Below are 57,671 nucleotides of genomic sequence, written 5' to 3'. Positions count from 1 at the left end.
TAAGTGGTTTTACTGATAAACAAGACGTGCTGTTAGCTCAAGCGCTTGAAAATCTAACGTTAGATGTGTCTGAAGAAGGATTTGCCCAAGCAATCGATCGTTTTAAGCGTGATTTACTCAATCAACAAAAGCAGTTCCCGTTCTACCAAGCATTCGGTGAATACTCAAAACTGACTCGTAGTGGTAAATTTGATACCGAAAGCTTAATTGCTGCGGCAGATGCGCTAACTCTTGCTGATTTTGCAGATATTAAGCAATCAACTCTTGCTGCCAATGATCTACGCGTATTCACGTTTGGTAACTATAACCAAAATGATGTTGACTCTATTGCGAGTAAACTAACCGCTATTTTACCTAAAGGCCATAAAACGACTGAGTTTGCTAGAAGCAAAGCATGGTTACCTCAACCAGGTGAACGCATCGTATTACAAAAAGATATTGATGTAGCAGATGTAGCAATCATTGATATGGTTGTACACCCAACACCTGGCTATAAGCAAAAAGCACAGGCGCAAATCTTACAAAGTCACTTTAGAACCGTAGCGTTTGATAAGTTACGTACTGAAGAGCAGCTGGCTTATGCGGTTGGTGCGTTAGCGCGTCCTATCGAAGACTACTCTGCATTGGGTCTATATATTCAAACACCGGTTAAAGGCCCTAAAGAGATGCAAGCGCGTTTTGATGAGTTCAAAAAGCAATACGCTGTTGAGCTTGATAACATGACAGAAGAAACATTTGCACAACTTAAAAATGCAACGCTTGTGTCTTTAAAAGAGCAGCCTAAAAACTTAAGTGATGAAATGTCACCACTTATCACAGATTGGTATCGTGAGAACTTTAAGTTTGATTCTAAGGAAAAACTTATCGCAGAAGTTGAAAAAGTAACCTTGGCTGATCTTAAAGATTATTACAAGAAAACCATGCTTAACAGTGAGGCTCCACGATTAAATATTCAAATGCGTGGTAGTAAGTTTGCGGATAAGCCATTTGCAGATCTTAAAAACCAAACAAAAGTTGAAAACTTAGAGAGTTTTTACAAAGGCATTAAATTCCAAAACTAATTTAATAGCGGATAAACAAAAGCCCAAGCAATTGCTTGGGCTTTTTTATTTATGCGATAAGCAAAAATCCTATAAATGCAGCGCTTGCTGCAAGTAAGGTATAAGGCAGTTGCGTGATAGCATGGCTGACTAAATCACACCCTGAGCCTTGCGCGGCAAGTACCGTGGAATCAGAATAGAAGCACGCCTGACTACCAAATGACGACGCCGACAGCAAAGCGCCAATCACTAAAGGAATATTGGCATCAATTGCGTAAGCCAGAGGCATTACAATAGGAATCGTTACTGCGAAAATCCCCCAGCTTGAACCTGTTGCAAAAGCAAGTACTGCCATTGCTAAAAACACCACGGCAGGTAGGTACTGGGCCGTCATATAAGGGCTTAATGTATTAATAACATATTGCGGAAGCATTAATTGGTCACACACATCTTTAAATATAAATGCTGCAACCACAGTCCCAATAGCGGGGATCATACTTTTAAAACCATCAAGCATACGCTCAACGAGTTCTGACAATGTCATCAACTTTTGTAACATATAAAAAGGTAAAACAACGGCAAAGGTTGCAAGCAATCCTTTGTATACGTCAATGTCAAAGTAAACAGTAAATGCAACAAGTAAAACTATCGGCACTAAAAAGTTATAGAGTTTGCCGTTTGAAGCGGCTGTTTCAAAGTTTTCTTCCGCTGCTTTTACTGCGTATTCATCCGCTGTTTGAACATCTGTGTATTGGCTATTTGAGATCTCGATTTGATTATTCATGGCACGTAGTTGTGCTTTTTTCATCGGACCAAAAGCAGGGATGACATTTAAGCTAACCAGTAATACAACAATGACTGCAAACCAAGCATATAACATGTAAGGTATTGCTTGAATGTAGACGGCAATACCTTGACCTTCTGGTGCAACATTATTATCAACTAACAAGCCACCAAAAAATACGGCCCATGTAGAGAGTGGTACCAGCACACAGATAGGCGCGGCTGTTGAGTCAACAACATAAGCGAGCATTTCACGGCTAATTTTAAACTTATCGGTGATACGTTTCATGGTTTCACCGACGGTTAATGCATTTAAGTAATCATCAATAAAAATAATCACACCTAGCACAAATGTCATCACCAACGATGAGCGCTGGCCTTTGGCAAACTTTAACGCTAATTCGGCGAAGGCACTTGCACCCCCGGTTCTCACTAATAAAGCGATTAATGCACCAAATCCACCACAGACTAAAATTAGCCAGGCAATGGTTTCGTCTTGCATTACTTTTAATGAAATATCAGCAAAATTGGCTAACACAGCGGTTGGTCCTAGCATGGCTAAACCAAACAAAGCACCAATTAGTAAAGATAAAATAGGGCGGCGTAAAAATACGGCCAAAACCACCACCAATACTGGCGGCAGTAAACTTAACGCAGAAGGTTCTTGCATTATATTTTTCACACAGTTAAGCAATGCGAGATTGCTTACAGAAATCAGAAGTCTATAGACTCAAGTAACTGCTTTACGCGAACACACTTTTATGGACCATTAGGGAAAGTGCCTGCGTTGGCTGGCGCCAGACAGTATAGAGGGTATACTGCTTTTGTTTTGCCCAAAACATCGCAAGAAAAATAATCCTGAATATTAATTTAGTCAATAAGAATTTTTATTGCGATGATAATTATTTTACACTCTTCAACTGTATTACTTTTTTAACTTTATTAAGCTAAGGTTTATGGCATTTTCAGATACATACAGACTCAGTAGTCACGCGGTTATCACTAACAACCAAGGGCAAGTGTTATTACTAAAAGCTAATTATGGTCAAAAAAGTTGGGGGTTACCTGGCGGGGCTTTAGATAAAGGAGAAACCATTCATCAAGCGTTGCTACGTGAATGCCAAGAAGAGCTTAATTGTGACGTAGATATCGCTTATTTAAGTGGTGTTTATTATCACACAGCGTTTAACTCTCATGCGTTTATTTTCCGTGCTCGTATGGCAGAAAATGCTGAAATAATGTTGAGCGATGAGCACACAGAGTATGGCTATTTCGATATTGATGAGTTATCTAAAGTACAAAAAGAGCGTGTTCTCGACTGTCTCAATTTTGCCAATGATGTCGTTAGTAAGGTGTTTTAACCTATGTTAGATATATATTTGCGTGCCGGGCAGCCAAATGATGCAACCTTTATTGTTGATCTTTTAAATCAAGCAACATTCTTAGAGCATATCGGTAATAAAAACATTAATACGCCTGCACAAGCTGAGCATTATATACAACAAACGTTTATAAATAGCCACCAGCAATTGGGCTTTGGCAGTTATATTGTTTGTTTAGCTGATGATACACCGGTTGGAATGGTAGGGCTCTTTCAGCGCGATGCGTTAGCTATCCCCGATTTAGGATTTGCCTTGTTAGCTAAATATGAAGGCAAGGGTATTATTACAGCTGCTGCTCGGTTATTGATGGCAAAAAAACACGTATTAGAGCTTGGTGTGCTTGCTGCAATAACCTCGCAAACAAATATTGGCTCACAGAAGGTGTTACAGAAACTTGGTTTTGAGTTTATAGGCGATGTCATCATTAACGATGACAATCAGCCTCTAAAACTCTTATTAAAGAGCAAGCTTTGATACTTCGTTTGCAACCTGTTTGTTTACCTTTAGCCACGTTGACTCAAGTGTTGCGACAAGCCCTTCGTAATCACTGTCTTGAAGTGGTGTAAGCTCATTAAAATAATTGACCGCCTTTAACTTTCGGCCAGATTCAGGGTTTGTATAGTACAAACGCCAAAGCCCTGCAATGTTGGCATTGCCTTGCTCATCACCGTTGAAGTGATGTAGCTCATATTCTAATTCATAGAAACTTTGCTGATCTAAATCGGTTATCACCGGTAAACCTTTTATTACCATCCAATTATCAAGTTCAGTATAAAGCTGTTGATGGGCACTGGCGGTTAACATTAAATCAGGTGATTCGCTCCATAAATGGTAGTTAGCAGCATTGACTCTGTTGTTTTCGAGAACCATCGCAATGCCACGATTATTAAGCGCACCACGTAACTGTACGGTGTTAATTCTGAGCTGAGCTTGCGTATTCTCAGCTAAGCGCTGCATTGCAACAATTGGCTGCGAAAATTGATAATACTCAATGGTTGAGAATGACGTTTGACTGCAGGCCGAAAGTAACAGCACTGATGCCACTGAAGCACAGAGTTTATAGTTCATTATTGTTTCCTCGGCGTTGGGTCTGCTGGTAGCTCTTTATCAAAGATCAACATATTAGGTTGCTGGTTTAAACCTCGAGTGAATGGCTGTAGCTCTTCACTTAAACGTTTAAATTCAGATAAAGTCGTTTGCAACTGTTGGTGGAATGTTGAACCTTGCTCGTAACTTGCCATGGTTTTTTCAAATTGCTTCATAGTTTTATCGAACTGTTGCATGCTCTTTGTCATTTCTGCAAAGTTGCGATTTATATCACCCGGTAAGTCTTGCGTATCTTGTTTATTTAGTAGCTCTCTCATGTCATGAGCAAGCGCTTGGTACTCGGCAAAGGTGGTCTGCATTTGCGCTAAGCTATCTTCAATTTTAAGGTTATTCACTTTATTTAATACATCAGAGACTTGGTCTGCTATGACCGTAATTCCGCTTGATACACTGGGGAATACAGTGTAATCGGCAATTGTTTTTAATTCAGCAGGTTCGGCATTATCGTAAATATCTAAGTCAACGTACACGGCACCCGTGAGTAAATTGCCTGGCTTTAAAGACGCTCGCAGGCCATTTTTGATCCATCCATCTAAACTTGAATGCCAAAACTCGCGTGCTGCTGTACTGTCATGATACAGGCGCCCATATTCAATTTTTATCAGGGCTGGTACTGCGGTGTTATCGGTTCTAAAATGTGCAGGTTTGCCATCTATAATGACACTTGCAGGTGCTTCAACCACACTACCGATACGCATACCTCGGTATTCGACAGGTGCGCCAGTGCGTAAGCCGCGAATTGATTGCTCAAAGTCGATTAAGTAGTAGTCAAAATCATAAAAGCGTTCTTCTAAAGCGGCTTTGTAGCTGTTACTTAAAGAAAAACTATGGCCGTTACTGGCCACTTCACCGGGCGTTTGTTGTTCTGGAATGCCGACTGAAATACCACCTTTAAGCAATTTACTTAATGAGCCTGTGTTAACATTAATACCATCTGCAGAGAGGTCAATTTCGATCCCTGAATTAACCCAGAAAATAGAGTTTAAGGTGATCAAGTTTTGATAAGGTTCATTTATAAAAATGCCATATTTCATCGCTTGATTCTTCCAATCAAACGTGGCGGTTTCTATTTGGCCTATTTTGTAATCTTTAAAGTAAATACCGGTACTTACATCAAGTACTTCTGCGTTATAGCTTAATAGGGTGAAGCGGCCACCTTTTACATCTTTACCAATTAAAGCCGGTTCATCTTGTAGCTCAAATTTTTCGGCTAGCTTTTTACTTTCACCCGGTGCAAATTCTAAATACACACCAGAGAGTAGGGTACTCATGCCGCTAATTCCGGTGTCATCAATCCGTGGTTTTACAACCCAAATTTTCGCATCATCAGTGAGTAAGTCATCATAATGTTTATCGATTTGCGCCCGTGCGATGACACTATTTTGTTTGTCTGATAAACGAACATGGTCGATTTGGCCAATCTTTACACTACGTACCTTTATTTCTGTTTTACCAGCCACAATACCTTCTGCATGAGGCATTTTGATAAAGATGGTAGTGCCTTTATTTGCTTGATACTGGTACAACATCCATGCGCCAATTAATAAGGCAATAACGGGTATGATCCAGATTGCCGATATATTTGGCGCTGTTTTTATTTTAGCGGTTTCGCTCATGCCAAGGTCTCTTGTTTCGCAGTACTTAAGTTATCTGGGTTATCCCACAATAAACGGGGATCAAACGCATGGGCTGCCAACATTTGGCATATAACCATGGTCGTAAAAAATATTGTGCCAATGCCAGGTGTCACTGACATTAGGTTTCCTAGTTGTACTAAGGCTACTAGAATCGCCACAACAAATACATCGATCATTGACCATTTGCCAATAAATTCAGTCAATTGGTAGATGCGTGTATAGCTTTTAGTTTGTCTGTTTGCTGGTCGCATCACCATAAAGCATAAAAAACTTAATATGAGTGCTTTGGCGAGGGGAACAACCACACTCGCTAAAAAGATGATCATTGCGATAGGGTACGAACCACTATTCCATAAAATCATCACGCCACCAATAATCGTCGATGGCGTTTCATCGCCAAGGCTCGTGGTATACATAATAGGATAGACATTGGCAGGGATATAACAGGCCACTGAGGTTAATAACCATGCTGCGGCTTTTTGCACACTAAAAGGGTTACGACTGTAAGTTTTAGAGTCACATCGTGAACAGGTTTCGGTTGCACACAGTTGTCCACAAACATGACATGCTCGTAAACCTTGGTCAATGGCCCGTGTGTTAGGCTTTGTTTGCTCAATATATTCTGGTTCTTTTAATTGTTGCCATAAGGTGTGCTTATTTAATTTTGCTGTGGCTGCTACATAACAGATAACAAAAGCGCTATAGGCCCAAAAGCTTACACCAAACTCGATATCTGCCATCGACATGATTTTGACCATACTGACCATCACGCCAATTAAAAAAATCTCTGACATGATCCAAGGTTCTAATGCAAAGGTGGTTTTTAACAGTCTTTTTCCCCATTGATACGGCAGCGCTTTTAGTAAGCCTAAATGCAAAGGAATTATGAGTATTAATAAAAGTAGGGGCAGACCAATAATACTGGTGTCAATGAACAAACCTAAAAAGTCGTTGTCGTAATTAAAGAGAATTCGTGCGGCATCGGGTAAGGTGATTGTTTGAGTAATGCCACTACTGGTAAAAGATAGGAATGGATAAAACATACTACTGAGTAGCATAACAATAGCACTTAAACTCAGTGCTACGACCATACTATCTTGGTTAGCTTGCGATGCCGAAAGCTTTGTATTGCAATGTGGGCATATTGCCACTTGTTTTGCACTTAGATGTGGGATCTCAATCACAAGATCGCAGCTAGGACAGGCTGTTTGCAAACTTAGGGTCTCTTAAACAAGAACTTAGTTAAGTTTGCATCAAATAGTGTGTAAATACAAATGCACCTTTGTTTAATATAAGCTAATATTTGTACAAAGCGATTACGCTTTTTAATACATTTAATTCTTTAAGGTGAGCAGTGAAGCAATTATTTATCCTTTTAATGTTGTTTGTTAGTGTTAAAGGTGAGTGTTTATCTGAGCCAAATACGCAAAAGCCCATTGTTGTTGCTGCAAGCTCGTCTTTACCTCCTTATGTTATAGAAGACACTAACAGTGGTATTCAACTTGAAATATTGAAAGCTGCTTTTAAATCGCAAGGCATTTCTAATATCGATATCCATTACATGTCTAATAAGCGCGCCGAACAGCAGCTTATGCAGGGCAAGGTAGATATTGCATTAAATTTTCCACCTGTACTCACGCCGCATGTTTATAAAAGTGACGAATTACTGCGCTATCAAAATGTGGCGGTTAGCCTTGCCAATAAAGAGCTGAAAATTAATAGTATTTATGATTTAGCTGGTAAAAGCGTGCTTGCCTTTCAAAATGCCACTAATTTCATCGAGGCACCTTTTAAATCGGTTACCAATATTTTGCGTTCTTACGAAGAAGTGGTAAATCAAGAAGCGCAAGTTGATCACCTTATGAAGGGCTGGGTCGATGTCATCATTTTAGAGCGTCGAGTGTTTTTATATTATTTAGAAAAATATAAACAAAGCGCTGAGGTAAAGCCTTTTATTGTGCATGCAATTTTTAAAGAAGCACCAAGACCTGCGTTTTTTTACAGTAAAACGTTAAAAAACACCTTTAATTTGGGTCTTGGTGAGATTATTGAATCAGGCGAGTACCAAGCAATTATTCGCCTTGATGGTACTGAGTACGCACAGCTTTCAAAGCCTGAGTTACGCGAATAACGCAACAGTTTGGCGGCTAAGCGCAATTAGCTTACCGTCTTCACTCCAAATGCAGCCATCTTCTAGCCCATAGCCATCCTTACTATGATGTGTTACTGCTTCGTAGCCAATCCAAGCATCATGGTTGATCGCAGGCTGTTCTACAAATTCTATGTACCATGACATACTACTTGCTGGTGCAGGTTGCTTATACATTTGCAATAAGGTTGGTGGCCATGCGTCTGTTAGGGCAATGATTTGGGCTTCACTCATTTGCTCTGGTGCATGTTTGAATTTCATCCAACCACCTAAATGTGATGTGCCAGCGCCAGAGAATGGCATATTGCCGTCTTGTAAGCATAACGCCACATGTTGAAAAAATGCCGGCATCACACCTTCTTTATAAGGTAGGATGAAACGCTCATCAACCGGTTTTAGCTGCATGGTTTTAGTGACATCTACACGTACACTTGATTGGCGCTCAGCCCCAAAGCACGCTTGGGTGATAACACAGACATCGCCATTTTGAATTACTTTAGCGAGTACCTGTGCACTGTTTTTTCCCTCACGTAAGACTTCAACGTCGATTGTAAAATCACAGTCAGCGATTAATGGCCCAACAAAGTTAGTGCTTAAAGATAATAAACGACGAGAGTTATCGATATGCTGACGAATAGCTTGATACAGTAAAGCTGCTGATAAACCACCAAAGGCAGTGCGACCCTGACACCAGTTTTCTGGAAACTGCATTACTTTAGTTTTATCTTTGCCAAGTTCAGCTGCCATGGCGAGTAATTGATCAAAATGCATAATTTTCCTTAACATTTATAATTATGTTATTTGTTATAGCATAGCCAAAGTCATCAGACCAGTTTGTTTATTCTGCAAGCAGGCTGAGAAAACAGCCGTTATTGAAGAAAAAATGCCCATTTGGAAAATATTTCAAAAAAAGTAAATTTTTTTCATTTTTACAGTTGAATTCAGTTTCCTGCACCCCTATCTACTAGTCATCGAACGTTTTAACGAATTCTGAAGTTGGAGAAGATTCATGGGTAAAATTATTGGAATCGATTTAGGTACTACTAACTCGTGTGTAGCAGTACTAGACGGTGATAAAGCACGCGTTATCGAGAACGCGGAAGGCGATCGCACAACACCATCGATCATTGCATATACGCAAGACGGTGAAACACTAGTTGGTCAACCAGCAAAACGCCAAGCGGTAACTAACCCAACTAATACATTATTTGCAATCAAGCGTCTAATTGGTCGTCGTTTTGAAGACGAAGAAGTACAACGTGATATCGGTATCATGCCTTTCAAAATTGTAAAAGCTGATAACGGTGATGCATGGGTTGAAGCACGTGGCGAAAAACGTGCGGCACCTCAAATTTCAGCAGAAGTGCTGAAAAAAATGAAGAAAACAGCAGAAGACTTCCTAGGTGAGCCTGTAACAGAAGCAGTAATCACAGTACCTGCATACTTCAATGACTCACAACGTCAAGCAACGAAAGATGCTGGCCGTATCGCTGGTCTTGAAGTTAAACGTATCATCAATGAGCCAACAGCCGCTGCACTTGCATACGGCATGGACAAAAATAAAGGTGAAAACGTTGTTGCAGTATACGACTTAGGTGGTGGTACTTTCGATATCTCTATCATCGAAATTGACGAAGTAGAAGGCGAGCACACGTTTGAAGTTCTTGCTACTAACGGTGACACTCACCTAGGTGGTGAAGATTTTGATAACCGCGTTATCAACTACTTAGTAGAAGAGTTCAAGAAAGACCAAGGTATTGATCTTAAGAACGACCCACTTGCAATGCAACGTGTTAAAGAAGCTGCTGAAAAAGCGAAGATTGAACTTTCTTCTGCACAGCAAACAGAAGTTAACTTACCGTACGTGACTGCTGACGCAACTGGTCCTAAGCACATGAACGTTAAAGTTACTCGTGCAAAACTTGAGTCACTTGTTGAAGACTTAGTCACTAAGTCAATCGAGCCACTTAAGCGTGCACTAGCTGATGCTGATTTATCAGTAAGCGACGTAAATGACATCATCCTTGTTGGTGGTCAAACACGTATGCCTTTAGTACAAAAAACAGTTGCTGAGTTCTTTGGTAAAGAGCCACGTAAAGATGTCAACCCAGATGAAGCTGTTGCAGTAGGTGCGGCGATTCAAGGTGGTGTACTAGCTGGTGACGTTAAAGACGTACTATTACTTGACGTATCTCCGTTATCACTAGGTATCGAGACTATGGGTCAAGTAATGACAGCATTAATTGAGAAGAACACGACGATTCCTACTAAGAAATCACAAGTTTTCTCAACAGCTGAAGACAATCAATCAGCGGTAACGATTCACGTACTACAAGGTGAGCGTAAGCGTGCAAGCGACAATAAATCTCTAGGTCAATTTAACCTAGAAGGTATTCGCCCAGCACAACGTGGTACACCTCAAATCGAAGTAACATTCGACGTAGATGCGGACGGTATCTTACATGTATCTGCTAAAGACAAAGATACAGGTAAAGAGCAGAAGATCACAATCCAAGCTTCTTCAGGTCTAAGTGATGAAGAAGTAGAAAAAATGGTACGTGATGCTGAAGCGCACGCTGAAGAAGATAAAAAATTCGAAGAGCTAGTAGCGACTCGTAACCAAGCTGATGCAATGGTTCATGGTACGCGTAAGCAAATCGAAGAAGCGGGTGATGCATTACCAGCAGAAGATAAAGAAGCAATCGAAGCTGCGCTTACTGAGTTAGAAGCGGCGATCAAAGGTGATAACAAAGAAGAGATTGAAGCGAAAACTCAAGCTCTTGCTGAAAAATCACAAAAGCTAATGGAAATTGCGCAAGCTAAAGCACAACAACAAGGTGGTGCGGATGCAGGTGCACAGCAATCTTCTGCAAAACAAGACGACGATGTTGTTGATGCAGAGTTCGAAGAAGTGAAAGACGACAAGTAATTGCTTGTTTCGCTTCTGCCTAACGCAATAATGGCTGCTTTGTTTAGCCAATTAAGTTAGGATGAAATGATTGAGGCGCGCCAGCGATTTCGCTTGACGCGCCTTTTGCATGTATATAAACGGTAAAGTCGTTCGACTTACCTTACGCAGTGTAACTGCAGTAAAAAGAGTAGTGTGATAGATATGTCAAAAAGCGATTATTATGAAGTTCTCGGCGTGAGCAAAGATGCCAGCGAACGAGACATAAAAAAAGCGTATAAGCGCTTAGCGATGAAATATCATCCAGACCGTACCGCAGGCGACAAAGAGCTTGAAGCTAAATTCAAGGAAGTAAAAGAAGCCTACGAAGTATTAACTGATTCACAAAAACGTCAAATGTATGATCAATACGGTCATGCAGCCTTTGAACAAGGCGGTGGTGGTCACGGCGGCGGCTTCGGCGGCGGTCATGGTGACTTTGGCGATATTTTCGGTGATGTGTTTGGAGATATCTTTGGTGGCGGTGGTCGTCGTCAATCGCGCCAACAACGTGGTTCAGACCTTCGTTACAACATGGACTTAAGCCTTGAAGAAGCGGTTCGTGGTAAAGACGTTGAAATCAAAGTACCAACGTGGGTTAGCTGTAAACCATGTGATGGTAGCGGTGCAAAAGCGGGGTCGAAACCAAAAACATGTACTACCTGTCATGGTGCGGGTCAAGTACAAATGCGCCAAGGTTTCTTCGCTGTACAACAAACATGTCCTACGTGTCAGGGCACAGGTCAAATTATTTCTGATCCATGTGATAGCTGTCACGGTCAAGGTCGCGTAGAAAAAACCAAGACCTTATCGGTTAAGATCCCTGCAGGTGTTGATACAGGTGACCGTATTCGCTTATCTGGTGAAGGTGAGGCGGGTATGCATGGTGCACCAGCTGGTGACTTATACGTTCAGGTTTCTGTTCGTGAACACCCGATTTTCCAACGTGATGGCAATAATTTGTATTGTGAAGTACCAATTAGCTTTACAACAGCTGCACTGGGTGGCGAAATTGAAGTGCCGACCCTTGATGGCCGTGCAAAACTGAAGATCCCAGCAGAAAGCCAAACGGGCAAAATGTTCCGAATGCGTGGCAAAGGCGTTAAGTCTGTACGCAGTGGCGCTCAAGGTGACTTGATCTGTAAAGTGGTTATTGAAACGCCAGTGAATTTAAATGACCGTCAACGTGAATTGCTTGAAGAGCTTGAGCAAAGCATGGGTAAAGATGGCTCAAAAAACCGTCCAAAGGAAAAAGGTTTCTTTGACGGTGTGAAAAAATTCTTCGATGACCTAACTAAGTAACTCCTAGTAAAGTAACTTCTATTTAAGTAACTTAGTTAGACAGTAAAAAGGCGCTAATAAGCGCCTTTTTTTATTGATAATTAGTTATTTTAGTGATCTAAGAATAAGTAGTTTTGCCAACTTTTCATTCTGATTAACACTTTACGCATCACTGACACATGTTCGAAATGTTCAGAATATACTGCGACTTCTGTGCTTGTTCCTTGTGGTAGATGATATTCACTCATGTCATCAGTGATTTTTAAGGTAACAATAGCGCGGCCTTGTCGTGCGAAAAACTCACTGCCCATTAGTGTGCCTTGCGCTTGTACTTGTCCTTCACCAATAGCGGGTAATACATCGATTACTTCACCTGCAAAAGTTTTACCTGGAATAGCTTTAAAGATAAAGTCTGCTTTGTAGCCTGGTTCGAGTCTTAATAATGAATTTTGTCGAAATGCAGCGACGTAGACGGTATCTTCTTTGTGTACAAAGGTCATCACCGGACGAAGTGGCATGGGTACAGCAATCATGCCTGGGCGCAATGTTAGTTGTGTAACATAGCCATCGGTAGGGGCATACACACTGGTGCTGTCTAAGTTAAACTGAGCTTGCTCTAAATTCGCGCGAGCAGCGGCAATTTTAGTTTGTTCGCCGTTAATTTCTGACTCAAATGCTAGTTTTTGGCGTAACTCTTCGGCTTGTGCCGCTTCATAACTTGCCTTTGCAGCTAAGTAGACCCCTAATTTATTATCAACTTGACCTTTTGAGTAAGCACCGCTTTTTGCGCCTTTTTCATAACGTTCGTATTCTTTCTTACTGCGGTCATGTTCTGCTTTAGCCATCAGCGCGCTGGCTTGCGCTGATTTATAGGCTGCTTCTAACCCGAGTACTGATTGTTTGGCATCTTGCAAAGCCGCAATTGCTTGATTTAGCTTTGCTCGGTATAAGGTGTCGTCTATTCGAAACAGTAAGTCACCTTTTTTAACGGGCTGATTTGGCTTTACTGCGACTTCTTCAACTGTGCCACGCACATTTGGCACTATTGGCGTCGTAACATACACACTGCTTGCCATATTTGAATGTGGGTGATTATAGTTCATTAACAGAATTAAAGCGCCTATCAGCACTACGCCACCAAGTACCGCGGTAGGTACTGTCCATTTATTAAGTGGGATTTTAAAAACTTTGAAAACACCAATGCACAATGCGGTATAAGTGAGTATTAATAACAAATCCATAGTTTATTTCTCTTTATTATTCGATTGAGCATTTACTTGTGCTTGTAGTGCTGCCACGGTGGCTGTTAGGCTTGCCACTTTTTCAGCTAAGTCTTCTTGTTCCTTTTGAATCTGGTTAAAGCCCCAGCCGCGGTCATCACGCCATAATGTGGCCCATACCCATAAGAATGGCCACAGTACATGCAAGGTAAATAAGCTAACCCAGCCGGCATAATGAATGGCATCTTGATGAGGGTGATTACGTTTTTTGGCAATTTCGTAGGGGATATCGTGAATGGCAATAACACCATAAAATATTACTACCGTCACAAACACTAGCATGACCAGCGCAAAGTAGTCTAAAAACATGTACTTTCCTTTGTTTAACTTATAATCAATTTAATAATACGTGAAATTTCCCTAATTCCTAGTCGGTATTTTCAGATTTAGTTCAGTACAACGTAGTAGTCGGTATCAGCAAGGCAACGACATAAAGTCACATCCTCTGAAAAAGTTGTGTTTTGTATTCGGCCTTTTTCTAAGCCAAGCGTATGGCATTTGCTTTGACAATCCATATAGTCATTCCATGCGAGGTATTCGTTACACACAAAATTAACTGCATACAACATCATTGTTATGATACATATTTGTTTGAGTAGATAGAGCCCAGTTCGTCTAGACATATTTATTACTCTGCCCAGTATTCATAATTTAAGTTTAGTTCAATTAGTTTAATTAAGTGTGCTTTGCTTGTGCATTTCTATTGCCTTGTGCTCCTTGTTCACGCTATGTTTTATAAAGTTACTGCTAATGAATCAGTTATGAGAAGTTTAATGACGCCAGCTATTAATTTATTAAAAAAGAAAGGCATTAGTTTCGATGTGCTCAGCTATCAGCACGATCCTTCACATCAACAGTTCGGTCTTGAAGCTGTTGAGAAATTGAACCTTCCTGCTAAACAAGTATTTAAAACCTTAGTACTTGAAGATGCTGACCACCAGCTTTTGGTTGCTATTGTGCCAGTTAGCCAGCAAGTTAATCTTAAAATGCTAGCAAAAGCGGCAAAGGTTAAAAAAGTACAGATGGCTCCACAACAAAAAGTCGAAAATACCACAGGTTATATTTTAGGGGGAGTGAGCCCGCTAGGTCAGAAAAAGCGCCTTACTACTTATGTACATCATTCTGCAGATAGCTTTGATGTTATGTATGTTTCAGCAGGTAAGCGAGGCCTTGAGATTGCAATAGCCCCTAAGGATTTATGTAGTTTATTAAATGCTAGTTTGGCAGACTTTTAACAATGTATTTTCGGTAGGTTATGCCAGCGGGTTGTGTAATGAGGCGATAAATATTCGCGTTTCATGTGCCAACGGGTTGTAGGAGTTTCGCTGGCTATGGCAAGGGTACCCACGCCATAACGAGCATTGATGCTATCAAGACACGCCATCAATTTGGGGTTATCGATAGGCGCTTGAAATAAATCAGGTTGCTGAAACATTTGGCTTGATAACTCAAGAGCACCTACACCACATTTATAAAATCGCACCCCGGGTTTATAGAGGTACTCAAATACCTCGCTGATAGCATTGGCAAACACGCAACTATCGGCGGTGGCGACACTAAACTCATAAATATAGGACTTTTTATAATAGCCATCTTGGTGAGGAGAGCTGGCCACAAACATTAATAAGCGTTGAGTGTGTGAGCCTTGCGCACGTAGTTTTCTTGCCACAATCACACAATGATTGATCAGTGCCGTTTTCAGCGCGGTGGCGTCAGTAATACGCTCTCCAAAACTACGGGTCGAAAAAATCTCTTTTTTGTCTTGGCGTACGTCATCCCAGGCTAAACAGCTTTTACCGCGTAACTCGTTCACTGTGCGCTCTAATACAATACTAAATAGGCGTTTCATTTTTCGTGGGTCTTGCTCGGCTAAATCAAAGGCTGTATTAATATTCATTGCTTTGAGTTTTTTAGCTAAGCGTCGACCAACGCCCCAAACATCTTGTACGTCCATGGCTTTTAAAATGGCTACTCGTGAAGGTTCTGAATCAATCACTGCAACGCCATCAAAGCCGGAGAGTTTTTTAGCTGCATGATTGGCGGCTTTGGCAAGGGTTGCTGTTGGGCCAAAACCCACTCCAACAGGTAGCTTTGTTTCGCGCCATACGGTACGGCGAATATCATGGCCATAACGATGCCAATCGTTAATAAGCTTGTTGAAACCTGTAAAGTTTAAAAACGACTCATCAATAGAGTATATGTGCTGATTATCGCAAAAGCGGCCAATCACGTTCATCATCCGTTCGCTTAAATCCGCATATAGCTCATAGTTAGATGAGCGGATCACCACTTGGTTATCTTCGAGTATTTTCTTTACTTGAAAATAGGGTTGAAATTTTGGAATAGCCAGCCTTCGCGCAATAGGGCACACGGCACAAATACAGCCATCGTTGTTGGTGAGAACCACAACCGGTTTACTACGAATAGCCGGATCAAATACTTTTTCGGCGCTGGCATAAAAGGCCACCGCATCGACTAAGGCGTACATGCTAATAGCTCTTTACTACTGCGATGTAAGCGAATTGAGCGAGTGACCACGCCTTCTAATTGAAATTCATCCGATTGACGTAGTTGCACTGCAGGGTATTTAGGCGAGGCTGATAATAACTGTGCGTTGTGTTTATCTAATAGTTTACAAACAAATAAACCATTTAGATTCGCGACAATGACATCGCCATTTTTAACGTCTTCGGCGCGATCAACCAGTAATAAGTCACCATCAAAAATCCCCACACCTTGCATTGATTCGCCAGAGGCAATACCAATAAAAGTTGCATCAGGGTGTTTAATTAATAGCTGATCTAATGATAAGCCGAGCTCTTTGTATTGTGCTGCCGGTGATTCAAAACCACATACGCCAGCTTCGATATAAATAGGAATAACACGCATAACAAAACCACTATACTGTACGTTTGTACAGTATAGTGGTTTGTGGTTATCTTGCCAATAAGATCACGGGGTGTTGTGATTGATATTTTCGATCATGGTTGTGGCAATAGCGATAAAATCACGTACTTGTTGATCAGTTAAACCGTGGCAAAGTTTGCCATCGACCTCTTGCTCTGCAACTTCTAAACGCGAGAACAGGGCGTTACCTTGCTCAGTAAACGACAAAATTAAACAGCGTTTGTCATTTTCGTCGGCACATTTAGAAACCAGTTCAAGCTTTATAAGCTCTTTTACTAAGCGTGCTATTTGTGCTTTATCACGACCCGTTTTGGCAACAATATCATTGGCGGTACAGTGCTGTGTTTCGGCAATAATATGTAAACAGCGTACATGCAGTGCGTTAAGACCAAGCTCGTTGGCGTTAATGGCTTCGCGTACAGTGACACGGTAACTTTGTGCCAGTGTAAATAAAGCTGAAGAAAGAGAGGTTTGTGGCATGGTTCACCTAAGTTAAGTAAGTTTGCATTAGTTGACAAAGTCAATTAAAAGCGTATAGTTGACTATATCAACTATTGGGGCGTTGTGCAATTTAACCAGCTAGGAGAACAAGATGGCTAGAAAAGTTCGTCGTGCAAACGTATTAAGTACTACACGTATTTCCCCTCATCTACAAAGAATTGTTGTTGGCTCAGACGAGTTTGCTGACTTCCCGCAAGACGCAAAAGGTGCGTACGTAAAAGTGCTACTCCCGCATGCTGGTGAATCTAAGGTTGAACTTGATTTACGCGCTGAGCACCCAGCATTAATGCGCTCTTACACTATTCGCGATATTAACCCCGTTAACGGTGCAATTACTCTCGATTTTGTGGTTAATCAACATCAAGGCGTGGCAACCAAATGGGCACAAAATGCGTGTGTAGGTGACGAGGTAGGTATTGCAGGCCCAGGCCCTAAAAAACTCACTGATTTTACGCAAACACATTATTTAATGCTGGCAGATTTAACCTCTGTAAATGCAATCAATGGCTACTTACAAGCATTACCACAAGATGCCACTGTCGATGTTATTATTCATGTTGCAGATAAAGCCGATATCATTGAGCTTGAACAAATTAAGGCACACAGCCAACATAGTGTTGAATGGTTAGTTACAGATGAGCCTGAGACAGATCTTCTCGACCAAGTAACACGCTTATGCGCAGTTTATAACACGCAACCTATGGTGTTTATGGCATTAGAAGCAAACTTGGTGAAGATAATTCGCCGTTTAATTACAAGCAGTTTTGAAATTGACCGTGAACACATTGTTGCATCGGCCTATTGGAAGCGTGGTATTGATGCCGATGGCTTAAAGGTGGAAAAACAGCAACAAAGCCGTGCCTAATTAGCATTTGAAAAATAGCCATTCGCTCTCATTAACTAATTATAAAGAGTTAAATTTTGGAGAGCGAATGTCAGACCTTACTAACACACCTTTTTCATTGCTTGAATTAAGCCCAATGAAAGAGCGCGAAACCGTTTCGCAAACACTAGCAAATAGCGTTACCTATGCGCAAACAGCCGACAAACTGGGTTTTAATCGGTTTTGGATGGCTGAGCATCACAATATGCGCGGTATTGTGTGTGCCGCAACTTCAGTATTGATAGGTCACATCGCAGGTAAAACCCAGAATATCCGCGTAGGTGCAGGTGGGGTAATGCTACCTAACCACCCACCGCTGGTGGTTGCTGAGCAATTTGGCACCCTAGAGAGTTTATACCCCGGTCGCATTGATTTAGGTTTAGGTCGAGCACCAGGTAGTGACCCAATTACCAGCCGAGCTTTGCGCCGTGACGAACAACGCGCTGAGCACTTCAATGATGAAGTTACGGAACTGCAAGCTTTACTTGGCCCATATAAAGGTGACTCTCCAGTACGCGCAATCCCGGGTGAAGACACTAATGTGCCAATCTGGTTACTGGGCTCAAGCCTTTATAGTGCTGGACTTGCTGCTAAAAAAGGTTTGCCATATGCGTTTGCGGGTCATTTTGCCCCACGCTTTGTTGAAGATGCCATCGCATTGTATCGCAGAGAATTTCAGCCATCTGAGGTATTAGATAAGCCATACGTCATGCTTGGCTTACCTGTTGTTGCCGCTGACACCGACGAACAAGCACAGTTTTTAGCAACCACAGCGAAACAACGTATCTTAGCTCTTATGCGCGGCAAGCCACTTTGGCTTAAAGAGCCAGTAGCAACAATGGAAGGCTTGTGGACAGCGCAAGAAAAAATGCAAGTAGAAAGCTTTTTAGGGCTTTCAGTTGTGGGCGGTCAAGCGAGCGTTAAGCATAAGCTGAGTATGATTAAACAAACGCTACAGGTTGATGAGTTTATTTTTACAAATGACCTGTATGAATTGAGTGACAGACAACATGCGCTGGAAATATTAGCAAGCATCATGCACTAATACGGTTTGGCAAATAGTGAATGCGTATAATGAGTTTTTATGCGCATAGCTTAAGCTCTGACACTCATTTATTAAACGGTTTTATAGATTAAATCAATTTATATAATCCGTTTTAAGGATTGAATTTAACTTTATACAATACATTTATTAACCATTACCCTAGGAAGGTGCACCGTGAAATCTCAAACAATTGCCGCAGTAGAACCACAAACAAAAACAGCATTAATCGCTGAGGGTGGTGGGCAACGAGGGATTTTTACCGCAGGTGTACTCGATGCGTGGTTAGAAAATAATTACGATCCATTCGATTTATTCATTGGCACGTCGGCAGGCTCACAAAACTTAACAAGTTATTTAGCGCGTCAAAAAGGCTATGCAAAACGTTTGATCAGAGGGCTTTCGCGGCATAAACGTTTTTTCCAACTTGGCCGCGGGCTGTTTGGTAAAAGCATTGTCGATCTTGATTGGTATTTTGATAAAACCAAAGAAGTAAATCGCGCTTTAGATTTTAAAACAGCAACACAAAGCCTTGGTAATCGCGAACTGTTGATCACAACCACTAACGCGGCTGACCGTAAGCCCTATTACTTGAGCCCAAATGGTGAAGATACGCAATGGTTGGCTCTGTTAAAAGCATCAAGCGCATTACCCTTTTTATATAAAGATGGTGTTAACTTAACTCCTTGGTTAACAACCAAGGCTGCAAACGATGCCATTATTCAAAGCTCTAATACTGATTTAGTCCATGATATGTATTTAGATGGTGGCCTAGCAGCACCTTTACCCGTGAAAGAAGCCTATAATCGTGGTGCCCGCGATATTGTGGTTATTCGTACTGTTGATGAAAACTTCCAAGTACAATCTGAATGGGTAAATAAGTTAAAGTCACTCGTTTGCGTATCTGGTTATTGCCCTAAAACCATTGATTACTTGGTTCAACACGAACAAGCTTATCAAGATGAATTAGATTTCATTGCAAACCCGCCAAGTGATGCCCGTATCACACAAATTTTTGCAGGTGATAAATTACGCAGTAAGCTGCTGGGTAGTACAGATTCAGATCTTCGCTATGATCACAAGTTAGGCTTAGCGGCAGGTCGTGCCTTTTTACAGCAACAACTGCTAAATTAGTTGGGAGTAGGCTCAGGTAATTAATCCCATTGCCTACTTGAGATATTTGTAAATGGAGTTAAAGTGGTTAGCTATTCACTTTTTGTGATTTTTTATACCAGCTCGCTTAATTAAGTATTGCCGGGGGTTGGTGTTAATCTATAAGAACAATAAAGGCTTGCCATGTTTAACAGCGCTGTATCGACAATCAATGGTCTTCTTTGGGGAGAAGGCCAAATTCTTATCTATATTCTTCTGTTTGCTGGGATCTGGTTTTCGGTAAGGTTAAAAGCGATTCAATTGGTTAAGTTTCGCCATATGTTTAGCCTATTAAAGTCGAGTAGCAGCACCGATAAAAACTCAATCAGTTCATTTCAAGCTTTATGTACAGGTCTTTCAGCGCGTGTAGGTACTGGTAACCTTGCAGGGGTTGCGGTTGCTATTTCGTTAGGGGGCAGTGGCGCAATATTTTGGATGTGGGTGATTGCCATTTTGGGCATGGCCACAGGCTTTGCTGAGAGCGTACTTGGGCAAGTCTATAAAGTCAGGGATGCCAACGGTGAATTTAGAGGCGGGCCTGCTTATTATATTCAGCAAGGCTTGGGCAGCAGAGCGCTTGCGGTGTGTTTTGCCTTTTGCTTATTCCTTGGTTATGGCTTTACGTTTAGTGCCATGCAAACGAATACCATTACCGATGCCCTCAATTACGCATTTGAAATTCCAACACTGTATTCAGGTATTGTGATCACAATACTGGCAGGCTCTATTATTTTAGGTGGCTTTAAAGCTATTGCTCGCTTTGCTGAACGCATTGTGCCAGTCATGGGCATTTTATTTGTACTCGCCGCTATCATAATTACTTTACTGAATATCGGTAAAGTGCCCGCGATGATTGAAGATATTTTACTTTCAGCCTTTGGTTTACAAGAGGCCGGCGCAGGGGCAATGGGAGCGGCAATTAAAAATGGTATTCAGCGAGGGCTATATTCGAATGAAGCCGGAGCGGGGAGTGTACCGCATGCATCAGGCTGTGCATCACCCGTACCAAATCACCCGGTCACTCAAGGCTACATTCAAATGCTAGGGGTGTTTTTCGATACCATTGTGCTATGTAGTTGTACGGCAGTGATTATCTTATTGGCTGATATTGATATTAGCGGCGAAATGGAAGGAATACGCTTAACTCAATCTGCGATGACAGCGCATATGGCTGCTGGTGGCATTTACTTTGTAGCGGCTGCAATTTGTTTATTTGCGTTTACTTCTGTGGTTGCAAACTATGCCTACGCAGAAAGTAACCTACATTTATTTAAGCTGGATAATAAACTCGGTCGTGGTATTTACACCTGTTTATATTTATCAATGATGATTTGGGGCGCATCTGCCACCATTAAACAAGTTTGGGATCTTGCAGACATTGCGTTAGGTTTAATGACAGTGGTGAACGTTATCGCTATCATACGCTTAACGCCAACCATCTTATCTGTGACAAAAGATTACCATAGTCAGCGTGAAGCAGGGCAAGAACCAAGTTTTGATTCTGAAAAAGTGCAGGTTCAAGGTCAAACAGAACAAAGGATTTGGCGCAAATAAGCTAACACAATAACGAGAAAAGTGACCATGATAGATATTTACGCAGGGCCAAGTGCTGTAAAAGTAATTCAAGAGCAAGGCCTGTCTGCCGATTTGTTTAATACCTTTTTAGGGGCAAGCGGTGGGCCCAAATGGTTTACATTATTTGGTTTAGATAAATATCTATTTGGTGAGTTTTTTAAAGACCGTACCACGCCTCTAAACTTATTAGGATCAAGTGCCGGGGCATTTAGAGCTGCCTGTTTTGCACAAAACGACCCTGTTGCTGCAATATCTCGATTAGCAAAGTCATACTCTGAAACACGTTATTCATCGAATAAAGCAAAACCAGAAGAAATAACAACAAAAGCACGAGAGTTGTTAAGCACTGTTTTTGCTGAAAATGGTATTCACGAAATCATTAACAACCCTATTTTTAAAGCCCACTTTATAGTTGCAAAATCGAATGGTTTTACAGCATCAGAAAACAAAATGATGCAGTTAATGGGGTTATCTAAAAGCTACTTAGTCAATCGAATGAATAGGCGTTTGTTAAGTAAGCAGTATGAGCGTTATGTATTTCAGCCTGCAGATAGTCAATTATCGTTTTCAGATAATAATACCTTCAATACCCACACTATTGACCTAAGCGAAGATAATTTAGCCGATGCGTTACTGGCTTCAGGGTCAATTCCATTAGTCATGCAGGGCATTAAAAATATAACAGGCACACCGCCTGGTATGTATCGTGATGGCGGTATTATCGATTACCACTTTGACCTAAGTATTCATAATGATGGGCTTATTTTATATCCGCATTTTAATAACAGCCCTAAAGCAGGTTGGTTTGATAAGAGCCTAAAGCGAGGTATTACCCCGAGTAACTATGATAACGTAGTGATGATCACTCCATCAGCTGACTTCATTGCTTCATTACCTTATGGCAAAATCCCCGATCGTAAAGACTTTACTGAACTTGATGCTGATACACGAATTAAATATTGGCAACAGGTATTCAAAGAAACCGAACGACTCGCAGAGGCATTTGATGCGGTGTGTTCTAATAAGCACACACCGAAAATAAACCTTATCAAATAGTATTGCTTTCGCTACTTAAACTGATTAATCAAGGAAGTTTGCTCTGTCACTTTACTGAGGAGCGCTTCGCAAAGTTGCTGTGATGTATGGCTAAGTTCAGTACACTCATGAGCAAAGTCTTGCGCCGAAGTTAAGTTGGTAGCAATAACCTGGCTTGCTGTGAGTTGCTCATTCATTGCATGGGCTATGATGCTATTGAGCTCGCTTAGTTTGATCGACTGGGCTTTAATATGGTCTAAACTATCGCCGCTTTGATGTGCAAGCTCAACACTTTTAGCCGACAAGTTAAGTCCATCGTTCATGGCAAGTTGTGCTTGTTTCGAGGCGTGTGTGAGCTGATTTAATACATTGTTTATTTCTTCAGTTGATTGCTGTGTACGTGATGCCAATGCACGAACTTCACCTGCAACAACAGCAAAACCACGGCCATGATCACCCGCACGGGCAGCTTCGATGGCTGCATTTAAAGCAAGTAAATTAGTTTGATCAGCAATGGCGTTTATCTCAGATAAAATTGCCACAATGTGTTGATTGCCTTCAATTAAGTTTGCCACTTGGCTACTTGCAGCTTTGAGTTTTTCATCAAGTTCACTGATTGAAGTTATCGTTTGTTTGACCGCAAGTGAGCCTTGTTCAGTTGCTTGGTTTGACTCTTCAGCAGCCTGATTTGATTGCATTGTACTTGATGAAAGCTCATTGATTGAGGCCGTCATTTGCTCTGTGGCAACAACAATTTGCGAGACTTCATCCGTTTGTTTATTTAAAAGTTCAGTCACGTTATGGCCGGACTCAGCACACTGTTGTGCGTTATGATTAACGCCCATGGTTACATCATTAACACGGCCAACGACCGCTTTTAATTTAGCTTGTTGCATCTCGAGGGCAAGATGTAAAAAGCCAGATTGATCATTGGTACCAGAATACAGATAAGCCATAAAAGGATTATCGTAGACTTGTTTTGCTTTATTTATAAGCGCTAAATATTTTTGGCGCCAAAAATACATAAGTCCATTAGCTGACGCTAAAAGTAGTACCAGTACACAATTAAAAATAGTAAATCCAGAACTAAATACGCCTGCCAGCGAAGCTAAGAAACTAATGAGTAATAGGGCATTTATGTAAAGAGTGGCATCAAACTTTGCAGCAGTGGCAAGAGATTTTTGGTTATTGTTTATTTTTGCGTATTCATCGGTTGCTCTTTGTATAACCTCATCACTTTGCTTAGTTCTTACAGATTGAAACTCAACTGTACGGCCACTGCTATCTTTGATTGGTGTTACAAAAGCATTCACCCAATAGTAGTCTCCATTCTTACAACGATTTTTAACAGGTCCCATCCAAGATTGACCGTTTTTAAGATGCTGCCATAAATCAGCGAAAGCAAGTTTTGGCATATCAGAGTGACGAACAAGGTTATGAGGTTTATCCACCATTTCGTCTAATGTGTAACCCGCTATTTTACAAAACTCATCATTGGCATAGGTAATATGGCTTTGTAAATCTGTCGTTGAAAGAAGAATGTCAGATTCAGAAAATTTAACTTCGGTATTGGTATTAATTCTATGTTTCACGTTAAAATCGCCCAAGTACAGCTTTGCATTCAGGTAGTTAAATTAGCGGACTAAATAAACAGGCTGAGAACAAAAAATGAATCAGTGCTAAATTAGCAAATAATGTTTATAAATAATTTAGCGATAAATAAGTAAAAAAGAACTAGGAAAATTCAGGTTTTATATTGCAAAAGTTAATATTATTTAACTAAAAAAGGTAGGTGCCTGAATTAAAAGTTGGCTAAAATTGTAAAATTTAGCCAACTTGATTTTTAAAAATACATTAATCACGCAAAATAAAATCACTTTGACAGGGAGCTTCACCAGGGCTGTGATCTAACTTAGTATTAGGACAATTTTTAGTAAAAAATAACGCTTCTTCCAGCGAGTTCATTTGACTACAGTATTGTCGGTTATCACACTCATACTCTGGCTTATCATAATCAGAAATTGTGATATCTCGATTATGGCTGTAATTAGATCTTACGGGATCAATAATTTTTGTTTGTAGCGTTTCAGTTGGTGAGATACCACCATAGTTCACGGCATAATAATCCCATGCGAAATAGCCTATGATGATGATTAGAAAAAACTTCCTCATAATGAGTCCTTGTTATTTTTTTAGACTAAGTGGATAGTGAACAGGTACTGAGATAGTAAGCCTTATAGCCCAATCCGAAAGTCTTAATATAATAAGATGCAGAAAAAATATTAAGTAAAATAAGTGGCTTATTAATTAAATACGAATTTTCTGATGGCTGTACAAATCAAAAGTTTGAACTAAATAGTAGTTTCAAGTATCAAATTATTAGAAAAGCTTATTTGGAAAACTAGCTAAATTAATTGATGATACCTAAATATTAAATCGTAAATGAATACCCATAAATTACGTTATGTTAAATCAGCTAGAATAATTAAAAGTGGGAGTTAGGTTGCTAACTAGCCCACTTTTAGAAGGGTTTTTAATGGCTTAATTTAGCTCAGAATCTACCCAAAACTTAGTGCCTTTAAGTACAGCTTGTAGTGCAAGGCCATTTTCGGTCAAAGAGTAAACAGTTACTTGGTCGGCAATAGCTTCGGCAACTAAAGCACCACCTTTATCTTCATATTTTGCCGCTGCATCAGCGTTTCCACCGAATGCCCAACCGTGTTCAATGAAGCGATTTACTGCTGCTTGATTATGAAAAACCATAACAACATTAAAGTCTTTAACACCTAAACCTAGGCCTAAACCTGCTTCACCCATATTCATATAAGTTGATTTACCGGTTAAGTTATTTTTTACTACACCATAACCACCACCAAAACTGGCTAAAACAACATTGACGTTGGCATTATCAAAAACCGCGTAACCGGCAGAGTTTGATATTTGTTGTTTAACATCTGGTTTTTGTGCATAAAGCTTACTTAATGTATTATTTTTCATGCTTTGCACTAAAGCACGTTTTTCATCGGGTGATGCACTACCTGTAGTAGCGCAACCAGTTAAAATTGTCGTGATCAAAACTAAACTAATAGCGATATACTTTTTCATACATATTCCTTGAATATTAGTATGGCAATCTAGTAAATGTTGCAAATACTAAAGATAACTTAAGTCCAATACTAGACAGTATCGGACTTTGTGGTAATCTTATAACTAGCTATTTTACAAGAAATTACATCATTATGCTCGTTGCTCTCGTCGATACACTAAAACAACTGCGTTACCAAATTGCCCATCTTGAAGATGATACTCTTGCAACAGAATATCCAGAACTTGATAACTTTATACATCACGTTGGATTGACTGTTGCTGAATCAAAAAATGACTTAGTTTTTCTTTATCAGTTTTTGTATGTGTATGGCCGAAAATCAGAAGCCACATTTAATCGTTTTCGAAATGAGCTTGAGCGTTTTTGTTTATGGTCGTGGTTGGTTGCTGAAAAATCTGTATTTGATCTAAAACGTGACGATATTGAAGCTTATGTTGATTTTATGGTTGAACCAGATTCAGCCTGGTTATCAAATTCAGTGCAATGGCGTTATAAAGATGAACAAGGGATAAGAAGACTAAATACAAATTGGCGCCCTTTCATCAATAAAGAAAATATTGCTAGCCAACAAACACTCGCAGCTATGTTTACAGCACTCAATGTTTTTTATAAGTTCGCAATTTTAGAAGAAAAAACGTTTGCTAACTTTGTACCCGTTGTTAAAAAGAATAGCCCTTACTTAGTGGTGCAATCGCAAATCAAAATCCCTGATACACTCAGTGATATTCAATGGGAATATGTTTTTGGTGTTACTCGGGATTTATGTGAACAACAACCTGATTTAGAAAGAAATTTATTCACTCTTGCTTGCTTAAAAGGATTGTACTTACGAATATCTGAGTTATCAGAACGACCTCAGTGGTCACCCGTTATGTCACATTTTTGGCAAGATAATGATGGCTTTTGGTTTTTAAGAATAATGGGGAAAGGCAATAAATTACGTGATGTTACTTTAAGCGAAGATTTTATCACTTATCTAAAACGTTACAGACTTTACCGTGGTCTACCTGCCCTACCCCGCGTTGATGAAGCTGAGCCGCTTGTTCACAAAATTCGTGGTAAAGGGGGAATGACTGTTCGACAAATTCGCCGTTTAGTACAGCAAAGTTTTGATTTAGCAAAACAATCATTATTAGATGACGGCTTTAAAGATGATGCGGAACAACTAGAAGCTGCCACTGCTCACTGGCTAAGACATACAGGTGCAACACACGATGCACAAACAAGACCTCTTAAGCATTTATCTGAAGATTTAGGTCATGCCAAAATAGCTACAACAGATCAAATTTATATTCAAACTAATATAAAAGAACGCGCAAAGTCTGGAATAAAAAGGAAAATCTAATGGAATATACAATACTTGCGTTAGTCGGTTTAGCTTTATTGTTTTACTCACTAACGATTCGGCAATTAGAGCGAACTGAAATTACCGGGCCAATGTTTTTTGTGTTGGTCGGAATTGCAATGTCTTACTTTTTACCGAGTGAGTTCAAATTAGGCGAAGCCGGACTCAGCGACATTTTACCTTTGGTTGAACTTACACTCAGTATTTTTTTATTCACCGATGCAGCAAAATCAAAACTTCCTGTATTAAAACATAGTTATCAGTACCCTAGCCTGTTACTTTTTGTCGCTTTACCAATGACATTATTGTTAGGTGTGGCCGGTGCTTTGTTTTTCTTTTCGGAATTGTCACTTTTTCAATCTGCATTGATTGCGGTTATCTTAACGCCGACTGATGCCGCGCTTAGTAAGGGAATTTTAGAATGTACATCGGTTCCAGAAAAAGTTCGCGAAGGAATAAATACGGAAAGTGGTTTGAACGATGGCCTTTGTGTACCGATTTTTTTAGTTTTACTTTTATTAGCTCAAAATCCAGAAAGTGCTGTAACTACCGTTGATACTCTACTTGTTTTTGCAAGAGAGTTAGGAGTAGCACTTGTTATTGCAGGCGTGTCGATGGCCGTGTTTATTCCACTTTTAAAAATTGCATTAGCACGTCATTACTTTGCAAATAATAGCAGTCCATTTTTATTGATTGGTTTAGTCATGGCCATTTTCTCTTTAACACAAAATTTTCATGGAAGTGGTTTTATTGCCGTTTTTGTAGCGGGACTTTTATTTGATTACTTAGCACCTAAAAAAATTCGCTCTACTTTAGTTAAAGATTCTGAACATATCGCAGAATTCGTTGCGTTACTAATTTGGTGTTTATTCGGTTTTGTATGTGGTCACTTAATTATGAATGATATTACTTGGCAAATTGTCTTTTATGCGCTATTAAGTGTGACGATTTTTAGAATTGTGCCTGTACTACTTTCACTTTTGTTTACTAATCTAAATTTCAAAGACAAATTTACTTTTGCGTGGTTTGGTCCACGAGGATTGGCGTCTATCGTTTTCACCTTAATGGTGATGGATACCGCAATTTCAAATAAAGAACAAATTGCCACCGTAACATTAACAACCATTTTATTTAGTGTGTTCATTCATGGCATGAGTACCAAACCCATCGCAAAAAGTTACCAATAAAAAAGGCGCGTTAAGCGCCTTTATTATTTTTTAAAACTTAAAGTAGCTCTGCAATTAATTGCAGTGGATGCTTTGGTTTAAATTTTTCATAGCGTTTCACTTGGCTACGACAAGAAAAGCCAGTTGCTAAAATAGTTTCAGGCTCATTATTAGAAATAATTGGTTTCCAACTCATTTCATAAAGTGCGCGTGAATTTTCTTGGTTTTGTTTTTCATGGCCATAGGTTCCTGCCATACCACAACAACCTGTACTGGTAGTATTAAGCTTTAAATTTAAATCAGCAAAAATGGTTTGCCAAACTTTAGATGCATTTGGCATAGCTGTTGTTTCAGTACAATGACTTAACAATTTAAATGGTGAATCGGACTTAGTGGCAAGAGTAACTTGTTTAAAGTTTTGCGTTTGAAGCCATTCATGCGCAAGTTCAACTTTAAAGTCACCACGCTCATCATTTAATATTGAGACATACTCATCTCTGTAACACATAACCAAAGATGCATCGAGCCCAACTAAAGGAGCGTTGATTTCACTCAGTGAATTTAAAAACTCAGCTGCATTTTTTGCTGTTGTTTTAAATTCATTTAAAAAACCTTTTACATGCTGAGCTTTACCATTTGGTTTGAACGGTAATAGCATCGGTTTTTTGCCTAGCGCTTCAATCACTTTAATAAAGCTTTCTACTAATTCAGCTTCGTAAAAACTAGTGAATGGATCTTGAACTATTAGTACATACTCGGCTTGTTGTTCTTTTGAAAGCGAATTAAGTAATTCAAAATTAAATTGCTGATCTTTAGAAATACGTTTAGATAGTTGCGGTAAGCTTAAGCTTGGCGTATCAACATAACCAATTGTATTTTTAATTAAACCTGAAACAAGTTTTGTATTTACAATTGGATTTACCACTTTAGCAAACTTTGCCATCACCGGCGCAGTTTGCTCGATACCTGCTACTAAGTAATCTTTAGCAGGACGAGCATAATAACTGTGGTAGAAATTTAAAAAGCGTGAACGAAATGTTGGTACATCAACTTTTATTGGGCATGCTGTAGTACAAGCTTTACAAGCTAAACATTCATCCATTGATTCTTTCACTTCGTGAGAGAAATCATAAACACCTTTTTTCTTATCGCGACTATGTTGATAGCGTTCCCACCAAGTGATTACTTCACCATTGATCAATTCTTTTTCAACATTGAGTAAATCAATATTTTCAGATTCTTGAAGTCGTAACCATTCGCGCATTAAACTAGCGCGACCTTTAGGTGAATAACGGCGGTCACCTGTTACTTTATAAGATGGACACATTGGTGATTTTTCATCGTAGTTAAAACACAGACCATTACCATTACAGGTCATCGCGTTATTAAATTCTGTTTTAACATCGATAGAAATTTCTTTGTCGAACCAGGCACGCTTTTGATCATCAACAGAAACGAGTGAGTCTTTACTTTCAATTGGCGTACAGATTTTACCTGGGTTTACCCTGTTATTTGGATCAAATGCCGCTTTAATTTTTCGAAGTTGTGTAAATAAATGCTCGCCAAAAAATTCAGGGCCATATTCACTTCGATATCCTTTGCCGTGCTCACCCCACATTAAGCCGCCATATTTGGCAGTCAATTTAACGACTTCATCTGAAATATGACGAAGCAATTTTTCTTGCTCAGGGTCACACATATCTAAAGCAGGTCGTACGTGTAAAACACCCGCATCAACATGGCCAAACATACCATATTGAAGATTGTGGCTATCGAGAAGTTCGCGAAACTCGACAATGAAATCTGCTAAGTTTTCTGGTGGTACAGCTGTATCTTCAGCAAAAGCTAATGGTTTTTGATTGCCTTTTACATTCCCTAAAAGACCCACTGACTTTTTACGCATTGCATAAATTTTTAAAATATCAGCCTTGTCATTCGTTAACTGATAACCGATCACGCCATTAGTTTGCTTTGCAACACATTCATCAAGTAACTTACAAAGAGTGTCTACTTTGTCTTTTATGTCTTCTGGTGAAACCGCATTAAACTCAACCATGTTGAGCCCTTGCATATCTTTGTTTTCAACATCGGTTATTAAGTCCGATACTGAATGCCAAATGATATCTTCTCGCGCAAGGTTAAGTACTTTACTGTCGACTGTTTCTACCGAAGTTGCATTTGCTGCGACTAGAAAGGGGGAATGACGAAGTGCAGAATCAAAGCTATCGTATTTAATGTTAATTAAATTCTTAAATTCTGCAATTGGCGTAATGTTAAGTTTCGCTTCTGTAACAATACCTAAAGAACCTTCGGAGCCAGTAATTAATCGACTCATATCAAAGGTTTGTAAATCATCAGAAAATATATGTTCTAAATCGTAACCGGTAAGAAAACGGTTTAAACGTGGGAATTTTTCTAAAATAGCATCACGGTTTTCAAGGCCAATATCGATAACTGTTTTATATAATTTACCTACAGTCGTGTTTTGTTCAGCAATTACTTTTGCTTTTTCAATAGGCATAGGGGTTGTTGACATTTCAGTGCCATCAACAAGATAAGTAGTAAGGCCTAAAACGTGATCACTGGTTTTGCCATAAACCAAAGAGCCTTGACCAGAGGCATCTGTATTTATCATGCCACCGATTGTTGCTCGGTTACTTGTTGATAAATCGGGTGCAAAGAAAAAACCATAAGGGCGTAAAAAGTCATTTAATTGATCTTTGATTACACCCGTCTGCACGCGTACCCAGTTTTCTTTGACATTGATTTCTAATATTTCACGCATATAACGTGATAAATCAACAACTATTCCGGGTGTTAGCGATTGGCCATTAGTACCCGTGCCGCCACCGCGTGGACCAAAGGTCAGTGATAAAAACGGATCACGTGAAGCAATTTGCATAGCAAGTTGTATGTCTTTTGCTGACTTTGGAAAGATGACACCTTGAGGTACTTGTTGGTAAACGCTGTTATCGGTCGATAAACTTAAACGTGTAGAAAAGCTTGCATCGGTATCACCACTAAAACCTTGTTTTTTAATTGTTTCTAAGTAATTAGATACGAGTTCTGTGGCAGCTTGTTGTTGGCTTATTGTTGCTATCATGACGGTGATAAATTAAGGCATTTTGCAAATTATATCATGCTAATAGCTAAGATAAATTGAAGATTTTACAGTTTGTAACACTCTTTTTATCGATTTAGGGTGCAATACTTTTATACTGTGTAATAAAGCAGCAAATGGAGATAATCAGATGAAAAAAATTGCATTAATCAGTTTAGGTGCCTTGTGCATGTTATTGGGATTAGTTTTTGTCATTATTCCCGGACCGTCGTTGATCTTTTTTATTGCAGGTCTTTTCTGTTTATCTTTTTATTATCCTAAAGCGCGTGATTATTTAACCTTGTGTCAAAAAGCACTCACTAAGTCATGTGCATATATTGATAAAAAACTTGCTCGCTGATTTCTAATTGAGTAATAAAAATGCCAGCTAAGTGCTGGCATTTTTTATATTAGAATCTTTATTTTAGTTAAATAAAGTAGTTATTCGGCTAATTTTTTAGCAAGATATAACCAAGTTTCTAATACTGTATCTGGATTTAGAGAAACAGAATCAATGCCCTGCTCAACTAACCACGCTGCAAAGTCTTCGTGATCTGAAGGACCTTGACCACAAATACCTACGTATTTGCCTTTTGCTTTAGCTGTTTGAATAGCCATTGATAATAGTTTCTTGATTGCTGGGTTACGCTCATCAAATAGATGTGCAATTAAACCAGAATCACGGTCAAGACCTAATGTTAACTGAGTTAAGTCGTTTGAACCGATAGAGAAACCATCGAAATACTCTAAGAACTCATCTGCTAGTAAAGCGTTTGATGGTAATTCACACATCATGATTACTTTAAGACCATTTTCGCCACGTTTAAGGCCGTGCTCTTCTAGTAATTCAATAACGCGTTTACCTTCTTCAAGTGTACGAACAAATGGGATCATGATTTCAATATTAGTCATACCCATTTCGTTGCGAACGCGTTTAATTGCTTCACACTCTAGCGCGAAACAGTCACGGAAATCTTCAGAAATATAACGTGCTGCACCACGGAAACCAATCATTGGGTTTTCTTCTTCTGGCTCATATTGCTGGCCGCCAACAAGGTTTGCATATTCGTTCGACTTGAAGTCAGACATACGAACAATTACACGCTCTGGTGCAAATGCACAACCTAGTGTTGCAATACCTTCAACAAGCTTAGAAATATAGAATTCAACTGGCGATTCATAACCAGCCATCATTTCTGAAATTTCAGCTTTAAGCTCATCAGATTGCGCATCAAAATTAAGAAGCGCTTTAGGGTGAACACCAATCATACGGTTGATAACGAATTCAACACGCGCTAGACCAACACCTGCATGTGGTAAGCGAGCAAAGTCAAATGCACGATCAGGGTTACCCACGTTCATCATGATTTTCATCGGTAATTCTGGCATTTCATCAACACGTGAAGTAAGTACTTCGTAATCTAAAATGCCTTCATAGATGAAACCTGTGTCACCTTCGGCACACGAAACAGTTACATCTTGACCAGCTTTGATTAAATCAGTTGCATTACCACAACCAACAACAGCAGGAATACCTAGTTCACGAGCAATGATTGCTGCGTGACAAGTACGGCCACCACGGTTTGTAACAATTGCGGCTGCACGTTTCATGATTGGTTCCCAGTCAGGGTCAGTCATGTCAGTAACTAGGATGTCACCTTGTTGTACTTTATCCATCTCATCAATCGAATTAAGTACACGAACAGTACCTGAACCAATTTTGTGACCGATTGCACGACCTTCAACAACAACAGCACTTGTGCCGTTTAGTTGGAAACGTTCCATTACGTTTGCGTCTTCATTTGAACGAACTGTTTCTGGACGCGCTTGAACGATATAAAGTTTACCGTCGTTGCCGTCTTTCGCCCATTCAATGTCCATTGGACGACCGTAATGTTTTTCAATAATCACAGCTTGCTTAGCAAGTTCTTGAACTTCTGCATCTGTGATTGAGAATTTGTTTGAAAGTGAAGAATCTACATCAACAATTTCAACTTGCTTACCGTGTGATTCATCCGCAGAGTAAATCATTTGGATTGCTTTTGAACCAATGTTACGGCGAACTACTGAAGGTTTACCGTTAGCAAGTGTTGGCTTGTGAACATAAAATTCATCTGGGTTTACAGCACCCTGTACAACCATTTCACCAAGACCATAGCTTGAAGTGACAAATACAACATCTTCAAAGCCAGATTCAGTATCAATACTAAACATAACACCTGAAGCTGCTTTATCTGAACGAACCATGCGTTGGATACCAGCTGATAATGCAACACCGCGGTGGTCATAACCTTGGTGAACACGGTAAGAAATAGCGCGGTCATTAAATAGTGAGGCAAACACGTGTTTAATAGCAGTCATTACTGCATCAATACCACGTACGTTTAAAAACGTTTCTTGTTGTCCTGCGAATGAAGCGTCTGGCATGTCTTCTGCTGTAGCAGATGAGCGAACTGCAAATGAAACATCTTGTGATGCGTCGCCGTGTAATTGGCTATATGCGTCGCGAATGGCTTGGTCTAGATTAGGTTGGAATGGTGTGTCGATAATCCATTGTCGGATTTCGGCACCGACTTTAGCGAGTGTATTTACATCATCCACATCCAATGTGTCTAAAATATCGTGGATTTTTGAGTTTAAACCAGATTGCTCTAGGAACTCGTTGAATGCATCAGCGGTTGTAGCGAAACCACCTGGCACTTGAACACCAGCGTTAGCTAGGTTTGAGATCATTTCACCCAGTGAAGCGTTTTTACCGCCAACACGTGGAACATCTTGCATACCAAGCTCTTGATACCAGAGAACGTATTCTTGCACGGATCTTTCTCCATAAACAAATTGTAGTACTAACTGTGAGAGTTAAGAAAGAAAACCTTCTAAAAAGGTCGTAGTCATTCTACACTGGCAACAGACCTCACGTAAACCGTGAAGCCCCTATTTTGCAGATAAAGGTAATAAAAAGGTTAATTATGAGAACTGCATTTTATATCTCTGATGGAACAGCAATCACCTCAGAAGTCTTTGGTCACGCGACCTTATCGATGTTTCCTGTGGAATTTAATCACAAAACAATTCCTTTTGTTGAAACAGAAAAAAAAGCAAATGAAGTTAAGAACTTGATTAATTCAACAGCGCAACGTGATGGTGAACAGCCTCTTGTGTTCTTTACATTTGTAAATCATGAACTAAGTGGAATCATAAAATCGTCGTGTGCGGTGTGTTATGACTTTTTATCACAATACAGTGATAAAATTGGCGAAGAGTTAAAAGTTGCGCCGGTACCTAAGGTTCATAGAACACACTCAATGCATGAAAAAAGTTATGATTTTCGAATTGATGCGGTGAACTATGCGTTAACCAATGATGACGGCGCTAATATTAAGAACTACTCTGAAGCTGACATTATCTTAGTCGGAGTTAGTAGAAGCGGTAAAACACCAACAAGTTTATACTTGGCATTACAATATGGCATTAAAGCGGCTAATTATCCGCTTACTGAAGATGATTTAGAAAGAGGCACTCTGCCTGAATGTTTAAAAGCTTACAAGCATAAACTATTTGGGTTAACGATTGACCCTATTCGCCTTGCTGATATCCGGCAGCGTCGTATGGCTAATTCTAAATATGCGTCTTTAAAACAGTGTCGTATTGAAGTGCGTGAAGTAGAAATGCTTTATAAAAAACAAAAAATACAATACCTGAATTCTACGCATCATTCAGTAGAAGAAATTTCAGCGAAAATTATATCTGATACAGGCCTTGAAAGACGTAAGTACTAACTAATTCTAGTATCGGACATTAAAAAGGCTGCAATGTGCAGCCTATTTTGGATAACTTAAATGTTACTTACGTGCGTCTTTTAATAAATCAGCAACTAAGAAACCAAGTTCTAAAACTTGATCTGCATTTAAACGCGGGTCGCACTGTGTGCGGTAGCGTTGTGCTAAATCTTCATCAGATAAACCATACGCACCCCCGGTACATTCAGTCACGTGCTGGCCAGTCATTTCAAGGTGAACACCACCTGGGTAAGAACCTTCAGCTTTGTGTACTGCGAAGAACTGGCTAATTTCACGAAGAATATTATTAAAGCTACGTGTTTTATAACCTGAACTCGCTTTCTCAGTATTGCCATGCATTGGATCTGAGCTCCAAATAACTTTACGGCCTTCTTGTTGTACTTTACGTACTAGTGCCGGTAGTTTCTCTGGCAGTACATCAGCGCCCATTCTTGTAATTAACGTTAAGCGACCTGGAATGTTATCTGGGTTAACGGCATCGATAAGTTTAATTAGCTCATCTGGGTCCATTCCCGGGCCAACTTTCACACCGATTGGGTTTTTAATACCTTTGAAGAATTCGATGTGGGCGTGATCTAGCTGACGTGTACGCTCACCAATCCAAACAAAGTGTGCAGAACAATCGTACCAGTCACCTGATAAATGGTCACGACGTGTTAGTGCTTCTTCGTAACCTAATAATAATGCTTCGTGTGATGTAAATAAGTCTGTTTCTTTTAAGCTTGGAGCAACAGTTGAGTCAATACCACACACTTCCATAAATTCAAGCGCATCTTGAATTCTGTCTGCTAGCTGTTGATATTTCTCTTTAAGTGGATTTGCAGCAACAAAACCCATGTTCCAACGGTTTACTTGATGTAAATCGGCTAAACCACCTTGCGCGAATGCGCGTAATAAATTTAATGTTGCTGCACTGTGATGATATGCCGTCATTAAACGCTGTGGATCCGGTACACGTGCTTGCTCTGTAAATTCAAAGTTATTGATGATATCACCACGGTACGAAGGCAGAGATACACCGTCAATTGTCTCATAATCTGATGAACGTGGCTTTGCATACTGACCAGCCATACGCGCAATTTTAACGACAGGGCATTTACCGCCATAAGTTAAAACAACGGCCATTTGTAAAAGCGTTTTAAATGTATCGCGAATATTTGCTGCATTAAAGTCACTGAATGACTCTGCACAATCACCACCCTGTAATAAAAAGGCTCTGCCTTCACATACAGCTTCTAATTGTTTGTATAAGCTACGCGTCTCTTCAGCAAATACTAAAGGTGGTGCGCTTTTTAATTGCCCTTCAACTGATTTTAGGGCTTCTTGATCTGGGTACTCTGGCTGCTGAAGTATCGGCAGTTTTCTCCAGCTGTCTGGGTTCCACGATTGCATGTTCTTTCCTCATTCCTAACATAGACCGTTAACGAAAACTAACTTATTGCACGTACTAAGTTCAAGGACAATATTCAGCTATTTATGATTATTTCGTTATTTGATAAACAGTTTCGATATTAACAATTAGAACTCCAATATTTTATTGTTCTAAACCAGTTAGTTACACCTGTTTCGCGATGCTTTCGTTGATGCACCATAAAAGAACACATCTTACCTAAATCAAGCCATAGTGTAACCTCAGCTTTACATACGTAAAACATCCTTTTTTACGTTTACATTGATCAAATTAAAAAGTTGTACTAGCAAACATTATGAAGAACACATCATACTTCTTTGTTTTGAATGTAAGGTCAGCAATAACAAAAAATAAACTTTAAATAATCAAGCGATAAGGTTAGAATTAAATCAGCTTTAAGTAAGATGTGTTCCTATGAGTTCCAAGTTAGAAATACGCAGTCAGTTTGATTTAGTAAGTGAATTAACTCATTTGTTTTGTGAAGAATTAAAGGAAGTGGGTTTTCATAAGGCATCATATTATCAACTGCCTGATATCGATATAAACGACGAAAAGAAAGTTCCTTCTTCAATTAGTGTACATAAAATTGAAGGCGATGATGCTCATAAATTAATTCTAAATTCCTTTGGTGATTTTTATAAAAAGACAGGATTAAGTAGTCGAGTTTTAAAAAGACATCCAGGCTTATTAGTTTTAAAAGATGTCGATAAGCAACATTTCATTGCAAGGATAAATCAGTTAAATAAAGCCAAAGCTGATTTTAAAAATAGTGTAATAGCTATCGATAATAATAATGCGCGGTTTGAAGCGGTCCACAATGCTGTGCCTAATCTCATTACACTTGCTGCATATCGTAAGATTCATTTTGAAACTGAATCGCCCTACTCTGTTCGTTTTACTTGGATGCACAAACATGCAACTAAAACGCTAACAAAAAAAATGGCTTTAGCAATGTTGGATAAATCGGCTAGTTATTCTAATCCAAGAATGATCGACCAACACTCTTGGCAAGCGCTAGTTGCACAAGAACAAAGTCGTGTTGCAAGTTTAGGTGATAAAGAAAAATTACGAATTCGCAGGCCAACAAGAGTTAGCCCACAAGTTAATGTAAGATATACCGCTCAAAACCGATATCATGTTAGTGCTGCTTTACCTTTTATTTTGATCAATCCAGAACCTGATGTAAAACTTGGTACATTAACTGATTATCAAAAACCTGAGAGCCACCCTCGTAAAAGAGAATATGATTTCTTAGTAGATAGACTTTACTTAGAACAAGTAACAGATTGATTATGTTAAAAAGGCCACATCAGTGGCCTTTTCTATATAGTAGAGAGTATTAAAGAAATTAGTCTTCGACTATTTCTTCAATTTTGTCTTCATCGATTAATACCGCATTCTCAACGATACGTTTTCCACCTTGAATTTCGATTCGCTTGTTATGCTTATTAAGGGTAAGGATCTCATCACAAAATTGGTCAGACGGATGCATCTCGTAAGTGTAATCAATAATATTACCTGTTTTGTCATCTTTAACATTGGTAATGTTATATTCAGAGATTGCACCTTTCTCTATTAAATCTTTCATTGTTGTCGTCATATCACGACGCAAAGCTTTTAATTTATTTTCTGTAATTTCATCTGTCGAATAGATAGAGCCGTATTTTTCCATGATTGATAATAGTCGGAAATGGTAGGTCTTACCCGGTGCCGCATAACGCCATAAATGATATAAACGAAGCATCATCCAACGTGACAAACCGCGTTTTAATTCTTGCGCACTATTAAAGTAATAACCTTTATATTCAAGGTTATCGATCATGTTATGAACGAAGGCATTTAAACATGCAACACACTTTACGTTTCCGCCTTGCCCTTTTTTACCACTAAAGTGAAGTGACGACAAAAAGTTCATATTCGATTCGTAAAATGAATCATCAATATCAGAATTGCGAGTGTCGGTTGCTGAGTATCTAAAAGAAAGTTTAGAACCTTGTAAAGCTTCTAATGATTCTTTGATTTGCGGATACGGCATTGACTGGCCAACCGCTTTCAGCTCTTGCGCTAATTCATTCATTGAAAAAACAACCGCGTATTGAATACCCGATTTAAAATTAATTTTTACAATTTTACCTTTAGAGGCTAAACGAATTAAGGCACGCTCGACCTTTTCTTCACGATCAGATGGCCAAACAAGATATTCAACATCTTCACCATCTTTTCTTGTGCTTACTACCGCTGGCGTAATTTTGATTTCGCCATCATAAAGAATGCCGTCAACTTTTTCAGAGATTCTTCTTGTTACGATGGTTTTCTTTGGTGCTTCTTCAACCGGAAGCTTCTTATGACCAGAACGGACAAAACGTCCCCATAAATCATAATGATTAAAAGTATTTGAGTAAGCTCTCAAACCATGTGCAGCATTTTCAATTGAAACGCGCACATCTTTGTTGTCTGTAAATAGTGCAAGACTTTCATTATCTATTGCACTTTCCACCCCGTGGATCTGCCCGCGTAATGTATCGGGTAAGTTATCTACCGAGATGTTGACCTTTCGGCTCATTGTTCTTATTTCCAATTTTTCTTCGACAGTTAATAACAACACATAAAACTTCAAAAGTTAAATGTTTAAGTTAGTATAAACTTGATCCGATCTTAATTAATTTCTTAGGATCAGTTTTATACTAACTCATACGTAAAAGCTAATTTTCAGATCAGATTTTTACTAAGTTATAGTTGATAGGTCGTGATTTTACTAACTCAGTTCAAATTATGTCCTGTGAATCGCCTTGTTAAGGCTAATTAACACGACATAAATCTCCATTTTTGAAAAGGCATGTGGATAAACCAAGTTCAAGTTAGCATAGATCTGATCTGTACCAACTATAGATCAGATCCATACTAACTAAATGCATTAGTTTACCGAGTTCTCAGTGCATAACTTTCTAATTTAGTTAGTAAAATTATGATCTACTCATGCATATTTGTGAGTAATTTAGTGATTAAACTGTGCATAACTCAAAAGCCTGTTTTTTACTTAGTAATAAGCTGATCTGTGAGTAATAAGAGATCTGATCTTAACCAAGTAAAACTATGATCCGCTATTTTATAAAATATTCAATTAAATCAGCTAGATATTATTCTATTTTAGCATCTTAACCTTATATACCTATATACTTAACCGATATTAAACTTACTTATTTATACTTAGCATCAGTAAAGTTACAAATTTTTATTAAATGTCTTATTAATAAAAGGCATGTCGTCTTAAATACTTGTTTACAGCAATTTGAATGGACATTATACTTAAAGCATAACTTTGAGGAAGAAAGTATGTCTATCAATAATAATGCGCTAGCCACCTATAGGTTACTAAAAGCGACGGCAGAAGTTGCTGAAAAATCGCTAGAAGGACGTATTCAACATTATCGTGCCCACCTTAAGTCTGAAGAAAAAGAACTTCGTACTTACACCCAAAAAGCAGCTGCTGATTTATTAGGCTGTAATAATCGCACTTTAAAAAGACGTCATGATAATGGTGATTTTGACGAACTTAATATCAAACGTGGTGCGAATGGCCACTATGCTTACACACTTGTAAATATTTTTGCGATGGCCGATATCATGGATATTAAGCCTGATCACCGTACTCCTGATGATAAATTGCAAGTAATTGTGATCAATTCACTTAAAGGTGGTTGTGGTAAAACGACTAGTATGGTGAATATTGCAGCGGCCCTAGCAACGACCAATATTAAACGTTATAGAATTGGTATTATTGATCTTGATCCACAAGGTTCTTCGTCAAGTTTCTTCCCTCCAAGTGAGCCTGATCCAATTACAGTTGGTGATTTAATGCGTGATTGCATTGAGCTTGAAGAAAATGAAACCTGGGATGAGTTAGTGAGCAACTCTTTCCTACCTACTCATATTCCAAATATTCGTATTTTACCATCTGGTATGGACGACTTTTATTTTGAACATGAAACAGCAACTTTATTAAAAGATAGCTCTAGTTACGATAAAACACGTCATTATCATAAACTGCTAGAAAAAGTTATTGAACCGGTAAAAGATCAATTTGATATTATTTTAATTGATACAGCTCCATCTCTTAACTTTATGTTTTATAACGCATTAATGGCTTCAACATCGATGCTTATTCCTGTTCATCCAGAGGCTGTTGATTTTGATGCAAACAACAAATATTTAAAACGTTTAGGTGAGATTTACCATACAGTTGCAGCCCTTGGTCACGAAGGCTGGGATTTTATGCAATTCTTAGTGACTAACTATGTTAAAGGTAACCACTCACAGCGCGACATCGTTAAAGATGTACGTAGTGCCTTTGGACGCCAAGTTATGAGCTATCCAATTAATCATAGTTCGGCAATTACTGCCAGCTCATCATCTTTTAATACCATTTTTGATCAAAAAACGTCAGATAGCCTGGCGAGTCGTGAGTCATTACTCCGCGCTCAAGAAAATATCAAAGATGTGGTTGATGAACTTGAAATGCTGATCCGTTCGAATTGGCAATCAACTCAATCGACTCTCAATCCAGCTAAGTAAGGTAATTAATAAAAATGGCTAAAAAACGTAAAAACGATACCAGCTTAGACCCTTTTTCAACGTCTATCGAAAGCAGCAGTTTAGATGCTTTACTAGAGCAAGCTTCTGCTGGTGATGTTATCAGTATGCCTGCTCCAAGCGATCCTAATCGCCAAATAACTTTAGTGTGTAAGGTCATTCCAAGCTCAGAAATCGAAGCTAAAACAAAGGTATATGGTAAAAACCGCCGAGTACAATCATTGCTAAATGAAAAGTCAGTTGCTGATATTCTACCTGCAATTGCCGAAGACGGCCGTAACCAGCACCCTGCCCTATGTTGGGATAAAGGTGATGAAATGCTTGTATTAGCAGGCTCTCGTCGTCGTAAAGCATGTATATTAAGTAACTCTGATTACTTAGTTCTAAGCTCTGAAGATTTCACAGATCAAGATGCTAAAATTCTTGCTGTATCATCAGATCAATACATTGCGCCAAGTCTATGGGAGCTTGGTCAAGCTTATCAACAGACCCGTGATGAGCTTATTTCTGAAGGTAAAAAAGGCTCTTATCGTGAGATTGCAGCAATTGAGGGGGTATCACACACCGCCATTGCTGACGCTATCAAAGCCTACGAGAACCTACCAGCGTCGGTTTTAAGTCTCTACCCTACGGCGAACCATGTTGGCCGTGAAGTGGCTAAAAAGCTTATTAGCGCTAAAGAGCGTGATGAGCAACTGTTCACCAAGCTAGTTAATGACGTAAGTAGTGATGCCGAAATTGCGCAAATGACTAGCGATGATAAACGTGCTCTTGCAATTACTAAGCTATTAACCGCTGAACCAGCAGCCCCTAGCCGTCGTGAAGCGCTTATCGACAGTGAGTTTGTTAGCGTACAACGCAATATCAAAAGCGGTGATTTATCTGTTAAAATCGATAATAAAGTGATGACAGACAAACGCTTAGAGCAGCTAACTAAACTTTTAAATAGCTTTAACTAGTTAGTAAAATAATGATCTATCGCGCTTTTACAGTTAGTAAAAGCGTGATCTGCTCTTCCTTTTTGTTAGTAAAATGATGATCTGAAAAAGCTAAATACAGCTCTATTTGGGTTTTCAGATCAATTTTTTACTAACTTATCGCCCCTTTACAGGCTTTTTTGCACTTTACCCTGCTTGGTTAGTAAAAAAACGATCTGTAAAGCCCCCACCTTGTTATTAACCTGTTTATATCTTGTGCGATTGTTGTTTGTTAAATGCTCAGCCTTTCACTTTTTCGCATTTACTTTATCTAAATACAGTTTTTTACCAAGTTATCAGCTCCAACCAGTCTAATATTGCTCAATAGTGCTTTAGCTCTGGGCCGATCGATCATATACTGGCAGAATTATTTTTTGTTTTAACTGCCAAAAGCGTTATGTCTGCTAACTTATCCAAAAATGACTTATTAGCTATCTTTGAAGAAATCAAACAAGAGCAAGAAACTCAGTTTCCTCTGTCTGAGCGCTTCATTAAACAGCTGTTTAAGCCACATGTGTTAAGCAAAGCAAAAGAGTATCACCAGAACGGCCAAATCAATTGGTTAGAACATAACAGTGATTTTAGTGTTATCGATGCATCTATGTTTGGTAACGAAGGAAATACCTTCACACAGCATATTGAGATCAGTAAATTACCAAGTGGCTTTTCGGTCGATTCACATTGTACTTGTGGCTCTAAAACCAAATGCCGTCATATTGCGGCTGTGCTCCTTAAGCTCAAAATAGAACATTCTGGCGATTATGGTGAAGACTACATCATTAACGACTGGTTTAGTGAGCTTAAAACCCTTAAGCAAATTGCCAACGATAATGCCAAACAGGTTTTATTATTCGTCCTTGATGTAGAGAAATCTGTTGTCACCCTTACCCCTAAAATTGCTAATTATGATGCTGAGCATAATTATACTCTCGGACGTAACCTTACTGAGCAGCAGTTAAATAGTTTTGTAACCCCCACTGATTTATTAGAAACGGATTTTCGTTTATATAGCTGGATCCGTTCTCAAAATGCCCTTGGTAAATTAGAGCTAAAAGGCCAATGGGGTTTTGCAGCACTGCAGCAATTAATTGCTACTCAGCGTTTGTTTTTAGGTCGCTCTCGCCAAGCAATTAAAGCTGATAGCATGCAAGCACTAGAGTTTGATTGGAAACAAAACAAAGACTTAACGTCGTTGAGCATGACGCTTGCTGGGCAAGATAATTGGTTATTGTTAAAAACAACACCCCTACTTACCTTGACCCTGAAAAACTAAAGGTAGGTCGTATTCGTACTCCGTTAACGGCAGATGAGATTGCTTTGCTTGCCAATATGCCAGCTATTCACTCAGAGAACTTTGACCGCGTTTATCAACAACTCAATGATAATTTTGGTGAAGGTGTAATCCCTCATGCATTTAAGCAAAGTAAAAAAAGCCTAGCTCGAACCGTATTCCCAGTCATCAGTATTAATAATGATGAGGGAACAATTCGTTTATCATTGCAGTTTAATTATCAAAACTCTTTGTATGACTTAAGCCAAGCGCCAGCGGATATACTAAATCAGTCATTAGAAAACACCGTTGTAAATGAGTTAACTAACCTTGGCTTCGAATTATGTAAAGGGGCTTTACAGTCAGAGTTTATCTTTAATAAACAATCAGTTATTCATGAGCATTGGTTAAAGTTCGAAATAATTCCAAACTTATTAAAACGTGGTTGGAAGATTAATGATGAGTTAGACGTAGGCAAAGTTCTAAAACAACTTTCACTGCAAGTTGAGCGTGGTAAAGGCCATCAGATAGTTGGTAAAATCGTGATCTCTGGTGTCAAAACTCAGCAACTATTTGTTACAGATAATAATACTTATCAGTCACTTAACAGACAAAGTGAACGCTTTTATTACTTTACAGTAGGGAAACGCTTTGCGGTGGTAGAAAAGGCCGCGATGATGCAACTTAATGATTATCGTGAACGTTTTGAGCATATTAAAACCCGTGACGAAATCTTAATGCCTTTATCGTTTTTGCCTAAGCTTATCGAGCAAAAAGCAATTAAGGTTAATATTGTCGACGATGCACTCGATGCGTACTTATCTGAACTAAATAGCTCACAACAACTTATTAAAAAGTCCGATATTCAAGGCTTAAACCAAGGTGTGCAATTACGTGAGTACCAACAGCACGGTGTTGATTGGCTTAACTTTTTAAAACGTCATCAACTTGGTGGTATTTTGGCAGATGACATGGGGCTAGGTAAAACCTTACAAGTTATTGCCTTTTTAGCTAATGCCAAGCAATCACCACAAGCAGGCCCTACGTTAATTGTTTGCCCAACCAGCTTGGTCGGTAATTGGCAAAGCGAAATCAATAAGTTTGCGAGCAACTTAAAAATCACCACCGTATTTGGTGCTGCGCGCGGCGACCAATTACAACAGTTGTCGCAAGCAGATTGTATCTTAACAACTTACCCACTGTTGAAACGTGACATTGCCTTTTATTCGCCGCTGTATTTTGAAAACATCATTCTTGATGAAGCGCAATATATCAAAAACGATGCCGCGCAGGTTTCGCGCTTGGTTAAGCGCCTTAATGCTGACTTTAAGCTTTGCTTAAGCGGCACGCCTATTGAAAATAACTTATTTGAGCTTAAATCTTTGCTCGACTTTGCAATGCCCTCTTTGCTTGGTTCGCAAACACATTTTAAGAGTTATTTTCAAACGCCTATTGAGCGTGATAACGATGTTGCCCGTGCAGATGAACTTAAATCGTTGATCATGCCATTTATCTTGCGTCGAACTAAAGCTCAGGTAACGCAAGAGCTACCAGAGAAGACTGAGCTAGTTAAAGAGTTTGAATTTGAAAGCAAACAAAAAGAAATCTACACCGGTATCACTGAATCTTTAGAACAGAAATTAGTCGACCTATTTGCGCAGCAAGGTGTGCAAAAAAGTAAGCTAGCCTTTTTAGATGCATTGTTAAAGCTCAGACAAATCTGCTGTCATCCAAAATTGATTGATCCTAGTTCACAGGCTGGCAGCGCTAAGCTTGAGTGGTTATCTAAGCATTTGCCTATCATGCTTAGCGAAGGTCGAAAGGTGATTATATTTAGTCAATTCACCATGGCACTTGATGTGATAGCAGAGCGATTAAATGAATTAGGCATCAGCTTTAGTATGCTCACAGGGCAAACAAGACACCGCGACCGTGTTATCGAAGAGTTTACTCAAGGTGATACATCCGTGTTTTTAATTAGCCTTAAAGCCGGCGGTACAGGGTTAAACCTAACTCAAGCCGATACTGTGATTCATTTTGATCCTTGGTGGAACCCTGCCGTTGAGAAACAAGCGACAGATCGTGCCTATCGAATTGGCCAAACGAACCCTGTGTTTGTTTATAAATTGATTATGGCTAACTCAATTGAACAAAAAGTATTTAAAATGCAGCAGCATAAGCAAGCCCTTGTTGATGCTTTATTTACCGAAAAATCAATGAGTTTCACTCAGTTTGATGAAGAGCAAATGCTCGCACTGATAAAAAATTAAATTTTTTTAAAGTTTTTTTGAACTAATCAATTTTTGGGGCGTCTATTATTATGCTTGTTGTTAAATTGCAGTTTACATAAGCATTATGTTGATTTCCCATTTGGTTACTAAATTTTAGTAATGTTAGAGCCAGCTCACCTTGAGCTGGCTTTTTTTATGCCTAAACCCCCTACTCTGCTGTGCGCTAATTCGTTATGATGATGTGTCTTTAAGTTATTGAGTTTTCGTTATGATTACAGAGCTAATTACACAGATTAATTGGCAAAGTGGAGTACTTGGTGCTGCTGTAGGTGCTGTTACTAGTGGTGTCATTTTTGCCCTACAAAAAAGTCGCTTAAAAAATCAGTTAACTGATCTGCAAAATAGCCAGCAAATCCTGCAAAATCATTTAGAACAAAAGCAGCTGCAATTGCAAGAAACCCAGCTTACCCTTTCGCAGCTACAGCAAGATTACGCTGAACAACGTGATGAGTCTCAACACTTTAAAACCCGTTTCGTAGAACAAGAAAAACAAGCACAACAATACAACCAATTTTGGCGTCAAGTTGAAGCTGAGCTTGCTGATACAAAAGCTGCACTTAATCAGCGCGATGTTGATTTAAGTACCTTACGAAGCACAGTAGAGCAAAAAGAACTGCATTTTAAAGAGCAGCTTAGTCATATCAAAGAAAGCAAAGAGCAACTCAAAAAAGAGTTTGAAAATCTCGCAAATCAAATCCTTGAAGAGAAATCACAACGTTTTAAAACCTTAAACCAAGAAAGTATTGAGCAATTATTAAAACCGGTTCAAGGTGAGCTAAAAGGCTTTCGCGATAAAATGGAATTGATCCACGTTGAAGATCTAAAGCAACGTGCAGCACTAAAAACTGAGTTATTGCATTTACAAGCTAAAAGCCAAGCTATCACTGAACAAGCTGATAGGCTGAGCACCGCATTACAAGGGCAAAAGAAAACCCAAGGTAATTGGGGAGAGTTAATGCTTGAAAATGTACTAGACAGCGCAGGGCTGCGTGCTGGAGTAGATTATCAGCGTGAAGTGTCGTTTAACACCGAAGATGGCCGTTTACGACCAGATGTTGTGGTGTATTTACCTCAACAACGTCATTTAGTTATTGATGCTAAAACCTCTTTAAACGCGTATACACGTTATGTAAATGCCGATACAGAGCTTGAGGCGCAGCAAGCGCTTAAAGAGCATGTTATGGCGGTGCAATCGCGTATAAACGAGTTAGCAAGCAAAGCCTACGACAGACTACCGGGTATTAACTCACCAGAAGTGGTGATCATGTTTGTACCAATAGAGTCTGCATTTGTTGAAGCGCTTAAGTACCAAAGTGATATTTATCAGCAAGCAATCGAAAAAAACATTTTAGTTGCTACTCCAACGACCTTATTGACTAGCTTGAATATCGTAAAACAACTGTGGCGTTTTGAAGAGCAAACTAAATACTCAAAAGAGCTTGCCGCTCGTGCAGAGCGTTTTTACAACAAACTCAATGGTTTCCTAACCAGTATGGAAGGGGTTGGTAAGCAATTAGATCGCGCCAAAGAAAGCTATGATAAAGCGTTTTCTCAGCTGTACCGCGGTAAAGGGAACTTGATTAAGCAGGCCTCTGAGTTCAAAGAGTTGGGGGTTTCTGTTCAAAAAGAGTTACCCGCGGAAAGTGTTGAAAAAGCCCAATTAGAGTTAGATTAAATGCGATACAAAAAAGCCAACGTCATGTTGGCTTTTTATTAGTTAATAAGTTCGGCTGAAACTATATCGTTGAGCATTAAAAAATGGTTAAGTACAGACTCTTCAAGCTCGAATACCTGCGCTAGTTTTTCGCCACTTGCTGACATCCCCGTTTGCGCACCAGCAAACTCAATGTGTAACCCTAAACGCTTCAGGGTTTGGGTATCGTAACTATAAATAGCAGCATCACGTTTCTCGGTAATACCAGGCATCATCCCTATGATAGTAACCGCTTGTTCAACATTGATAATATCGAAAAATTGTCGCTCTGCGGTTTGCCATTTTGCTATATAGTTAGCGACCTCGCGGGGCTGCTCCATCGGCACGTATAATGGCTGTAATGAGCCGCCATGCCAACCGATAACGGCTTGCTCTTCAACGAGGACATGTGGGCTTGCTGTAAGCACATAATTGGCGCAAGACGATGCACAAAGCTCGTGTACCACAACATTGAGTTGATATTCATGAACCAAACCACCTAAATGTAAACCCGCCATCACATCACCACCTTGGCTATTAATAACCAAGGTGTTGATTTGTTGGCTGCTACTTACTAATAACTGTTCGAACTTTTCAACATTTTGCTTTGATGTTTCGCCCTGAAAATAAATAGTGCCCGGCGATACTTCACTAATTTCAGCAACGCTTTGCTGTGTTGTTTTACAACCAACCAGCAGCACGCTCAATAATAATAAAAAACGCATTAACAATGCCTTGAAGTTTTGTTTGTATACAGTGCGCAATTTAATAATATGTCATTAACGAACTGCAAAAATGGCATAGTACGTTTTTTTACTTGAGAAATAAATCCACGTAATAGGAACAATTGTATGAATATTGGAATTTACATCTATGATGATGCCGAAGTGCTCGATTTCTCAGGTCCGTTTGAGGTGTTTAGTACGGCTAAGCGCCTAGCGAATAATGACTGGCAAGTGAGTTTAATTGCCGAAAGTGATAGTCCTGTTCTTGCCCGTGGTGGTTATAGTGTAAACCCCCATTACAGCTTTGCTGATTGCCCTTTGCTTGATCTCCTTGTTGTGGTTGGTGGCGACCATACACGAGAGCTCGAAAAAGCAGAGGTTATTACTTGGTTAAAACACACAGCCACTAACACCAAGCGTGTTGCGAGTGTTTGTACGGGGGCGTTTTTGCTTGCTAAAACTGGGCTTTTAAAAGGTAAAAATGTCACGACTCATTGGCAAGATCAACCTGAGCTAGCTGCTATGTTTTCTGATCTTAACGTGATTGCAGATACTCGTTGGGTCACTGACGGTAAGTTTACCAGTTCTGGGGGAATTTCTGCTGGCATTGATATGAGCCTAGCTTTAGTCGCTGAGTTTATTAGTTACGAACACGCTCTACTGACTGCCAAACAGATGGAATATCAATGGCAGACTTTATAATTGTTCAGCAATATAGTCGGTTATAAACTGTTTTAAACAGGCAGCCTTTTTACTCAGTAAACGTGCGCTTGGCCAGATAGCATAAATGTCGCGGTTTTCCCCTCGCCAGTGTGGCAGTACTTGAACTAGCTGCTGAGATTTTAATTCATCTATAACCTCAAACCGAGGTAACAAAGCGATACCTTGCTCATCACAAACTAAGTATTTTACAAATCCAGTATCGTTAAACGTAGTAGCAAAGCGGCACATGTGAGTATAAGTTGCATTCGTTTTTGTATTGGTTAGCTGCCATTTATTTCTCAAAGTGGTGCCAATTAACCTATGCTGCTTTAAATCAGCAGGCTCTTCTATGGCAGGTGCCGAATTAAGGTATGTTTTAGTGCTTACAAATAAGGTATCAACACTGCCTAACTTTTTTTGATGGAGCATAGAATCAGCCTGCGGCCCGACTCTTATTGCTATATCAGCTTGGCTTTTACTCAGATCTTCAAGTTTATTATTAAGCAATAACTCAAGTTGAATATCAGGGTACTGTTTAGTAAATGCGAGCCACATCGGCTTTAAGAAACCATGACTAATATTCAGCGGTGCTAAAACTTTAAGCTTTCCTGACAATTGTGCTTTTTGCTCATTAAGCTGGCGGTGAGTTTGTTCAAATTGCTCAATTAATTCAACATAACTTTGAAAGTATACCTCCCCTGCTTGTGTTAACGTGCATTGCCTTGCTGAGCGATTTAAAAGCTGCTCGCCTAGGCGTTGCTCAAGTCGTTGCAAGCGTCTCGATACAGTTGCGGTAGGCAACGACAAGCTCTCAGCCGCATTACTTAGGCCACCTTGTTTAACAATCTGTATGAATAGGGCAATATCGTCAATCATGTTCTCATTTATGCAATCATAGTTTGTTTATCTTGATATTTTTAGCATTTTTGCAATTAGATATCATGTCTTTTATTAAATCATTTAAGAGCATCTAATTATGAGTGTTAATGATATTTATGTGATAACTTTTGTAGGCATAGCGGCGACTTTGTTCATTGATCTTTATGCTTTTCTGCTGGCTAAAGTGTTTAAGATATCGTCATTAAACTTTTGTTTAGTTGGCCGTTGGGGCTTGGGTTTATTAGATGGAAAGTTTAAGCACCTGAATATAGCAACTAGTCCAGTTAAGCAGTTTGAGTGCGTGTTTGGCTGGTGTTTACACTACTTTATTGGTGTTTTATTTTCGTTTCTATTTATATTATTGGTCGGTATTGCTTGGCTTGAACAGCCCACCTTAATCGCTGCATGTATATTTGGATTAGCTAGTGTATGTATGCCATTTTTTGTTATGCAGCCCGCTTTAGGGATGGGGATAATGGCTACGAAAACAGCAAACCCACTTCAAGCCCGCTTAAAAAGTGCTGTAACTCACCTACTTTTTGGTGTCTGAATATATTTATCAGCTCAATTCATTCAATTTATTTAGGAGTATGTAATGGACGCAAAGCATTGGCATCAACGTTGGGAAAATAACGAAATTGGTTTTCATGAAGGAGACGTTAACCGTTATCTAGATCAGTATTTTACTAACTTGAATTTACAGCAAGGCGATACTGTTTTTGTGCCACTGTGCGGAAAAACTCACGACATTCATTATTTGCTAGCGCAAGGAATGCGTGTTGTTGGGGCAGAACTTAGTGAGATAGCCATTAAGCAGTTATTTGATGAGTTAAAGCTAGAACCCGAAGTTAGCCAACACGGCGAACTATTACGTTACCAAGGCGCAAATCTAACCGTTTGGGTGGGTGATATTTTTGCACTTACGGCGAATGAAATTGGCCCTATCAACGCAGTTTATGACCGTGCCGCCTTAGTTGCGCTACCAAAGCCAGTGCGCATTCGCTATACCCAGCATTTACTTGAATTAACCAATAGAGCTAAACAATTAGTGGTGGTCTTTGAGTATCAGCAAAGTGAGTTTTCGGGCCCGCCGTTTAGTGTGGTCGCCGATGAACTACATCAGCATTACGATGCTTTTTATCAACTAACATTACTGTGTAAAGAACCTCTCGAAGGTGGCTTAAAAGGGCAAGTCCCTGCCATGAACGTTGCTTGGCAATTAAGTTAGTACTTACAAACTAGTGGTGTGTAAATTCACACCTTAGTTGTGCGTTTTTGTGGCTAGTTATTGTACCTCTGTGCGTGCACTATAGAGATACCAATGCGCAATAATACTTAATCATTTTGAGGGATTAAACCTGTCGCTACCTGCGTTAAAAATTTCTGATTTAGAACAACTAAATAACGAAATTTTTGCCTTGTTATCAACGAGGTTTCCTTGCCTCAAAATAGACTACTTAATTAAGCGAATTGGTATGAAAAGCATATTTAAGGAGCACATTTATGCAAAAGCCACGCGTTTTCTTTGTTTCACATGGCGGCGGTCCTATGCCTTTACTTGGCGATCCAAGTCATGCCGATATGGTCACATGCTTGCAGTCTATTGCAGCAAAAATTAAAAAGCCATCAGCTATTTTGATGGTGAGTGCACACTGGGAAGCGAACCCAATTAGCATTACTTCGAGTGCTGCTCCTGAACTAATTTATGATTACTATGGTTTTCCTGAGCCTGCTTACAGTATTGAGTACCCAAGCCCTGGCGAACCAGCCCTTGCCGAAAAAGTACATCAAGCATTGGCAAAGGCTAATATCGATAGCACATTAAACCCATCTCGTGGCTTTGATCACGGTATGTATGTGCCTTTGAAGATTATGTATCCAGAGGCAGATATACCTTGTGTGCAATTGTCCTTACATCCAAGCCTTGAGCCAAGCTTACACCTAGCGATAGGTGAGGCTTTACAACAGCTTGATTACGATAATTTATTGATCATTGGTTCTGGCTTTACTTTTCATAATATGCGCGCATTTTTTACGCCTGAAACAGCTGAAATTAAAGCGCAAAATATCGCTTTTGAGCAATGGTTAGTCGATGTATGTGGCAATACTGAGCTGAGTGAGCAGCAGCGACAAGCTAAGTTATTAGAGTGGCAAATGGCCCCTGCGGCGCGTTTTAGTCACCCTCGTGAAGAGCACTTATTGCCGTTACATGTTTGCTATGGTGCGGCGATGCGCTCTTGTAGTGATATCTACGAACTACGTATTGCCAACAAGCAAGCCAGTATGTTCTTGTGGGACGATTAAGTTTAAGTTCAACCCCCTGATAACACGATAAAAGCTCAGATTTTATAAGTTTATTTTGGTACGCTAGGTAAGTTAAAACCTAGGAACAACAAAATGAACTTAATAAAAACATCAACCCTTGCGTTTGCTGTGGTTGCGGGTTTAGGTTTGCAAGCATGCTCAAGTACTGAGCAAGCGAGCACCCCATCAGCAACAGTGAACGCAACGGCTAATCCGCTCTCGCTTGAACAAATTTATAAAGAAAAAGACTTTAAAGCTGAGCGTAGCACCTATTTTACGTGGCTCGATGATGGTACTGGTTATACGGTACTTGAAGAGCGCGAAAGCGATAAAAACAACCAAGACGACAAAGCTAAAGACGATGAGCACGGCGTAAAAGGCAATGATATTGTGTTTTATAACGCCGATGGGACGGGTCGTAAGGTACTTGTTAGCTACGAAAAATTAATTCCCAAAGGTGATAAAGAGCCACTCACCGTTGAAAGCTACCAATGGTCTAAAGATGGTAAATGGCTGATGGTTTTTACCAATGGCGAGCAAGTGTGGCGCTCACGTAGTCGTGGTGATTTTTGGCTTTTAAACCTCGAAACTGATTCGCTATATCAGTTAGGTGGCGAAAGCATCGAAGCGAAAAAGCTGATGTTTGCTAAGTTCTCACCTGATAGCTCAAAAGTAGCTTACGTGCGTGATAACAACATCTACATGGAAAAAGTGGGTAGCAAGGCTGTGACTGCTTTAACCACTGATGGTAACGACACCATTGTTAATGGTAATTTTGACTGGGTATACGAAGAAGAATTTACCATTCGTGATGGTTTCCGCTGGAGTCCAGACAACAAATCAATTGCCTATTGGCAGCTTGATACCAGTGGTGTGAAATACTTCACCATGATCAATAACACTGATGATCTCTACCCTACCCTTAAAGAATTTCCGTATCCAAAAGCCGGCGAGATGAATTCTGCTGTTAAAGTGGGTGTGGTAAGTCTTAGCGACAAGAAAACCCGTTGGGCTGAACTAGGTGGCGATAATCGCGATCGTTATATTCCACGTATTAGCTGGGCAGGCACAGGTGAATCTTTGATGATCCAAGATCTTAACCGCCCGCAAAGCCACAACATGGTTTGGTTATTCGACTGGCAAAAACAACAGCTGACTAAAATTCTTGAAGATAAAGACGATGCCTTTATTGAATGGTTTTATAAAGCAAACTGGTCAAAAGACGGTAAGTTCTTTATTTGGCACAGCGAGCGTGATGGTTGGCGCCATTTATACCGTGTATCTCGCGATGGCAAAACGGTTGTTGATTTAACACCGGGCGAGTACGACATCATTGATATGCTAGCGCTCAACGAAGATAAAAACGTTATGTACTTTACTGCATCACCGGATGATCCAGGCCAGCGTTATTTATTCCGTACCTCGCTTGATGGCAGCTCTAAGCCAATGCGTGTAACGCCAGCGTCATTCGATGGTTCAAACAGCTATTACATGTCTAAAGATACCTCTTGGGCAATGCATACCTTCTCTAAGTTTGGCACGCCACCAATGAAAGAGATCATCAAAGTAAGCGATCACAGCAATGTGAAAACCTTAGTTGAGAACAAAGCATTAAAAGAGAAATTAGCGACTGAGCAATTACCGACTCACGAGTTCTTTACGGTTAATGCGCGCGATGGTGTTGAGCTTGATGGCTACATCATGTTCCCTGCGAATATGGATAAAAGCAAAAAATACCCAATCGTTTTCTATGTCTATGGTGAGCCATGGGGATCAACAGTACAAGACCGTTGGGAAGGCGACAGTTACTTATACAAGTCGTATCTAACTCAGCAAGGCTTTATTGTTGCCTCTGTTGATAACCGCGGCACACGCGCACCAAAGGGCAGAGATTGGCGTAAGTCTATCTACAAAAAAATAGGCTCTATTACTGTGCGTGACCAAGTTGACGCCCTTGATGCAATGGCAAAACGTTGGGATGTCATTGATACCGACCGTGTTGGTGTATGGGGTCACTCAGGTGGTGGTAGTTCAACGCTTAATTTGTTATTCCGCCATGGTGATAAATATAAAGTTGGGATTGCCTCAGCCCCTGTGCCAGATATTCGCTTGTACGATACTATCTACCAAGAGCGCTATGCGGGTAACCCAAATACCGATCCTGAAAGTTACGACAACACGTCTCCGCTCACCTTTGCAAAAGACCTGCAAGGTAAGTTGCTACTGATCCACGGTACCGGAGATGATAACGTACACTACCAAGGTTCAGAGCGTTTAATTAACGAATTAGTTAAGCACAATAAACAGTTCGAGTTTTTCTCTTACCCGAACCGTTCTCACAGCCTCCGTGAAGGTGAAGGCACTACCCTACACTATCACACTATGATGGCTAACTTCTTCGAAAAGCATCTACTTAACAAGTAAATATGCTTTATTAAAAAAACCGCAGCTTAGATTTTAAGCTGCGGTTTTTTTATGCAAACTGTAAACCCCCGTTACACAAGAAAGCGATTAGATGAAAGCTATCAAATGTTTGAAGCAAACTATCAGTGCTGGCAATGGCGGCTGCGAGCTATTGGATTATCGATCGAAGTGTGTAATGAATATCTTGTATCACAGTTAAGTCGGTGAAAGAGGCTAACTAATACCCTGTTACAATTGTCTTATTAACTAATATTTATAATTGAAGTAGTGTCATTAAGTTATTGATTAAGGGGATAAAATGGCATTACTAAAATTTAGATTTCAGTATCTAGCTTGGCTTATTACATTTGTTTTGTTAGCTACAGGCTTGTATATCGCGATGAAATACCAACAGCACTATAGTTCACGCTTTATTGATATAGATATCAAGTCGAATGCGCTTTCAGAAATGCGCCGAGTTTTCATTCGCTTGCCCAAAAACTACAACCCTAACAAAGCTTATCCGCTCATAATTAAAACTGACGGCAATTTTAACCTTGATACTTGGGATGACGCTTTAAGTTTTCTTGAAAGCACCGATGACAAGCATGAGGTTATTCTCGTGGCCATCCCGAACCTTTTTTGGCATGACACACGAAATCGTGATTTAGTGCCACCTTACGCCCGTAAGGATGTGGCGATAGAAGCGCGCCCAATCAATCAAAATCAACGAGAAATATTTGGTAAAGCTGATGTGTTTTTAAAGTTTATTGAAACAGAGCTAATACCCTATTTAGAGGGAGAGTACCGTATTAGCGGGCAGCGCACACTAACAGGTTTTTCGGCGGGAGGTAGCTTTGTGTTATATACCATGGTTACTAAACCAGAGTTATTTAATGCATACTTTGCTTTTAGCCCTGCGGCTTGGTATGACGATAATGTTGTCGTAAAACAGTTCAGTAAAAGCTTACCTAATACAGCAGGCAACACCCACTATTTTTATGTCACATTAGGTGGTGATGAGAATCCAATCATAACCGGTGCATTTAATGGCTTAGTGAATGCTCTTCAAAAGCATGCACCAAACGATCTTACCTGGCAGCACCACATCAACAAAGGAGCTGACCATGAACAAAACGCAAAACAATCCGTTCGCAGTGCACTAGATGGGGCTTTTAATCATTTTGATATGGCTAAGTAATGGCAAAACAGGGCCTTATTTGGCCCTTCTTACTTTTAAAACAAAGTTACAAATAGGTGTTAAACCAATTAACTAGTTCTGATTCTAGTTGTTCTTTATGGTCCATTAAAAAGTGATTGTCACCGTCATACACCACGAGTTTATGGGGTATTTGATGCTTATCTAGCGCTTTGGCAAATTGAATTGAGTTCTCGACCGATACTCGTTTATCGTCACTGCCATGAATAAGTAATATGGGCACTTTAGGCGATAGCTTATCAACCCAGTTCATAACAGAGCGTGCTTCAAGCTCTGCTTGTTTGTTCTCTTTATAATTGGGGATACGACGCACATACACGTTTTTTTCCATGTTAGGTCTAAACGTAAGCTCTTTGACTAAATCGGTCGCCCCCGCAATGGTTGCAATGGCTTTAATCTTGTTTGTGTGTTGCATCGCAAGGTGGGTTTGCATGCCGCCTCTACTTACTCCTAACATACCAATACGGTTTTCATCTGCGCTTGCTATGTGCGGAATAAAATCAATAAGCGCAAGTACGTCGTTAACATCTTTGCCGCCAAACTCATCTAAATCATCATTTTTAGTTGATGTACCGCGGTATTGGCTGCCGATAAGCACAAAGCCTTGCTCTGCTAAAGGAAATAAATTACGCATCATTGCTGCAAAATAAACATTGCCAAAATTACCATTGCCGCCGCGGTTATAAATTAATACTGGAAGCTTATTCTTGATGACTTTAGGTTTGATGATATAACCAAGTACCTCAACATTATCGACCTGATATTTAAAATTATGGCAGGTTAAATTAGCTTTAAAGTTATCGAACATATCTTGTGGAAAGGTTTCTTCAAAGGCTTTAATACGCTTTAAGTATGCCTCTTCGTTTTTAGCTTTGCGTTTATTCTTTTGCGCAATAAATTGGTGCCACGAATCATAGTTAGCAAAGATGCCTGTGAAGCAGTCTGTTTCTTTTGTGACGTGTTCATCATCGATAATTTTCGCTGCGCTGGTAGAAAAAACAGCGAGAAATAGACTCGCAAAGAGTAGTAATTTATACACAACAACATCCTTATTGGTGACTAAAAGTTACGAATCCACAGTAACTTAAATGATGGTTATTTGTATATAACTACTTTTTTACGTATCAAAACTTTTATATTATGAAAGTTAACTTATTGAATTGGAAGTCATAATGAGCAATAAACCGCCGCATATATTAGAGTTGCTACCTAAGCGTTACACCTTGTGGGGGTTATTATGTTTATCCTTGGGGTTCGCTATATTTGTAATTATATGGTCTCGAGCTCCTGAATACCGGCCTTTGGTACAAGATATGCGCTTAGTCAATGCTGTCAAGATAGTTGATGTACTGGACGTTGAAGAGATCCCTTACAAGGCTGATATTAAAAATCATATTTTGTACGTCGATGTTCTTCATTCAGACCAAGCGAGGCTAGCACTTGCTAAAGTAGGTTTCGTCTTTGATTATCCAAATAAAGATACATTTAGTTCAATACCACAAGCATGTGCCTTACTTGAATCACAAGAAGCAAAGGAAAATAGGCCTATTCATCAAACTGAATGGTTTCTCCGATTAGTTCGCATAATAATGGCCGCGATAGTACTTATTACTTTAATCTTGGTCGTTGTACGACCCATTTTAAAGAATCTTATTCTTGAAGATAACAACAAGGATTAATATACCTTTTAGCAAATAAAAAGCCGCAATAAGCGGCTTTATCTGTAATGGGGCTTTACACTAAAAATAGGGTTTGGCGTTATTCAACCGAAATGAATACTTCAACTTCTTCACTGCTTTTATAAAACTCATAGTCAGTTTTATATGCTCGAATATGCGGGCACTGTTCATTACTAAAGTACTGCCAAACTTGACCCCAAACATCGATAACGGTTTGTGGCATTGCACCTTTGCCACTAAAGCGAAGGTAGTTACCTGTGGCGAGTGTCGTTTGTTCTATCTCTGATGATGTGACTTGCAGATCAGTACA

At 39.6% G+C, this 57,671-nt stretch carries 50 protein-coding genes and 1 pseudogene (1 of these 51 running past the window's edge); 29 read left to right on the top strand and 22 right to left on the bottom strand.

The window, feature by feature from the left end:
* Positions 1-1,061, top strand: the end of a protein-coding gene (locus tag P4S60_RS17920; RefSeq protein ID WP_337116917.1) for an insulinase family protein. Its footprint begins 1,825 nt before the window's first position; the window shows 1,061 of its 2,886 coding nt (coding positions 1,826-2,886); its start codon lies off the left edge, out of view; its stop codon occupies positions 1,059-1,061.
* A 49-nt stretch (positions 1,062-1,110) separates the two neighbouring features.
* Here P4S60_RS17920 and P4S60_RS17915 read toward each other — a convergent pair whose 3' ends face one another.
* Positions 1,111-2,493: a Na+/H+ antiporter NhaC family protein gene (locus P4S60_RS17915; protein ID WP_063703701.1), complete on the bottom strand. Its 1,383-nt coding sequence runs from the start codon at positions 2,491-2,493 to the stop codon at positions 1,111-1,113.
* Between the two features lie 286 nt (positions 2,494-2,779).
* Between P4S60_RS17915 and P4S60_RS17910 the strand changes: the two genes are divergently transcribed.
* The gene (locus tag P4S60_RS17910; protein WP_337116916.1) at positions 2,780-3,184 is read left to right on the top strand and encodes an NUDIX hydrolase; all 405 of its coding nucleotides are present in this window, start codon (positions 2,780-2,782) and stop codon (positions 3,182-3,184) included.
* A 3-nt stretch (positions 3,185-3,187) separates the two neighbouring features.
* Positions 3,188-3,679 (top strand): GNAT family N-acetyltransferase, encoded by a 492-nt coding sequence (locus P4S60_RS17905; RefSeq protein ID WP_337116915.1) that lies wholly within the window; start codon positions 3,188-3,190, stop codon positions 3,677-3,679.
* Here the strand turns inward: P4S60_RS17905 and P4S60_RS17900 are convergent.
* The 3 genes from P4S60_RS17900 to P4S60_RS17890 are packed head-to-tail and all read right to left on the bottom strand — an operon-like array spanning position 3,662 to position 7,163.
* Complete coding sequence (locus tag P4S60_RS17900; RefSeq protein WP_304636747.1) at positions 3,662-4,273, bottom strand: PqiC family protein; 612 nt, start codon at positions 4,271-4,273, stop codon at positions 3,662-3,664. The two genes, P4S60_RS17905 and P4S60_RS17900, sit on opposite strands and share 18 nt — an antisense overlap.
* Positions 4,273-5,928 (bottom strand): intermembrane transport protein PqiB, encoded by a 1,656-nt coding sequence (gene pqiB, locus P4S60_RS17895; protein ID WP_138625016.1) that lies wholly within the window; start codon positions 5,926-5,928, stop codon positions 4,273-4,275. Before pqiB ends, P4S60_RS17900 begins: the two co-directional genes overlap by 1 nt.
* Positions 5,925-7,163: a PqiA/YebS family transporter subunit gene (locus P4S60_RS17890; protein WP_337116914.1), complete on the bottom strand. Its 1,239-nt coding sequence runs from the start codon at positions 7,161-7,163 to the stop codon at positions 5,925-5,927. Before P4S60_RS17890 ends, pqiB begins: the two co-directional genes overlap by 4 nt.
* 140 nt (positions 7,164-7,303) lie before the next feature.
* On the opposite strand from P4S60_RS17890, the gene P4S60_RS17885 reads away from it, so the two are divergent.
* Positions 7,304-8,080 (top strand): substrate-binding periplasmic protein, encoded by a 777-nt coding sequence (locus P4S60_RS17885; protein ID WP_337116913.1) that lies wholly within the window; start codon positions 7,304-7,306, stop codon positions 8,078-8,080.
* Here the strand turns inward: P4S60_RS17885 and P4S60_RS17880 are convergent.
* Positions 8,069-8,869, bottom strand: a complete 801-nt coding sequence (locus P4S60_RS17880; RefSeq protein ID WP_337116912.1) for a thioesterase family protein — start codon at positions 8,867-8,869, stop codon at positions 8,069-8,071. The two genes, P4S60_RS17885 and P4S60_RS17880, sit on opposite strands and share 12 nt — an antisense overlap.
* Positions 8,870-9,107: 238 nt before the next feature.
* Between P4S60_RS17880 and dnaK the strand changes: the two genes are divergently transcribed.
* Positions 9,108-11,027 carry a molecular chaperone DnaK gene (dnaK, locus tag P4S60_RS17875; RefSeq protein WP_063703719.1) on the top strand — a complete coding sequence of 640 codons (1,920 nt, stop codon included), beginning with the start codon at positions 9,108-9,110 and terminating at the stop codon, positions 11,025-11,027.
* Positions 11,028-11,210: 183 nt separating this feature from the next.
* Positions 11,211-12,347, top strand: coding sequence for a molecular chaperone DnaJ (gene dnaJ / locus P4S60_RS17870; RefSeq protein WP_337116911.1), 1,137 nt, complete (start codon positions 11,211-11,213; stop codon positions 12,345-12,347).
* 89 nt (positions 12,348-12,436) lie between these two features.
* On the opposite strand, the gene P4S60_RS17865 is transcribed toward dnaJ, so the two are convergent.
* The 3 genes from P4S60_RS17865 to P4S60_RS17855 all read right to left on the bottom strand — a co-directional run bounded on the left by P4S60_RS17865 (position 12,437) and on the right by P4S60_RS17855 (position 14,178).
* Positions 12,437-13,567: an HlyD family secretion protein gene (locus P4S60_RS17865; RefSeq protein ID WP_337116910.1), complete on the bottom strand. Its 1,131-nt coding sequence runs from the start codon at positions 13,565-13,567 to the stop codon at positions 12,437-12,439.
* A 3-nt stretch (positions 13,568-13,570) separates the two neighbouring features.
* Positions 13,571-13,915: a DUF3302 domain-containing protein gene (locus P4S60_RS17860; protein WP_063703726.1), complete on the bottom strand. Its 345-nt coding sequence runs from the start codon at positions 13,913-13,915 to the stop codon at positions 13,571-13,573.
* A 77-nt stretch (positions 13,916-13,992) separates the two neighbouring features.
* The gene (locus tag P4S60_RS17855) at positions 13,993-14,178 is read right to left on the bottom strand and encodes a hypothetical protein (RefSeq protein WP_337116909.1); all 186 of its coding nucleotides are present in this window, start codon (positions 14,176-14,178) and stop codon (positions 13,993-13,995) included.
* A gap of 201 nt (positions 14,179-14,379) precedes the next feature.
* Between P4S60_RS17855 and ybaK the strand changes: the two genes are divergently transcribed.
* Positions 14,380-14,841 (top strand): Cys-tRNA(Pro) deacylase, encoded by a 462-nt coding sequence (ybaK, locus tag P4S60_RS17850; RefSeq protein WP_337117524.1) that lies wholly within the window; start codon positions 14,380-14,382, stop codon positions 14,839-14,841.
* On the opposite strand, the gene P4S60_RS17845 is transcribed toward ybaK, so the two are convergent.
* From P4S60_RS17845 to P4S60_RS17835, 3 genes are all read right to left on the bottom strand, one after another.
* A complete protein-coding gene (locus P4S60_RS17845; RefSeq protein ID WP_337116908.1) occupies positions 14,838-16,094 on the bottom strand; it encodes a Y-family DNA polymerase in 1,257 nt (418 codons plus the stop codon). The genes ybaK and P4S60_RS17845 overlap by 4 nt on opposite strands.
* Positions 16,082-16,495 (bottom strand): LexA family protein, encoded by a 414-nt coding sequence (locus tag P4S60_RS17840; RefSeq protein ID WP_054552219.1) that lies wholly within the window; start codon positions 16,493-16,495, stop codon positions 16,082-16,084. The genes P4S60_RS17845 and P4S60_RS17840 overlap by 13 nt, the downstream gene beginning before the upstream one ends.
* Before the next feature lie 63 nt (positions 16,496-16,558).
* Positions 16,559-16,993: a MarR family winged helix-turn-helix transcriptional regulator gene (locus tag P4S60_RS17835; RefSeq protein ID WP_337116907.1), complete on the bottom strand. Its 435-nt coding sequence runs from the start codon at positions 16,991-16,993 to the stop codon at positions 16,559-16,561.
* A gap of 112 nt (positions 16,994-17,105) precedes the next feature.
* Between P4S60_RS17835 and P4S60_RS17830 the strand changes: the two genes are divergently transcribed.
* The 5 genes from P4S60_RS17830 to P4S60_RS17810 all read left to right on the top strand — a co-directional run bounded on the left by P4S60_RS17830 (position 17,106) and on the right by P4S60_RS17810 (position 22,722).
* On the top strand, positions 17,106-17,879 hold the full coding sequence (locus tag P4S60_RS17830) for a siderophore-interacting protein (RefSeq protein ID WP_337116906.1): 774 nt from the start codon (positions 17,106-17,108) through the stop codon (positions 17,877-17,879).
* 67 nt (positions 17,880-17,946) lie between these two features.
* On the top strand, positions 17,947-18,942 hold the full coding sequence (locus tag P4S60_RS17825) for an LLM class flavin-dependent oxidoreductase (RefSeq protein ID WP_337116904.1): 996 nt from the start codon (positions 17,947-17,949) through the stop codon (positions 18,940-18,942).
* 174 nt (positions 18,943-19,116) lie between these two features.
* Positions 19,117-20,073, top strand: a complete 957-nt coding sequence (locus P4S60_RS17820) for a patatin-like phospholipase family protein (RefSeq protein ID WP_063703736.1) — start codon at positions 19,117-19,119, stop codon at positions 20,071-20,073.
* Between the two features lie 162 nt (positions 20,074-20,235).
* Positions 20,236-21,645, top strand: coding sequence for an alanine/glycine:cation symporter family protein (locus P4S60_RS17815; protein ID WP_337116903.1), 1,410 nt, complete (start codon positions 20,236-20,238; stop codon positions 21,643-21,645).
* 27 nt (positions 21,646-21,672) lie between these two features.
* Positions 21,673-22,722, top strand: coding sequence for a patatin-like phospholipase family protein (locus P4S60_RS17810; protein ID WP_337116902.1), 1,050 nt, complete (start codon positions 21,673-21,675; stop codon positions 22,720-22,722).
* Positions 22,723-22,733: 11 nt separating this feature from the next.
* Here the strand turns inward: P4S60_RS17810 and P4S60_RS17805 are convergent, their stop codons facing one another.
* The 3 genes from P4S60_RS17805 to P4S60_RS17795 all read right to left on the bottom strand — a co-directional run bounded on the left by P4S60_RS17805 (position 22,734) and on the right by P4S60_RS17795 (position 25,806).
* The gene (locus P4S60_RS17805; protein ID WP_337116901.1) at positions 22,734-24,293 is read right to left on the bottom strand and encodes a methyl-accepting chemotaxis protein; all 1,560 of its coding nucleotides are present in this window, start codon (positions 24,291-24,293) and stop codon (positions 22,734-22,736) included.
* Between the two features lie 262 nt (positions 24,294-24,555).
* Positions 24,556-24,873 carry a hypothetical protein gene (locus P4S60_RS21570; protein ID WP_442961514.1) on the bottom strand — a complete coding sequence of 106 codons (318 nt, stop codon included), beginning with the start codon at positions 24,871-24,873 and terminating at the stop codon, positions 24,556-24,558.
* A 369-nt stretch (positions 24,874-25,242) separates the two neighbouring features.
* A complete protein-coding gene (locus tag P4S60_RS17795) occupies positions 25,243-25,806 on the bottom strand; it encodes a YSC84-related protein (RefSeq protein WP_337116900.1) in 564 nt (187 codons plus the stop codon).
* 134 nt (positions 25,807-25,940) lie between these two features.
* Between P4S60_RS17795 and P4S60_RS17790 the strand changes: the two genes are divergently transcribed.
* Positions 25,941-27,152 (top strand): tyrosine-type recombinase/integrase, encoded by a 1,212-nt coding sequence (locus tag P4S60_RS17790; RefSeq protein ID WP_063703748.1) that lies wholly within the window; start codon positions 25,941-25,943, stop codon positions 27,150-27,152.
* A complete protein-coding gene (locus P4S60_RS17785; protein WP_337116899.1) occupies positions 27,152-28,339 on the top strand; it encodes a cation:proton antiporter in 1,188 nt (395 codons plus the stop codon). Before P4S60_RS17790 ends, P4S60_RS17785 begins: the two co-directional genes overlap by 1 nt.
* Before the next feature lie 37 nt (positions 28,340-28,376).
* Here the strand turns inward: P4S60_RS17785 and ydiJ are convergent, their stop codons facing one another.
* Positions 28,377-31,421, bottom strand: coding sequence for a D-2-hydroxyglutarate dehydrogenase YdiJ (gene ydiJ, locus P4S60_RS17780; protein ID WP_337116898.1), 3,045 nt, complete (start codon positions 31,419-31,421; stop codon positions 28,377-28,379).
* A gap of 148 nt (positions 31,422-31,569) precedes the next feature.
* Between ydiJ and P4S60_RS17775 the strand changes: the two genes are divergently transcribed.
* Complete coding sequence (locus P4S60_RS17775) at positions 31,570-31,779, top strand: PGPGW domain-containing protein (protein ID WP_054553331.1); 210 nt, start codon at positions 31,570-31,572, stop codon at positions 31,777-31,779.
* A gap of 80 nt (positions 31,780-31,859) precedes the next feature.
* Here P4S60_RS17775 and ppsA read toward each other — a convergent pair whose 3' ends face one another.
* Positions 31,860-34,235, bottom strand: coding sequence for a phosphoenolpyruvate synthase (ppsA, locus tag P4S60_RS17770; protein WP_337116897.1), 2,376 nt, complete (start codon positions 34,233-34,235; stop codon positions 31,860-31,862).
* 152 nt (positions 34,236-34,387) lie between these two features.
* Here ppsA and ppsR point away from each other — a divergent pair, with 152 nt between their 5' ends.
* Entirely contained in the window at positions 34,388-35,197 is an 810-nt protein-coding gene (gene ppsR / locus P4S60_RS17765) for a posphoenolpyruvate synthetase regulatory kinase/phosphorylase PpsR (protein WP_063703760.1), read from the top strand.
* A gap of 63 nt (positions 35,198-35,260) precedes the next feature.
* On the opposite strand, the gene P4S60_RS17760 is transcribed toward ppsR, so the two are convergent.
* Positions 35,261-36,610, bottom strand: a complete 1,350-nt coding sequence (locus P4S60_RS17760; protein WP_054563102.1) for a class II 3-deoxy-7-phosphoheptulonate synthase — start codon at positions 36,608-36,610, stop codon at positions 35,261-35,263.
* Between the two features lie 433 nt (positions 36,611-37,043).
* Between P4S60_RS17760 and P4S60_RS17755 the strand changes: the two genes are divergently transcribed.
* Complete coding sequence (locus tag P4S60_RS17755; protein WP_337116896.1) at positions 37,044-37,919, top strand: DNA replication terminus site-binding protein; 876 nt, start codon at positions 37,044-37,046, stop codon at positions 37,917-37,919.
* A 58-nt stretch (positions 37,920-37,977) separates the two neighbouring features.
* On the opposite strand, the gene P4S60_RS17750 is transcribed toward P4S60_RS17755, so the two are convergent.
* A complete protein-coding gene (locus tag P4S60_RS17750; RefSeq protein ID WP_063703764.1) occupies positions 37,978-39,192 on the bottom strand; it encodes a hypothetical protein in 1,215 nt (404 codons plus the stop codon).
* 770 nt (positions 39,193-39,962) lie between these two features.
* Here P4S60_RS17750 and P4S60_RS17745 point away from each other — a divergent pair.
* The 4 genes and pseudogenes from P4S60_RS17745 (at position 39,963) to rmuC (ending at position 47,432) form a co-directional block, all read left to right on the top strand.
* Entirely contained in the window at positions 39,963-41,201 is a 1,239-nt protein-coding gene (locus P4S60_RS17745; protein ID WP_337116894.1) for an AAA family ATPase, read from the top strand.
* A 14-nt stretch (positions 41,202-41,215) separates the two neighbouring features.
* Positions 41,216-42,178 carry a transcriptional regulator gene (locus P4S60_RS17740; RefSeq protein WP_119852802.1) on the top strand — a complete coding sequence of 321 codons (963 nt, stop codon included), beginning with the start codon at positions 41,216-41,218 and terminating at the stop codon, positions 42,176-42,178.
* Positions 42,179-42,593: 415 nt separating this feature from the next.
* Positions 42,594-45,736, top strand: a pseudogene (locus tag P4S60_RS17735) (DEAD/DEAH box helicase).
* A 229-nt stretch (positions 45,737-45,965) separates the two neighbouring features.
* Entirely contained in the window at positions 45,966-47,432 is a 1,467-nt protein-coding gene (gene rmuC / locus P4S60_RS17730) for a DNA recombination protein RmuC (protein ID WP_337116893.1), read from the top strand.
* Between the two features lie 38 nt (positions 47,433-47,470).
* Here the strand turns inward: rmuC and P4S60_RS17725 are convergent, their stop codons facing one another.
* Complete coding sequence (locus P4S60_RS17725; RefSeq protein WP_337116892.1) at positions 47,471-48,175, bottom strand: hypothetical protein; 705 nt, start codon at positions 48,173-48,175, stop codon at positions 47,471-47,473.
* Positions 48,176-48,301: 126 nt separating this feature from the next.
* On the opposite strand from P4S60_RS17725, the gene P4S60_RS17720 reads away from it, so the two are divergent.
* On the top strand, positions 48,302-48,877 hold the full coding sequence (locus P4S60_RS17720) for a DJ-1/PfpI family protein (RefSeq protein ID WP_337116891.1): 576 nt from the start codon (positions 48,302-48,304) through the stop codon (positions 48,875-48,877).
* On the opposite strand, the gene P4S60_RS17715 is transcribed toward P4S60_RS17720, so the two are convergent.
* Positions 48,872-49,753 (bottom strand): LysR family transcriptional regulator, encoded by an 882-nt coding sequence (locus P4S60_RS17715; protein ID WP_337116890.1) that lies wholly within the window; start codon positions 49,751-49,753, stop codon positions 48,872-48,874. The two genes, P4S60_RS17720 and P4S60_RS17715, sit on opposite strands and share 6 nt — an antisense overlap.
* Before the next feature lie 100 nt (positions 49,754-49,853).
* On the opposite strand from P4S60_RS17715, the gene P4S60_RS17710 reads away from it, so the two are divergent.
* The 6 genes from P4S60_RS17710 (at position 49,854) to P4S60_RS17685 (ending at position 55,664) form a co-directional block, all read left to right on the top strand.
* Positions 49,854-50,306, top strand: coding sequence for a DUF2938 family protein (locus P4S60_RS17710; RefSeq protein ID WP_337116889.1), 453 nt, complete (start codon positions 49,854-49,856; stop codon positions 50,304-50,306).
* A 45-nt stretch (positions 50,307-50,351) separates the two neighbouring features.
* Complete coding sequence (tmpT, locus tag P4S60_RS17705) at positions 50,352-50,984, top strand: thiopurine S-methyltransferase (protein WP_337116888.1); 633 nt, start codon at positions 50,352-50,354, stop codon at positions 50,982-50,984.
* Between the two features lie 100 nt (positions 50,985-51,084).
* Positions 51,085-51,375, top strand: coding sequence for a CcdC protein domain-containing protein (locus tag P4S60_RS17700; protein WP_337117523.1), 291 nt, complete (start codon positions 51,085-51,087; stop codon positions 51,373-51,375).
* Complete coding sequence (locus tag P4S60_RS17695) at positions 51,260-52,060, top strand: DODA-type extradiol aromatic ring-opening family dioxygenase (protein ID WP_337116887.1); 801 nt, start codon at positions 51,260-51,262, stop codon at positions 52,058-52,060. Before P4S60_RS17700 ends, P4S60_RS17695 begins: the two co-directional genes overlap by 116 nt.
* Before the next feature lie 93 nt (positions 52,061-52,153).
* On the top strand, positions 52,154-54,484 hold the full coding sequence (locus tag P4S60_RS17690; protein ID WP_337116885.1) for a S9 family peptidase: 2,331 nt from the start codon (positions 52,154-52,156) through the stop codon (positions 54,482-54,484).
* Positions 54,485-54,782: 298 nt separating this feature from the next.
* Entirely contained in the window at positions 54,783-55,664 is an 882-nt protein-coding gene (locus tag P4S60_RS17685) for an alpha/beta hydrolase (RefSeq protein WP_337116884.1), read from the top strand.
* A gap of 46 nt (positions 55,665-55,710) precedes the next feature.
* On the opposite strand, the gene P4S60_RS17680 is transcribed toward P4S60_RS17685, so the two are convergent.
* Positions 55,711-56,721 (bottom strand): alpha/beta hydrolase family protein, encoded by a 1,011-nt coding sequence (locus P4S60_RS17680; protein WP_337116883.1) that lies wholly within the window; start codon positions 56,719-56,721, stop codon positions 55,711-55,713.
* Positions 56,722-56,854: 133 nt separating this feature from the next.
* On the opposite strand from P4S60_RS17680, the gene P4S60_RS17675 reads away from it, so the two are divergent.
* A complete protein-coding gene (locus P4S60_RS17675) occupies positions 56,855-57,361 on the top strand; it encodes a hypothetical protein (protein WP_063703800.1) in 507 nt (168 codons plus the stop codon).
* 79 nt (positions 57,362-57,440) lie between these two features.
* Here P4S60_RS17675 and P4S60_RS17670 read toward each other — a convergent pair.
* On the bottom strand, positions 57,441-57,671 hold a 231-nt coding region (locus tag P4S60_RS17670; RefSeq protein WP_337116881.1), incomplete at its 5' end, for a GyrI-like domain-containing protein.

The sequence above is a fragment of the Pseudoalteromonas sp. Hal040 genome (assembly GCF_037162425.1).
Classification (GTDB): Bacteria; Pseudomonadota; Gammaproteobacteria; order Enterobacterales; family Alteromonadaceae; genus Pseudoalteromonas; species Pseudoalteromonas gelatinilytica.
The sequence above is the reverse complement of the archived record's forward strand: the minus strand, read 5'-3'. Positions and strand labels throughout refer to the sequence as shown.

Bases quoted from the DNA above. Each gene is read 5' to 3' on its own strand.
- P4S60_RS17900 (WP_304636747.1), bottom strand. From the start codon at position 4,273: ATGAACTATAAACTCTGTGCTTCAGTGGCATCAGTGCTGTTACTTTCG.
- P4S60_RS17915 (WP_063703701.1), bottom strand. From the start codon at position 2,493: ATGCAAGAACCTTCTGCGTTAAGTTTACTGCCGCCAGTATTGGTGGTG.
- P4S60_RS17795 (WP_337116900.1), bottom strand. From the start codon at position 25,806: ATGAAAAAGTATATCGCTATTAGTTTAGTTTTGATCACGACAATTTTA.
- P4S60_RS17840 (WP_054552219.1), bottom strand. From the start codon at position 16,495: ATGCGTGTTATTCCTATTTATATCGAAGCTGGCGTATGTGGTTTTGAA.
- P4S60_RS17855 (WP_337116909.1), bottom strand. From the start codon at position 14,178: ATGATGTTGTATGCAGTTAATTTTGTGTGTAACGAATACCTCGCATGG.
- P4S60_RS17750 (WP_063703764.1), bottom strand. From the start codon at position 39,192: ATGAGCCGAAAGGTCAACATCTCGGTAGATAACTTACCCGATACATTA.
- ydiJ (WP_337116898.1), bottom strand. From the start codon at position 31,421: ATGATAGCAACAATAAGCCAACAACAAGCTGCCACAGAACTCGTATCT.
- P4S60_RS17710 (WP_337116889.1), top strand. From the start codon at position 49,854: ATGAGTGTTAATGATATTTATGTGATAACTTTTGTAGGCATAGCGGCG.
- P4S60_RS17775 (WP_054553331.1), top strand. From the start codon at position 31,570: ATGAAAAAAATTGCATTAATCAGTTTAGGTGCCTTGTGCATGTTATTG.
- dnaJ (WP_337116911.1), top strand. From the start codon at position 11,211: ATGTCAAAAAGCGATTATTATGAAGTTCTCGGCGTGAGCAAAGATGCC.
- pqiB (WP_138625016.1), bottom strand. From the start codon at position 5,928: ATGAGCGAAACCGCTAAAATAAAAACAGCGCCAAATATATCGGCAATC.
- P4S60_RS17720 (WP_337116891.1), top strand. From the start codon at position 48,302: ATGAATATTGGAATTTACATCTATGATGATGCCGAAGTGCTCGATTTC.
- P4S60_RS17880 (WP_337116912.1), bottom strand. From the start codon at position 8,869: ATGCATTTTGATCAATTACTCGCCATGGCAGCTGAACTTGGCAAAGAT.
- P4S60_RS17910 (WP_337116916.1), top strand. From the start codon at position 2,780: ATGGCATTTTCAGATACATACAGACTCAGTAGTCACGCGGTTATCACT.
- P4S60_RS17860 (WP_063703726.1), bottom strand. From the start codon at position 13,915: ATGTTTTTAGACTACTTTGCGCTGGTCATGCTAGTGTTTGTGACGGTA.
- P4S60_RS17905 (WP_337116915.1), top strand. From the start codon at position 3,188: ATGTTAGATATATATTTGCGTGCCGGGCAGCCAAATGATGCAACCTTT.
- P4S60_RS17785 (WP_337116899.1), top strand. From the start codon at position 27,152: ATGGAATATACAATACTTGCGTTAGTCGGTTTAGCTTTATTGTTTTAC.
- ybaK (WP_337117524.1), top strand. From the start codon at position 14,380: ATGACGCCAGCTATTAATTTATTAAAAAAGAAAGGCATTAGTTTCGAT.
- P4S60_RS17715 (WP_337116890.1), bottom strand. From the start codon at position 49,753: ATGATTGACGATATTGCCCTATTCATACAGATTGTTAAACAAGGTGGC.
- P4S60_RS17745 (WP_337116894.1), top strand. From the start codon at position 39,963: ATGTCTATCAATAATAATGCGCTAGCCACCTATAGGTTACTAAAAGCG.
- P4S60_RS17790 (WP_063703748.1), top strand. From the start codon at position 25,941: ATGCTCGTTGCTCTCGTCGATACACTAAAACAACTGCGTTACCAAATT.
- P4S60_RS17755 (WP_337116896.1), top strand. From the start codon at position 37,044: ATGAGTTCCAAGTTAGAAATACGCAGTCAGTTTGATTTAGTAAGTGAA.
- P4S60_RS17695 (WP_337116887.1), top strand. From the start codon at position 51,260: ATGCAAAAGCCACGCGTTTTCTTTGTTTCACATGGCGGCGGTCCTATG.
- P4S60_RS17725 (WP_337116892.1), bottom strand. From the start codon at position 48,175: ATGCGTTTTTTATTATTATTGAGCGTGCTGCTGGTTGGTTGTAAAACA.
- tmpT (WP_337116888.1), top strand. From the start codon at position 50,352: ATGGACGCAAAGCATTGGCATCAACGTTGGGAAAATAACGAAATTGGT.
- P4S60_RS17830 (WP_337116906.1), top strand. From the start codon at position 17,106: ATGGCTAGAAAAGTTCGTCGTGCAAACGTATTAAGTACTACACGTATT.
- P4S60_RS17685 (WP_337116884.1), top strand. From the start codon at position 54,783: ATGGCATTACTAAAATTTAGATTTCAGTATCTAGCTTGGCTTATTACA.
- rmuC (WP_337116893.1), top strand. From the start codon at position 45,966: ATGATTACAGAGCTAATTACACAGATTAATTGGCAAAGTGGAGTACTT.
- P4S60_RS17675 (WP_063703800.1), top strand. From the start codon at position 56,855: ATGAGCAATAAACCGCCGCATATATTAGAGTTGCTACCTAAGCGTTAC.
- P4S60_RS17810 (WP_337116902.1), top strand. From the start codon at position 21,673: ATGATAGATATTTACGCAGGGCCAAGTGCTGTAAAAGTAATTCAAGAG.
- P4S60_RS17825 (WP_337116904.1), top strand. From the start codon at position 17,947: ATGTCAGACCTTACTAACACACCTTTTTCATTGCTTGAATTAAGCCCA.
- dnaK (WP_063703719.1), top strand. From the start codon at position 9,108: ATGGGTAAAATTATTGGAATCGATTTAGGTACTACTAACTCGTGTGTA.
- P4S60_RS17865 (WP_337116910.1), bottom strand. From the start codon at position 13,567: ATGGATTTGTTATTAATACTCACTTATACCGCATTGTGCATTGGTGTT.
- P4S60_RS17760 (WP_054563102.1), bottom strand. From the start codon at position 36,610: ATGCAATCGTGGAACCCAGACAGCTGGAGAAAACTGCCGATACTTCAG.
- P4S60_RS21570 (WP_442961514.1), bottom strand. From the start codon at position 24,873: ATGAGGAAGTTTTTTCTAATCATCATCATAGGCTATTTCGCATGGGAT.
- P4S60_RS17835 (WP_337116907.1), bottom strand. From the start codon at position 16,993: ATGCCACAAACCTCTCTTTCTTCAGCTTTATTTACACTGGCACAAAGT.
- ppsR (WP_063703760.1), top strand. From the start codon at position 34,388: ATGAGAACTGCATTTTATATCTCTGATGGAACAGCAATCACCTCAGAA.
- P4S60_RS17815 (WP_337116903.1), top strand. From the start codon at position 20,236: ATGTTTAACAGCGCTGTATCGACAATCAATGGTCTTCTTTGGGGAGAA.
- P4S60_RS17690 (WP_337116885.1), top strand. From the start codon at position 52,154: ATGAACTTAATAAAAACATCAACCCTTGCGTTTGCTGTGGTTGCGGGT.
- P4S60_RS17845 (WP_337116908.1), bottom strand. From the start codon at position 16,094: ATGTACGCCTTAGTCGATGCGGTGGCCTTTTATGCCAGCGCCGAAAAA.
- P4S60_RS17740 (WP_119852802.1), top strand. From the start codon at position 41,216: ATGGCTAAAAAACGTAAAAACGATACCAGCTTAGACCCTTTTTCAACG.